39 protein-coding genes are annotated in these 40829 nt (G+C 68.4%); 18 read left to right on the top strand and 21 right to left on the bottom strand.

Annotated features, from left to right (window positions below; translation table 11 throughout):
* Window positions 1–5: 5 nt before the first annotated feature.
* From ACWDTS_RS25875 to ACWDTS_RS25895, 5 genes are read right to left on the bottom strand one after another with little or no spacing between them, the layout of a single operon-like run.
* Window positions 6–1181 carry an acyl-CoA dehydrogenase family protein gene (locus ACWDTS_RS25875; protein WP_450119299.1) on the bottom strand — a complete coding sequence of 392 codons (1176 nt, stop codon included), beginning with the start codon at window positions 1179–1181 and terminating at the stop codon, window positions 6–8.
* Entirely contained in the window at window positions 1178–2374 is a 1197-nt protein-coding gene (locus ACWDTS_RS25880) for an acyl-CoA dehydrogenase family protein (protein ID WP_450110854.1), read from the bottom strand. Before ACWDTS_RS25880 ends, ACWDTS_RS25875 begins: the two co-directional genes overlap by 4 nt.
* On the bottom strand, window positions 2371–3180 hold the full coding sequence (locus ACWDTS_RS25885) for an enoyl-CoA hydratase/isomerase family protein (protein ID WP_450110853.1): 810 nt from the start codon (window positions 3178–3180) through the stop codon (window positions 2371–2373). Before ACWDTS_RS25885 ends, ACWDTS_RS25880 begins: the two co-directional genes overlap by 4 nt.
* Window positions 3177–4130, bottom strand: a complete 954-nt coding sequence (locus ACWDTS_RS25890; RefSeq protein WP_450110852.1) for an acyl-CoA dehydrogenase family protein — start codon at window positions 4128–4130, stop codon at window positions 3177–3179. Before ACWDTS_RS25890 ends, ACWDTS_RS25885 begins: the two co-directional genes overlap by 4 nt.
* A complete protein-coding gene (locus ACWDTS_RS25895; RefSeq protein ID WP_450110851.1) occupies window positions 4127–5299 on the bottom strand; it encodes an acyl-CoA dehydrogenase family protein in 1173 nt (390 codons plus the stop codon). The genes ACWDTS_RS25890 and ACWDTS_RS25895 overlap by 4 nt, the downstream gene beginning before the upstream one ends.
* Before the next feature lie 121 nt (window positions 5300–5420).
* Between ACWDTS_RS25895 and ACWDTS_RS25900 the strand changes: the two genes are divergently transcribed.
* Window positions 5421–6215: a FadR/GntR family transcriptional regulator gene (locus ACWDTS_RS25900; RefSeq protein WP_450110850.1), complete on the top strand. Its 795-nt coding sequence runs from the start codon at window positions 5421–5423 to the stop codon at window positions 6213–6215.
* A 110-nt stretch (window positions 6216–6325) separates the two neighbouring features.
* On the opposite strand, the gene ACWDTS_RS25905 is transcribed toward ACWDTS_RS25900, so the two are convergent.
* Window positions 6326–8047 carry a 2-isopropylmalate synthase gene (locus ACWDTS_RS25905; protein ID WP_450110861.1) on the bottom strand — a complete coding sequence of 574 codons (1722 nt, stop codon included), beginning with the start codon at window positions 8045–8047 and terminating at the stop codon, window positions 6326–6328.
* Window positions 8048–8326: 279 nt separating this feature from the next.
* Between ACWDTS_RS25905 and ACWDTS_RS25910 the strand changes: the two genes are divergently transcribed.
* The 11 genes from ACWDTS_RS25910 (at window position 8327) to ACWDTS_RS25960 (ending at window position 21510) form a co-directional block, all read left to right on the top strand.
* Window positions 8327–8998: a FadR/GntR family transcriptional regulator gene (locus tag ACWDTS_RS25910; protein ID WP_450110849.1), complete on the top strand. Its 672-nt coding sequence runs from the start codon at window positions 8327–8329 to the stop codon at window positions 8996–8998.
* Window positions 8999–9332: 334 nt separating this feature from the next.
* The gene (locus tag ACWDTS_RS25915; protein WP_450110848.1) at window positions 9333–10922 is read left to right on the top strand and encodes an SMP-30/gluconolactonase/LRE family protein; all 1590 of its coding nucleotides are present in this window, start codon (window positions 9333–9335) and stop codon (window positions 10920–10922) included.
* Window positions 10923–10927: 5 nt separating this feature from the next.
* Window positions 10928–11773 carry an SDR family NAD(P)-dependent oxidoreductase gene (locus ACWDTS_RS25920; RefSeq protein ID WP_450110847.1) on the top strand — a complete coding sequence of 282 codons (846 nt, stop codon included), beginning with the start codon at window positions 10928–10930 and terminating at the stop codon, window positions 11771–11773.
* A 29-nt stretch (window positions 11774–11802) separates the two neighbouring features.
* Window positions 11803–13182 (top strand): aromatic ring-hydroxylating oxygenase subunit alpha, encoded by a 1380-nt coding sequence (locus ACWDTS_RS25925; RefSeq protein WP_450119300.1) that lies wholly within the window; start codon window positions 11803–11805, stop codon window positions 13180–13182.
* A 32-nt stretch (window positions 13183–13214) separates the two neighbouring features.
* Window positions 13215–15041, top strand: coding sequence for a flavin-containing monooxygenase (locus tag ACWDTS_RS25930; RefSeq protein WP_450119301.1), 1827 nt, complete (start codon window positions 13215–13217; stop codon window positions 15039–15041).
* 39 nt (window positions 15042–15080) lie between these two features.
* Complete coding sequence (locus ACWDTS_RS25935; RefSeq protein WP_248673508.1) at window positions 15081–16031, top strand: SDR family NAD(P)-dependent oxidoreductase; 951 nt, start codon at window positions 15081–15083, stop codon at window positions 16029–16031.
* The gene (locus ACWDTS_RS25940; RefSeq protein ID WP_450110843.1) at window positions 16021–17727 is read left to right on the top strand and encodes a thiamine pyrophosphate-binding protein; all 1707 of its coding nucleotides are present in this window, start codon (window positions 16021–16023) and stop codon (window positions 17725–17727) included. Before ACWDTS_RS25935 ends, ACWDTS_RS25940 begins: the two co-directional genes overlap by 11 nt.
* An 81-nt stretch (window positions 17728–17808) precedes the next feature.
* Window positions 17809–19239, top strand: coding sequence for an aldehyde dehydrogenase family protein (locus ACWDTS_RS25945; protein WP_450119302.1), 1431 nt, complete (start codon window positions 17809–17811; stop codon window positions 19237–19239).
* 45 nt (window positions 19240–19284) lie between these two features.
* Window positions 19285–20112, top strand: a complete 828-nt coding sequence (locus tag ACWDTS_RS25950) for a TauD/TfdA dioxygenase family protein (protein ID WP_450110841.1) — start codon at window positions 19285–19287, stop codon at window positions 20110–20112.
* The gene (locus ACWDTS_RS25955; protein WP_450119303.1) at window positions 20109–20852 is read left to right on the top strand and encodes an SDR family NAD(P)-dependent oxidoreductase; all 744 of its coding nucleotides are present in this window, start codon (window positions 20109–20111) and stop codon (window positions 20850–20852) included. Before ACWDTS_RS25950 ends, ACWDTS_RS25955 begins: the two co-directional genes overlap by 4 nt.
* Window positions 20836–21510 carry a carboxymuconolactone decarboxylase family protein gene (locus ACWDTS_RS25960; protein WP_450110839.1) on the top strand — a complete coding sequence of 225 codons (675 nt, stop codon included), beginning with the start codon at window positions 20836–20838 and terminating at the stop codon, window positions 21508–21510. Before ACWDTS_RS25955 ends, ACWDTS_RS25960 begins: the two co-directional genes overlap by 17 nt.
* 34 nt (window positions 21511–21544) lie before the next feature.
* On the opposite strand, the gene dapA is transcribed toward ACWDTS_RS25960, so the two are convergent.
* A complete protein-coding gene (dapA, locus tag ACWDTS_RS25965) occupies window positions 21545–22489 on the bottom strand; it encodes a 4-hydroxy-tetrahydrodipicolinate synthase (protein WP_450110838.1) in 945 nt (314 codons plus the stop codon).
* Window positions 22490–22559: 70 nt separating this feature from the next.
* On the opposite strand from dapA, the gene ACWDTS_RS25970 reads away from it, so the two are divergent.
* Both ACWDTS_RS25970 and ACWDTS_RS25975 read left to right on the top strand, forming a co-directional pair.
* Window positions 22560–23456 carry a LysR family transcriptional regulator gene (locus ACWDTS_RS25970; RefSeq protein ID WP_450110837.1) on the top strand — a complete coding sequence of 299 codons (897 nt, stop codon included), beginning with the start codon at window positions 22560–22562 and terminating at the stop codon, window positions 23454–23456.
* Between the two features lie 247 nt (window positions 23457–23703).
* Window positions 23704–24153 carry an SRPBCC family protein gene (locus ACWDTS_RS25975; RefSeq protein WP_450119304.1) on the top strand — a complete coding sequence of 150 codons (450 nt, stop codon included), beginning with the start codon at window positions 23704–23706 and terminating at the stop codon, window positions 24151–24153.
* Between the two features lie 15 nt (window positions 24154–24168).
* Here the strand turns inward: ACWDTS_RS25975 and rlmN are convergent, their stop codons facing one another.
* A complete protein-coding gene (rlmN, locus tag ACWDTS_RS25980; RefSeq protein ID WP_197250265.1) occupies window positions 24169–25278 on the bottom strand; it encodes a 23S rRNA (adenine(2503)-C(2))-methyltransferase RlmN in 1110 nt (369 codons plus the stop codon).
* Window positions 25279–25403: 125 nt separating this feature from the next.
* On the opposite strand from rlmN, the gene ACWDTS_RS25985 reads away from it, so the two are divergent.
* Window positions 25404–26258 carry an HpcH/HpaI aldolase/citrate lyase family protein gene (locus ACWDTS_RS25985; protein ID WP_450110835.1) on the top strand — a complete coding sequence of 285 codons (855 nt, stop codon included), beginning with the start codon at window positions 25404–25406 and terminating at the stop codon, window positions 26256–26258.
* Here ACWDTS_RS25985 and ACWDTS_RS25990 read toward each other — a convergent pair.
* The 7 genes from ACWDTS_RS25990 to rpsB form a co-directional block, all read right to left on the bottom strand.
* On the bottom strand, window positions 26218–26727 hold the full coding sequence (locus ACWDTS_RS25990; protein WP_450119305.1) for a DUF1990 family protein: 510 nt from the start codon (window positions 26725–26727) through the stop codon (window positions 26218–26220). The two genes, ACWDTS_RS25985 and ACWDTS_RS25990, sit on opposite strands and share 41 nt — an antisense overlap.
* The gene (locus tag ACWDTS_RS25995) at window positions 26724–27419 is read right to left on the bottom strand and encodes a class I SAM-dependent methyltransferase (protein ID WP_450110860.1); all 696 of its coding nucleotides are present in this window, start codon (window positions 27417–27419) and stop codon (window positions 26724–26726) included. The genes ACWDTS_RS25990 and ACWDTS_RS25995 overlap by 4 nt, the downstream gene beginning before the upstream one ends.
* A gap of 41 nt (window positions 27420–27460) precedes the next feature.
* Window positions 27461–28396, bottom strand: coding sequence for a phosphatidate cytidylyltransferase (locus ACWDTS_RS26000; protein ID WP_450119310.1), 936 nt, complete (start codon window positions 28394–28396; stop codon window positions 27461–27463).
* On the bottom strand, window positions 28393–28950 hold the full coding sequence (frr, locus tag ACWDTS_RS26005) for a ribosome recycling factor (RefSeq protein ID WP_197252861.1): 558 nt from the start codon (window positions 28948–28950) through the stop codon (window positions 28393–28395). The genes ACWDTS_RS26000 and frr overlap by 4 nt, the downstream gene beginning before the upstream one ends.
* 28 nt (window positions 28951–28978) lie before the next feature.
* Window positions 28979–29707, bottom strand: coding sequence for a UMP kinase (pyrH, locus tag ACWDTS_RS26010; protein ID WP_197252862.1), 729 nt, complete (start codon window positions 29705–29707; stop codon window positions 28979–28981).
* A gap of 177 nt (window positions 29708–29884) precedes the next feature.
* A complete protein-coding gene (gene tsf, locus ACWDTS_RS26015; protein ID WP_420751495.1) occupies window positions 29885–30709 on the bottom strand; it encodes a translation elongation factor Ts in 825 nt (274 codons plus the stop codon).
* 125 nt (window positions 30710–30834) lie between these two features.
* Window positions 30835–31662, bottom strand: coding sequence for a 30S ribosomal protein S2 (gene rpsB / locus ACWDTS_RS26020; protein ID WP_197252864.1), 828 nt, complete (start codon window positions 31660–31662; stop codon window positions 30835–30837).
* Window positions 31663–31975: 313 nt separating this feature from the next.
* Between rpsB and ACWDTS_RS26025 the strand changes: the two genes are divergently transcribed.
* Window positions 31976–32473, top strand: coding sequence for a M23 family metallopeptidase (locus ACWDTS_RS26025; protein WP_248673516.1), 498 nt, complete (start codon window positions 31976–31978; stop codon window positions 32471–32473).
* A 7-nt stretch (window positions 32474–32480) separates the two neighbouring features.
* Here ACWDTS_RS26025 and ACWDTS_RS26030 read toward each other — a convergent pair whose 3' ends face one another.
* Together ACWDTS_RS26030 and ACWDTS_RS26035 are read right to left on the bottom strand one after the other, a co-directional pair.
* On the bottom strand, window positions 32481–33926 hold the full coding sequence (locus tag ACWDTS_RS26030) for a nucleotide-binding protein (protein WP_450119311.1): 1446 nt from the start codon (window positions 33924–33926) through the stop codon (window positions 32481–32483).
* Window positions 33927–34193: 267 nt separating this feature from the next.
* Complete coding sequence (locus ACWDTS_RS26035) at window positions 34194–35117, bottom strand: tyrosine recombinase XerC (RefSeq protein WP_450119306.1); 924 nt, start codon at window positions 35115–35117, stop codon at window positions 34194–34196.
* 119 nt (window positions 35118–35236) lie between these two features.
* On the opposite strand from ACWDTS_RS26035, the gene ACWDTS_RS26040 reads away from it, so the two are divergent.
* Window positions 35237–36415, top strand: coding sequence for a multidrug effflux MFS transporter (locus ACWDTS_RS26040; protein ID WP_450110857.1), 1179 nt, complete (start codon window positions 35237–35239; stop codon window positions 36413–36415).
* 4 nt (window positions 36416–36419) lie between these two features.
* Here the strand turns inward: ACWDTS_RS26040 and ACWDTS_RS26045 are convergent, their stop codons facing one another.
* Genes ACWDTS_RS26045 through ACWDTS_RS26060 form a run of 4 tightly spaced genes read right to left on the bottom strand, consistent with a single transcriptional unit; the run spans window position 36420 to window position 40258 of the window.
* Complete coding sequence (locus tag ACWDTS_RS26045; RefSeq protein WP_197251253.1) at window positions 36420–37202, bottom strand: siderophore-interacting protein; 783 nt, start codon at window positions 37200–37202, stop codon at window positions 36420–36422.
* 40 nt (window positions 37203–37242) lie between these two features.
* Window positions 37243–38397 (bottom strand): DNA-processing protein DprA, encoded by a 1155-nt coding sequence (gene dprA / locus ACWDTS_RS26050; protein WP_450119307.1) that lies wholly within the window; start codon window positions 38395–38397, stop codon window positions 37243–37245.
* Complete coding sequence (locus tag ACWDTS_RS26055; protein WP_197251251.1) at window positions 38394–39902, bottom strand: YifB family Mg chelatase-like AAA ATPase; 1509 nt, start codon at window positions 39900–39902, stop codon at window positions 38394–38396. The genes dprA and ACWDTS_RS26055 overlap by 4 nt, the downstream gene beginning before the upstream one ends.
* Window positions 39902–40258: a YraN family protein gene (locus tag ACWDTS_RS26060; protein ID WP_450119308.1), complete on the bottom strand. Its 357-nt coding sequence runs from the start codon at window positions 40256–40258 to the stop codon at window positions 39902–39904. Before ACWDTS_RS26060 ends, ACWDTS_RS26055 begins: the two co-directional genes overlap by 1 nt.
* 202 nt (window positions 40259–40460) lie before the next feature.
* Between ACWDTS_RS26060 and ACWDTS_RS26065 the strand changes: the two genes are divergently transcribed.
* Window positions 40461–40718, top strand: coding sequence for a nitroreductase/quinone reductase family protein (locus tag ACWDTS_RS26065; RefSeq protein WP_450119309.1), 258 nt, complete (start codon window positions 40461–40463; stop codon window positions 40716–40718).
* Window positions 40719–40829 lie beyond the last annotated feature (111 nt).

Raw genomic sequence — 40829 nt, forward strand, 5'->3', positions numbered from 1 at the left:
TATACCTAACACAACCCCCACGCGCCCCAAACGCGCGGGGCCGCCGGGGTGGGGGGCGGCCGCGGGTTGTGGGTTTGGGGGGCACCCCACCGCCACAACGGCACACCGGGCGCGTAGCGCCGCGCAAGCCGACGGCGGTGCTCGGTGGGCGATCCGAACAGCGACCGGTTCAGCGTCGCGCGTTTGAGGTACACGTGGATGCCGCTCTCCCACGTGTAGCCCATGCCGCCGTGCAGTTGCATGGCCTTGCCCGCGATGTCGACGGCCGCGGCGCACACGTGCGATTTCGCCATGGAAACCGCTACCCCTGCGTCCGGTGCGTCCTGCGCGACGTTCCGCACCGCGGCGTCGACGAGGCGCCGGGACACGCTGATCGAGACGAGCATGTCGGCACACGCGTGCTTGACGGCCTGGAACGAGCCGATCTTTCGTCCGAACTGCTCGCGTACCCCGACATACGCGACGGTGGTGTCGAGCATGGCTTCGGCGAGGCCGAGGCTGTCGCACGCGACCGCGACGCCAGCCCGGTCGGCCAAATGACGCAGGGCCGACGCACCGTCACGGAATGCGTGAACGGCGTCGGCGGCGACCACGGCCCCGTCCGCGACCACCCGGCCGAAGGAACGGGTGGCATCGAGCACCGGTTGGTCCGTGACCGCGACACCACCGGCGCCGGGATCCACGTCGACGAGGACGACGGTGCCGTCGGGTCTCGTCGCCGGCACGAGCAGCCGGTCGGCGCCGGGCGCGTCGAGCACGAACGAGGCCTCCCCGCGCAGCACCGGCCCCTCCACGCCGGAGTCGAGGCGGAACGGAGTCACCCCGAGAGTCCCGCCGCGGAGCACGACGACCGGGACGGTCGCACCTGCAACGGCCTCGCGCAGCAGCCGGTCCCGCGCCGGACCGGGGGCGACGAGTCCGAGGGCCGGCACCGCGAGGGCAGTGACGGCGGGAAGCGGTCCCCGGGCTGCGGCCCGTCCGTATTCGTGGAGGACGACGGCCGTCTCGGCGAATCCTGCTCCGGCACCGCCGAATTCCTCGCCTGCCTCGAGTCCGAGCCATCCCGAGTCGGCGACGCGACTCCAGGACGGCGCACTGTCCGGGTCCGCTGCGGCGAGCACGCTTCGTGCGACGGCTCCGAGTTCGTCGTGGAACTCGGTGAGATCGAGGGTGCCGGTCATGTCGCGCTCCTCGGTTCGTGCGGCAGGCCCAGTGCGCGTTCACCGATGATGGTGCGCTGGATCTCGCTGGTCCCGCCGGGGATCGTCCATTCCCACGAGCCGATGAAATCGAGAACCCACGGTCCCGATTCCCAACTGCTCGACAGCGGTTTGCGCAATTCGGTCTGGGCGGCGAGACCCGCGACCTCGGCACCGAAATCCGTTGTGCGCTGGAGCAGTTCGCTGTAGTACAGCTTGACGATGGACGCGTCCGCGGGACCGGGCCGATCGTCGGCGACGAAATCGGCGCACAGCGCGCGCAGTCCGGTGATCTCGGTTTCGAGTGCGGCCAGCCGGTCGGCGACGACCGGGTCGTCGAGCGGTACGGACCCGTCGGACCGGGGTCGTGCGCACAGTTCGACGAGCCGGCGGAATCCGCCGGTCCCGAGCCGTTCCGCGAGTTCGAGCATCGTCATGCCGCGCTCGGCACCGAGGGTTTCCTGCGCGACCTTCCATCCCTCGTTCTCCGGCCCGACGCGGTTGGCCTCGGGCACCACGACGCCGTCGAGGAAGATCTCGCAGAAGTGCGATTCGCCGGTGGCCTGCCGGATCGGCCGGACCTCGACCCCGGGGGTGCGCATGTCCATCAGGAAATAGGAGATGCCGCGGCGTTTCGGCGCGTCGGGGTCGGTGCGGGCCAGCAGCAGGCACCAGTCCGCGTGCAACGCGCCGCTGGCCCACAGTTTCTGCCCGTCGACGATGTAGGTGTCGCCGTCCCTACGGGCCGTCGTCGCGAGTGCTGCCATGTCGGATCCGGCACCGGGTTCGGAGAAGCCCTGGCACCAGATCTCGCCGTCGAGGATCGCGGGCAGGTGACGTCGGCGTTGTTCGTCGGTGCCGGCGGCGAGCAGCGTGGAGGCCGCGTGGTGGATGGAGACGAACGGCAGCACGAGCCGCGGAGCGTCGTGGGCGGCCAGTTCCTGGTAGAGGATCACCTGTTCGGCGACGGACATGCCGCCGCCCCATTCCTTCGGCCAGTGCGGCACGGCGTATCCGGCGTCGCGCAGTTCCCGGAACCATGTTTTCTGGAAGGCGACGAACTCGTCGTCGGAGGCACCGGTCTGCACCGCACGCCAATCGGCGGGGACGTGATCGCGGCACCACGCGCATACCTCGGTGCGGAACTCGTCGAGCGCGGGCGGTGCCGGGCTCATCTCGCGGGCTCCTTCCTCCTGCCGGTCTGCCGGTCGGTGTTCTCGCGCAACGCCAGGAGACGGTCCCGATGCTCCGGCGTCTGCATCGTGTGGACCTCGGCGGCGAAGCCGGCCTGCATCGGCCCCGCCAGCGCCTGGGACAGGTACATGTTGACGACCCGCTTGGTGCCCTGCAAGGCCTGCGACGGCTGCGCGGCGAGCCGGGCTGCGAGGCGCCGGGCCTCGGGAAGCAGGTCGTCGGGTGCGGTGACGCGGCTGGCGAGTCCGAGTTCGACGGCGGTGGCCGCGGGGATGCGGTCACCGGTGAACAGGTATTCGCGCGACCGCAGGATCGGGGTGAGCAGCGGCCAGAAGGCTGCGCCGCCGTCCCCGGCGACCAACCCGACCGCGACGTGCGGGTCGGCCAGGTATGCGCGCTCGGACATGAGCACGATGTCGCACAGCACGGCGATGCTGGCCCCGAGCCCGACCGCGGGACCGTTGACGGCGGCGATCACCGGCAGCGGGAATCGCAGCAGTTCCTCGATGATCTCGGCGCCCTCCCGGATGCTCTCGTCGCGCGCGACCGGGTCGTCGAGGAACGATGTGATCCAGTCGAGGTCGCCGCCGGCGCTGAACGCCCGGCCCGCACCGGTGAGCACGACGACGGCGGCGTCCCGGTCCGCCGCGAGCCGGCGCCACACGTTCGCCAGCGCCCAGTGCAGCTCCTTGTTCACGGCGTTGAGTTCGTCGGGGCGGTTGACGGTGACGATCCGGACGGGTCCGTCGGATTCGACGGTGAGCACGTCGGGGAGGTTGCCGTTCACAGTAGCGCCTCCTCGGCGGTCGGACTGAACAGGCCGGTCAGGCCGCGCCGGCCGACGGTGCGGGTCAGGGCGTCGAGTGTGCCGGACGGGCCCCACGGGATGCGCCGCAGGGGGATGCTGTAGCGGGAGATCCACGACACCGTCGTCTCGTCGCAGAAGCCACCGGCCCCGTGCAGTTGGTGGGCGATGCGGAACACGACCTGTGCTGCCTCGACGGCCGCGAGCCGCAACGCGAGCGCGTCGTCGAGTGCCTCGGCGTTGCCTGCCTGGACGCTCCACAGCGTGTACTTGGCGAGCACATCGAGCCCGCTGCGTTCGACCTCGGCCTCGGTGAGCTGGAACTGCACGCCCTGCAGACGTGCGAGCGGCGCACCGAACTGTTCCCGAAGCAGGACGTGGGACCGCGTGAGATCCATTGCCCGATCGAGCATTCCGAGCAGCGTCCAGCACGGCAGGGTCAGCGCGAGGGCGAGATCGCCGAGGCCGTCGTCGTCGATCGACTGCAGATCGAGTTGCGCCGCGAACGCGGACATGCGGGGCGGCGTGCTCGGCGGGCGCGCGATCGTACGGCTGCGCTGTCCGTCGAGTGCGACTGCGGCCCAACGCAGATCGAGGTTCGCGATGGGTGCCTTGGGATCGGAATCGGCGACGACGACGAGTCCGTCGACGTCGAGATCCGCCGGACGGGACAGGCGTTCGGCGACCGGATAGGGCACCGCCCAGTAGCCGACGCTGCGGCACAGCGCGGCGGCCGCCTCGAGTTCGTCGGCGTCGCCACGCGGATCGAGATCCCACGCGCCGAGCTCGGCGAGGACGGGCGCGACGATGTCCTGCCGGAGCGCCGGGTCGTCCTCGACTCGCCGGACGAGTTCGTCACCGCCGGCCGCTTCGAGTGCCCGCAGCGCCTCCTTCCCGTAGTCCGTTGCTTCCGGGCTCAATTCGATGTTCATGATGCCGCCAGGAGGGCTCGGGCGAGAAGAATGCGCTGCATCTCGATGCTGCCCGACGCGACGGTCGCCGCCTGGGAGTACCGCCAGTGGTCCTCCACCGCCCGGCGGAACCACAGGGCCGTCGCATTGTCGAATTCTTCCGCGCTGTCGTCGGGGGGTGTTGCGTACACGGCGATCTCGGTGAGCACCTCGGCGCTGCCCTGATCGAGGGTGGTGACCGCGATCCGGTAGGCCGCGGCGTCGCCGGGGTGGACGGTGCCGGTCTCCTGCAGTGACACCACGCGATACGCGAGCAGCCGCGCGCGCCGGCAGTGGGTGAGCATGCGCGCCCAGCGAGCCTTCAGTTCGGCGGGAACGTCGTCCCAGCGGTCGCCGAGCACCGAGGGCGCGGCCTGCAGCAGCCGCTCACAGCGCGCATACCGGGCGATTCCGACCCGCTCGTAGGACAGGACCTCCTGCACGACGGACCAGCCGTTGTCGACCTCGCCGAGCACGTCGGCCTCGGTGACGCGCACGTCGTCGAAGAAGACCTCGTTGAGGTGGTGCGGTCCGAGCATGGACCGGATGGGCCGCACCTCGATTCCCGGTGCGGACATGGGAACGAGAAAGACCGTGAGCCCCTGCTGTTTCCGCTCCCCGGTCGACGTTCGGGCCAGCAGGAAACACCATTGCGCCATGGTCGCGTAGGACGTCCAGATCTTCTGGCCCGAAATCAGCCAGCCGTCGCCGTCTCGGCGGGCCGCGGTGCGTAGCGACGCGAGATCGGAGCCGGCCTCGGGTTCACTGAAGCCCTGACACCAGATCACCTCGCCGCGCGCGATGGGCGGCAGGTGTCTTTCCTGCTGGTGGGGGGTTCCGTGCCGCATGATGGTGGGCCCGACCCAGTTCACGCCCATGTACTGCGCGCCTCGCGGTTCGTGATGTGCCCACATCTCCTCGCGGACGACGGTCTGTTCCCAGATCGTGGCTCCACGGCCGCCGAACTCCTCCGGCCAGGCCGCGCACAGCAGTCCGCGTTCGGCGAGGAGCCGGCAGAATGCTTGCGCCGCTTCGAGATCGGCGGGATCGTCGGTGAACGCTCCGAGGAAGTGCTCGGGGACGTGATCCTGCACCAGCCTGCGAAGTTCGAGCCGCAGCTCCGGAGCTTCTCCACCCATCGTGAAGTCCATGAGCGGACACTACGTCAATCCTAATAAGGATAGCAATGCTTGAGGTTATAAGACTGTCAATAATTGGAAGTATGACTCGACCTACGGATAGACTGACGCGCATGGATGAAAGGCGCACTTCGTGACGACCCCGCGGCGCGGCCGAGTTCCCCAGCGGCGCATCGCGGAAACGGTCGCAGCCGAGCTTCGCGACCACATCCTCTCGGACGACAACTATCGCCTCCCCACCCAGGACCAGCTGGTCAAGGACTTCGGCGTCAGCTACCCCTCGATCCGGGAGGCACTGCGCATCCTCGAGACCGAGGGCCTGGTCACGGTGCGTCGCGGCAACGTCGGCGGCGCCGAGGTGCACCGGCCGGACGAGTTCTCCGCCGCCTACCACCTGGGCCTGGCACTCCAGGGCGCTCGCGTCACCCTCGGCGATCTCGCCGCCGGCCTGCAGAAACTCGAACCGATGTGCGCGGCCGAACTGGCCCGCCGCCCCGACCGCGCCGAGGTGATCGTTCCCACCCTCGAAGCCAACGTGAACGCGTGCGCCGAGGTGGTCGACGACGGCGTCGCGTTCACCCGGATCGCACGCGAATTCCACGATCTGGTGGTCTCGTTCACGCCGAACGTCACCATGCGGTACGTCGTCAGCAGCCTGGTGGCGCTGTGGTCCGCGCAGGAGATGGCCTGGGCCGAGGTGCTCACCCGCCGCGGCGAGTACCCGTCCGAGGAGGACGCCCGCGAGGCGGTCCGGATCCATCGCCGGATCGTCGACGAGATCGCGGCCGGTCGCGACAGTGAGGCCGAACGCATCGCCCGCGCCCACCTGGCCGCGACCCAGGCAATTCTTCTCGATCGCTTCGACGACGGCGTCGTGAACGCGTCGTCCGCGATGGCCCGGCAGGCGGGTCAGCGCCCCCGGATCTAGGGCGATCACCCGGACGGTGCTCAGGGCACCGTCGCCGACCTTCTTCCGACCCCGACGGGGGCCGACGGCGACAACGCCGTCGACCCACGCGTCATCCCTGAGGCCACGACCTACGCGGATGCCGGAACTGTCGGCTCATCGCGCTGTTGTGGTCGCCGGATTCCGTCGCGTGCAGCGCGAATGATCGCCTGAAGACTCGAGGTGAGCACGGAGCGGTGTCGTCCAGCGGCCCAACCCATGCCCTCGCGGCTGCGGAATTCGACCAGAGTGAAGGCGTCGGTGCCGTTCCCGGTACCGATGCTGCTCTGATGGAGGCCGAGCACTTCGATATGGATGTCGTGCCGGGCCAGCGCGGCGGTCAATGCTTCGACAGGGCCCATACCCTCGTGCACGCTGCGGCTTTCGGTGTCGCCGATACCCAACGTGATCGTAGTGACGGTGTCGGTCGCGTCGAAGCCGAGCAGCGCCGGGGCGCCGGGTACGTCCGTCTGCGTGAGGTACGCGGCTTCGAAGATTCCCCACAGCTCGACCGGAGTAATTTCGCCGCCGGTGGCGTCGGTGTGTTGTTGCACGTGGCGAGCGAACTCGATCTGGAGCCGGCGCGGCAGTTCGATGCCGTACTCACTTTCGAGCAGGTAGGCGATCCCCCCTTTGCCGGACTGTGAGTTGACCCGGATCACGGCGTCGTAGCTACGGCCGATGTCGGCGGGGTCGATCGGCAGATACGGCACCCGCCACTCGATCTCGGACTCGCGCCGCCCCTCGGCGGCGGCGCGAGCCTGATGCTCCGCGAAACCCTTCTTGATCGCGTCTTGGTGGGTACCGCTGAAGGCGGTGTGCACTAGGTCTCCGACGTACGGATGCCGCGGGTGGATCTCGATGCGATTGCAGTACTCGACGGTGCGGCGGATCTCGTCGATGTCGGAGAAGTCGATCATCGGGTCGATGCCCTGCGCGTGCAGGTTCAGAGCGAGGGTCGCGATGTCGACATTGCCGGTGCGCTCCCCGTTCCCGAACACGCAACCCTCGACCCGCTGAGCGCCTGCGAGTATGGCGAGTTCAGCGCAGGCGATGCCGGTGCCTCGATCGTTGTGGGGATGCACGGACAGGATCACCGCTTCGCGACGGGCGAGGTTCTTGTGCATGTATTCGATCTGGTCGGCATACACATTCGGGGTTGCGATCTCCACCGTCGCCGGAAGATTCACGACCACCGGCCGCTCGGAGGTCGCGTCCCACAGCTCGGTCATCGCATCGCACACTTCGAGCGCATAGTCGGGTTCGGTGAGGTTGAAGACCTCGGGCGAGAACTCGAAGCGCACATGCGGCAGGTCACCGGCCAATTCCAGCACGTCTCGCCCGCCGGCCAGGATCAGTTCCTTCAGCGCTGTACGGTCGCGGTCGAGGACGACGTCACGCCAGACCGGGGCGGTGGCGGTGTACATGTGGATGACGACCTCGTTGCCGATGCCGCGGATCGATTCCACCGTCCGCTCGATCAGGTCACGACGGGCGGGTGTGAAGACCACGATGGTGACGTCGGACGGGGCGACGTCGGTCGTGGCGACCAGGCGTACGAAGTCGAAATCCGTTTGCGAGGCGGACGGATAGCCGACTTCGATCTCCTTGTAGCCCATCGCAACCATCAACTCGAAGAAGCGGCGCTTGCGCTCGGGGTCCATCGGCTCGGCCAGCGCCTGGTTGCCGTCACGCAGATCCACCGGCACCCACAACGGCGCCGCGGTCAGCCGATTCATCGGCCACTGCCGCTGTCGCTGTGTCAGGGGCACCGCGACACGGGAGTAGACGTCGCAGTATCGGTGCGAGGGCATGCGGGAGTGCCGTTGCCTGTTCCAGCCGGGGGCATCGGCGGGGATCGGGCCGGCAGGAGTGGAGATACGGGAGAACGTGCTGGTGCTCATCCGGAAGAGGTCCTTCGTCGATCGTCGTGGACAGGGACCGGCGCATGTTCGACTCCACGACGGGGAGCCGGTCCGGCTAAGCCCCGCCGTGGCAGCGAAGGAGAAGGAATGCGAAGGAACGCATGTCCGGAACACTAACACAACTCCTCAGACAAGTAGAGGAGCCAAGGGCTCTGCGATGATGGGAGCATGACCCTTGTCCGTCGCGAACCTCTCGCCGATCAGGCCGCCGATGTGCTGCTCGAACGCATCCGCTCCGGAGAATGGCCCCTCGGCGCGAAGTTGCCCGGCGAGACGACGCTGGCCCCGCAACTCGGTGTCGGCCGCTCCACCGTCCGCGAAGCGATTCGGCAACTCGCCGGCCGCGGCATCCTCGCCACCCGGCAAGGCGCCGGCGTGTTCGTCGTCGCCCTCGACGCCCCCGAGGACTGGACACGGACCGTTGCTCGAGCCGACATCCTCGCCGTCATCGAGGCCCGCGTCGCGATCGAGGTCGAAGCCGCAGCCCTGGCTGCCGAACGCCGCACCGCCGTCGAACTCCGCACACTGAAGAAGGCACTACAGAAGCGCGAAACCCACCGCACCACAATCGAAGAGCACGTCGACACGGACATCGTCTTCCACCGCGGCATCGTCATCGCTTCCCACAATCCGATCCTTCTCGACCTGTTCGACAGCTTCACCCCCCGCAACCGCCAGGCCATGATCGAGATGCTCCGCACCCGCGGCACATTCGGGGACGACGCCGACCACGCCACCCACGAACGCGTCTACGACGCCATCGCACGCCGAGACCGGGCGACCGCCGCCGCGATCACGCGCGACCACTTGACCTCACTCACAACGAAACTCGTTCGGTAGCAGAGCACCGAAACCCCGTCGGTTTCCGAGCGTGCCCGATCAACTCGAAGTCACCGCGGCACGTGGGACATTTCGAGCTCGCCCCTCCCCCGGCGCGACCGAATTCGGCGACCCGCGCACCGCGACACTCGCGCACAGGTCTTGAGCCATCCTTATAAGGATAGCAATACTTGTAAAGCTCACCGTTTCATGTCTACACTCGCCTCGATGAAAGTGGCCTGCGTCACTCGATCCGGGATACGCAGCGCACCGTCGCGACAACACTCACACGAAATGCACCACCGAGTTCGGCACTTCAGAGAATCAGATTCTCGTCACGGGAGGGGACCCGATCTTGACAGCAGGGGCGCGCTACACCGGAACATCGACAAGGCTCGTCGACGGATGGGCACTGGAACGACTCACGCCGCCGAGCCGACTGTTCGGCGCGAACGGTCTCCGTAGCGGCCCGGACGGCCGTATCTACGTCGCACAGGTCGCAGGCAGCCAGATCAGCGCATTCGACCCCGTTACCGGCGCGCTCGAGACGATCAGCCCCAAGGGCAGCGACATCGTCGCCCCCGACGACGTCGCGTTCGACAGCCACGGCGACATGTACATCACCGAGTACTACGACGGGCGCGTCAGCATCCGCGGCGCCGACGGCAGCACCCGTCTGCTGCGCGACGACCTGCCCGGCGCCAACGGCATCACGATCCACCAGGACCGGCTGTTCGTGAACGAGTGCCGGGTCGGTGGCCGCCTCATGGAACTGAACCCGGCCGGCGGCGCCCCCAAGGTTCTCCTCGACGAACTCCCGATGCCCAACGGCATGGAGGTCGGTCCGGACGGCAAGCTCTACTACCCGCTGCTCGGCACGAACGACATCTGGCGCATCGATCCCGACGGTGGCGAGCCCGAACGCGTCGCCGGCGACCTCGGCGTCCCGGACGCGGTCAAGTTCGACTCCGACGGTTTCATCGTCTCCACCCAGGTTGCCTCCGGCCAGGTGCTGCGGATCAACCCGCGCAACGGCGACCGCACGGTCCTGGCCCAGCTGAATCCCGGACTCGACAACCTCACCTTCCTCGGCGACCGGCTGTTCGTGTCGAGCTTCACCGGCAAGGTGACCGAGATCCTCGCCGGCGGCGAGACCCGCGAAGCCCTGTCGGACGGCTTGACCTGGCCACTGGACCTGACCGTCGGACCCGACGGCACCGTCTATATCGCCGACGGCACCTTCCTGCTCGCGCTCGAGCCGGGCGGCGGAACCCGCACTCTCGGAATGCTGTTCAGCCCCGGCTGGCCCGGCTACATCCGCGGCGTGACCGCCGTCGGCAACGGCGAATTCATCGTCACCGGCGACGGCATCGTCTCCCGATACAACCCGGCTGCCGCCGAGAGCGAGGTCCTCGCCGACGGACTCGAAGCGCTCTACGGAGTGGCGGTGTCCCACAGTGGAACCGTCGTCGCCGCCGACCTCGGCGCCGGCAAGGTCTACGCCGTCGCGTCCGGTGAAGCCCGGGTGGTCGCCGACGGGCTGGCCGAGCCGATCGGCGTCGCGTTCGCGTCGAACGGCACGGCCCTGGTCTCCGAAGCCGGGGCCGGACGGATCCTCTCGATCACCGCCTCCGGTGTCGACACCCTGATCGACGGCCTCGAACGACCGGAGGGCATCGTCGTACACGACGGCACGCTGTTCATCGTCGACGTCGACGCGAAAACCCTGATCGGCGTCGATCTCGAAACCAAGGCTCAGCAAGTCATCGCGCGAAACCTCCCGGTCGGCGCGCCCGAGGGTGTGACACCGAAGCCGCTGCTCGGCCTGCCCCCGTTCTCCGGGCCGCAAGGTCCGTTCGCGGGTATCGCCGCCGGACCGGACGGCACCCTCTACGTGTCGGCCGACGCCGAAGGCAGCGTCCTGGCGATCCGCAAGGTCCGGTGAGTGCCGTGAGCAACGAATTCGTCGGACTCGACGGGCGCATCGTCGTCGTCTCCGGTGCCGCCGGTGGCGGCATCGGGACCTCGGTCACCCGGATGGTCGCGCAGGCCGGCGCCACCGTGATCGCGGTGAGCCGGTCCGAGGACAATCTCAACAAGCACATCGAACCGCTTGTCGCCGAAGGGCTCCGAGTGGTTCCCCTCGCAGCGGACGCATCGACCGACGAGGGCATCGCCTCGGTGATCGAGACCGCACGCAGCACCGAGGGCGACCTGTACGGGCTCGTCAACGTCGCCGGGGGCGCGGCACCCGCCACGTGGATGCCGGCGACCCGCGTCACCCGCGAGGACTGGCGTGCGCTGTTCACCCAGAACCTCGAAACGATGTTCTTCATGAGCCAGGCCGTCGCCGCAGAGATCAAGTCTCACGGCAGCCCCGGTTCGATCGTCTCGATCTCGTCGATCAGCGGCATGAACACCGCACCGTTCCACATCGGATACGGCACCGCGAAGGCCGCCCTGGTGGCCGCGACTCGCACGATGGCCGTGGAACTGGCCGTCGACGGCATCCGCGTCAACGCCATCGCTCCCGGCGTGACCGCGACACCGGCGTCCGGCACCTACGTCGACGAGGACCCCGAACGCGACCGGCGCGCCATCGCGATGGGCCGCCGCGGCCGACCCGAGGAGCAGGCCGGGGCGATCCTGTTCCTGCTCTCGGATCTGTCGAGTTACATCACCGGGCAGACGCTCCTCGTCGACGGCGGCCTGAATCTCAAGTGGACGCACATGGGCGCCGACCACACGTCGCTCTTCCTCAAAGACGAAACGTTCCGCGCCGCCATCACCCGCTGACACGCACGTTGCACCAGGAGAAGGCTCACATGACCGACACAGTCGACAACATCCAGGAAACCTCCGAAGCAGCAGAACCACTCTCGACGCCCCTAACGATCGGTGTCGAGGCGTACCTGTCCGAGGACTACGCCCGCGCCGAAGGCGACCGGCTGTGGGCGAAGGTGTGGCAGCAGGTGGGCCGCGTCGAGGAACTCGCCAAGGTCGGTGATTTCCTCACCTACGACATCCTCGACGACTCGATCATCGTCGTGCGTACCGGCGCCGAGACCCTCCGCGCCTACCACAACGTGTGCTCGCACCGCGGACGCAAACTCGTCGACACCCCGGACGGTGCCCACGAGGCGCGCGGCTGCGCCAGGCAGTTCGTGTGCGGATTCCACGGATGGCGTTACGATCTGGACGGCAACAACACGTTCGCGGCCGAGCGCGACGACTGGAAGGGCACGCTCACCGACGAGCGGGCGCGACTGGTCGACGTCAAGGTCGACACGTGGGGCGGCTGGATCTGGATCAACATGGATCCCGACTGTGAACCACTGCGCGACTACCTGGAACCGGCGGCCTCGTTGCTCGAGCCGTTCGAGCTTCACAACATGCGTTACCGGTGGCGCAAATGGCTTGTATTCGACTGTAACTGGAAGGTCGCGCTCGAAGCCTTCATGGAGACCTACCATGTGCCGTACACCCACCCGGAGTTCATGAACTTCGGCAATTTCCTCGGGTGGTCGCGGGCGCAGGGCAAGCACAGCAACATCGGCTACGACGCCCCCAAGGGCATGGACGAGCAGCAGGCGAAGCTGCGCGTGGGCAACGGCCCCGACGCCCGGAAGGCCACGATCGAGCTCCAGAACTTCACGTGGGAGAACGCGAACACCAACACCACCCGCACCCTCGTCGACGCCGCACAGCGGCTGCTGGACGAACTACCCGAGGGCACTCCCCCGGACCAGGTGCTGCGGCACTGGCTCGATTCGGCGCGCCGTGACGACGCGGCGCGCGGGGTGATCTGGCCGACGATCGACCCCCAGATTGTCGCGAAGAGCGGAACCGCCTGGCAGATCTTCCCGAACTTCCAGATCGGTCACGCGGTCAACAACATGCTCTGCTACAGCGCACGCCCCTACGGCTACTACCCGAACAAGTGCATCTTCGAAGCCGCTGTGTACGAACTGTTTCCGACCGGCGAGGAACCGGAGACCGAGTGGGAGTACACCCCTGCCGACGATCCGGGGTGGCGCACGGTGCTGCCGCAGGACTTCTCCAACATGGCCGCCGTCCAGCAGGGTATGAAGACGCGCGGCTTCTCCGGCCCGAAACCCAACCCGTATCGCGAGCGCAGCGTCGTCAACCTGCACCACAATCTCGCCACCTACATGGGCACCGGCGCACCCCGCGACCTCGCCTGACCACCGATTTCCCACCAACCGAGGACATTCACATGGAACCCTGCGCCCCTTCGCAGACACCCGAGGTCGATCAGGAAGCACTGCACCGGAAGTATCTCCTCGAGCGCGACAAGCGCCTTCGCTCCGACGGCCAGCAGCAATATCTCGAGGCGGACGGCGAGTTCGAAGAGTTCTACACGGGAGACCCGCATCTCCCGGTCGAGCCCCGCGAGCCGATCGTCGGGGAGATCGAAGTGGTGATCCTCGGCGGCGGGTTCAGCGGCCTGATCGCCGCCCACCGACTGAAGGAAGCCGGCGTCGAGGACTTCAGGATCATCGAACTCGGTGGCGACTTCGGTGGCGTCTGGTACTGGAACCGCTATCCGGGCATCCAGATCGATTCGGACGCTTACTGTTATCTTCCTCTGCTCGAGGAAACCGGCTACATGCCGAAGGAGAAGTTCTCCAAGGGCGACGAGTGCTTCGAGCACGCTCAGCGCATCGGAAACCACTTCGGGTTCTACGAGCACGCGATCTTCCACACCCTGATCCGGTCGCTGGAATGGGACGAGGAGATCAGGCGATGGCGGATCGGCACCAATCGCGGCGACGAGATCGCCGCCCGATTCATCGTGATGTGCCAGGGCCCGTACAACCGCCCGAAACTCCCCGGGATCCCCGGCATCAAGGACTTCAAGGGGCACACCTTCCACACCGCCCGCTGGGACTACGAGTACACCGGCGGCGACCTGCACGGTGGACTCGACAGGATCGGCGACAAGCGGATAGCCGTCATCGGCACGGGTTCCAGTGCAGTCCAAGCAATTCCGCACCTGGCCCGCGGAGCCAAGCACCTCACGGTCTTCCAGCGGACTCCGTCGTACATCTTCGAACGTGCCAACTACCCGACCGATCCGGAATGGGTGAAGAGCCTGAAGCCGGGCTGGCGGGCGGAGCGGCAGCGCAACTTCCACAACGCCGCGTTCGCGTTCTACAACCCGGGCGAGCCCGACCTCATCTGCGACGGCTGGACCGAGGTCGCACGCAATCTGGCCGCGAAGCTCAACGAAACCAACGGATGGGCCGCCCTCGCCGACCCCGTCAAGTTTCTCGAACTCAAGGAGGTCGAGGACTACAAGGCGATGGAGCGGTTGCGTCAGCGAGTCGAATCGATCGTCGAGGACCCGGAAACGGCGGAGAAACTGAAGCCGTACTACCGCAACATGTGCAAACGGCCGGTCTTCAACGACGAATACCTGCCCACCTTCAACCGGCCGAACGTAACCCTGATCGACGTCTCCGAGACCAAGGGGGTCGAGCGGATCACCGAGAAGGGCATCATCGCGAACGGTGTCGAGCACGAATTCGACTGCATCGTCTTCGCCAGCGGATTCGAGATCACCACGGCCCTCGAGCGCCAGTTCGCCATCGCACCGTTCACCGGACGCCAGGGAACGTCGCTCTACGACCACTGGGGCAAGGGCTTCCGCACACTGCACGGGATCATGGCGCACGGCTTCCCGAACCACTTCGCAACCGGATTCGTCCAGGGCGGCGTCACCGCGGCCACGACGCTGATGTTCGAGCAGCAGGCCGACCACATCGCGTACATCATCAAACAGGCGCAGACCCGTGGTGTCACGCTCGTCGAGCCGACCGCGGAAGCCGAGGAGGGATGGGTCCAGACCATCCGTCAGTACTCGGTCGACAACAGCAAGTTCACGATGGAATGCACTCCCGGCTACTACAACAGCGAGGGCGAACCGAACGGACGGTCCTTCCTCGGCGATCCGTTCTGGGGCGGCTTCTACGAACTCACCGAACTGCTCGAGAACTGGCGTAGTACAGGTGAGCTGGAAGGCCTGGTGTTCGAGAAATGACCGGCCGACTCGGCAGACCCGCCGTGAGAGGAGCGTGCGGTGCCTGATCTGCGATTCGACGGCCGCGTCGCGGTGGTCACCGGCGCCGGCCGGGGGCTGGGGCGTGCGTACGCACTGTTGCTCGCGTCGCTGGGCGCGAAGGTGGTCGTCAACGACACCGGTGCGGCGATCAGCGGTGAGCGCACCGACAACCGTCCCGCCGACGACGTCGTGCGCGAGATCGTCGCAGCCGGAGGCGAAGCCGTCGCCTCCACCGACACGGTCGCGACGGCCGAGGGCGGCAAGGCGATCGTCGATGCGGCCGTCGATCGGTACGGCCGCATCGACGTCCTGATTCACAACGCGGGCAACAACCGGTACGCGCCGCTCGCGGAGATGAGCTACGAGGACTTCGACGCCGTGCTCGACGTGCACCTGCGCGGTGCGTTCCACGTCGTACGCCCGGCGTTCCCGCTGATGTGCGAGGCCGGTTACGGGCGGATCGTGCTGACGTCGTCGATCGGCGGCCTGTACGGCAACCATCGGGTCGCCAACTACGCCGCTTCGAAGGCCGGCATCATCGGGTTGTCCAACGTCGCCGCGATCGAAGGCGCCGAGCGCGGCGTCAAGTCCAACGTCATCGTGCCGGCGGCCCTCACGCGGCTGGCCGAGGGCCTGGACACCTCGCAGTATCCGCCGATGGATCCAGAGCTGGCGGCGCCCGCCGTCGGCTGGCTCGCCCACGAATCCTGCTCGATCACAGGAGAAATGCTCGTTTCGATCGCGGGCCGGATCGCCCGGGCATTCGTCGCCGAGACACCCGGCGTGTACCGGCCGTCGTGGACGATCGAGGAGGTCGGCGAGCAGATCGACACGATCCGCGACACGGGTGATCCGTGGATCCTGCCGACCCTGTCCGGTCACGTCGACCACATCGTCAGAAGCTTTGCGACCGCCTCCGGCGTCGATGCCGGCGCAGGCGTACGGAAGGGAAACACGTATGTCGGTTAAGGTCTACGAACGCATCCTGGACCTGTTCGAAGCCGAAGGTATCAACACCATCTTCGGGATCCCGGACCCGAATTTCGTCCACCTGTTCCACACCGCCGAGGAGCGCGGCTGGAACGTCGTGGCCCCACACCACGAGGAGTCCGCAGGCTTCATGGCCGAAGCCGTCTCCCGCATGACCGGCAAGGCCGCGGTGTGCATCGGCACGCTCGGCCCCGGCATCGCGAACCTGGCCGGCGCCATCATGTGCGCCAAGGTCGAGAACTCCCCCGTGATCTTCCTCGGCGGGCAGCGCGCCCGCATCACCGAACAACGGGTGCGCCGGGGACGCATCCAGTTCGTGCAGCAGGAAGCCCTGATCGAGAACTCCGTGAAGTACAGCGCCAGCATCGAATACGCCGACCAGACCGACGAAGTCATCCGCGAGGGGCTGCGCAAGGCGCTGTCGGGCACACCCGGTCCGGTGTACATCGAGTACCCGTCGCACATCATCCAGGAAGAGCTCGACGTTCCGCCTGTCCTGCCGCCCGAACGGTATCGGCTGGTGGGCCAGACCGCGGGCGCGGACCGCATCACCGAGGCAGCCGAGCTGATCAGAGCCGCGAAGCAGCCGGTGCTGCTCGTCGGGCACGGCGTGCACACCGCCCGCGCCGGTGAGTCCGTGCGCCGCCTCGCGGACCTGATGGCGTGCCCGGTGATCCAGACGTCCGGCGGCACGTCGTACATCGAGGGGCTCGAGGACCGCACCTTCCCGTACGGGTTCTCGCCGTCGGCGATCGAGGCCGTCGTCGAATCGGACCTGTGCCTGGCGATCGGAACCGAACTCGGTGAGCCGGTGCACTTCGGCCGCGGACGGCACTGGCTCGCGAACGAGGCGAACCGCAAGTGGCTCTATGTCGAGCAGGATCCGGCCGCGATCGGCGTGAACCGGCCCATCGACGTCCCTCTCGTCGGTGACCTGCGGGCGGTGGTCCCGCAGCTCGTCGACGCGCTGAAGGACACCCCGCGCACCGCGACGCCCGAGCTGGCCCGCTGGATCAGGGAGGACGCCGAGCGCCTCGCCGAGCTGGCCGAGACGGCGCCGTCCGGGCGGACCCCGGTGCATCCGGCGCGCCTGATCGTCGAGGCCACCAAGGACTTCCCGAAGGACGGCATCATGGTCCGCGACGGCGGCGCCACCACGATCTTCGGCTGGACGTACTCGCAGGCCAAACCGCACGACGTGATGTGGAACCAGAACTTCGGGCACCTGGGCACCGGCCTGCCGTACGCGGTCGGCGCGGGTGTCGCCGACGGCGGCAAGCGGCCGATGATGCTCATCACCGGCGACTCGTCGTTCCAGTTCCACATCGCAGAGCTGGAAACCGCAGCGCGACTGAACCTTCCGCTGGTGTGTGTCGTCGCGGTCGACTACGCGTGGGGCCTCGAGGTCGGCGTGTACAAGCGCACCTACGGGCACGGCTCGCTCGAGACCGGCGTGCACTGGAGCACCGAGACCCGCTTCGACAAGGTCGCCGAGGGTTTCGGCTGCTACGGCGAATACGTCGAGAAGGACGAGGACATCGCGCCCGCGATCAAACGGGCCTACGCCAGCGGCAAACCCGGTGTCATCCACGTGGTCGTCGATCCGAAGGCCAACTCCGAGGAGATGCCGAGCTACGACGAGTTCCGCACCTGGTACGCCGAAGGGCAACAGTGACAACTGTTCCGAACCACTGCACCCCGAACCCGCACACCCCGAACCACAGTGCCGAAACGACAACGGAAGGACCCGTCGGCCATGCGTGAGTACGACAAGTTCTACATCGGCGGGCAGTGGGTCGCGCCCGCCGGCACCTCCCGGATCGACGTCGTCGACCCCGCGACCGAGCAGGTCGCCGGATCGGTGCCGGCCGGCACCGCCGCCGACGTCGACAAGGCCGTCGCGGCCGCGCGGCGAGCATTCCCGTCCTGGTCGGCCACCGGTCGCGACGACCGGATCGCCGTGCTGAAGCGGATCCTCGAGGTCTTCACCCGCCGGGTTCCCGATCTGGCGGCCGCGCTCACGCAGGAGATGGGCGCCCCGGCCGCACTCGCCGAGGGCTTCCAGATGAATCTCGGTCTCGGCCACCTGACCACCGCGATCGAGGTCCTCGAGAACTTCACCTTCGAGGAGCAGCGCGGAGCCACCCGGATCGTGAAGGAACCGATCGGGGTCTGCGCCCTGATCACGCCGTGGAACTGGCCGCTCAACCAGATCGCGGTCAAGGTCTTCCCCGCGCTGGCGACCGGCTGCACGATGGTTCTCAAGCCGTCCGAGCAGTCGCCGTTCACGGGGCAGATCTTCGCGGAGATCATCGACGAGGCGGGCATACCGGAGGGCGTGTTCAATCTGGTGCAGGGCGACGGACCCGGTGTGGGACGGGCACTGTCGGGCCACCCCGACGTCGATCTGGTCTCCTTCACGGGATCGACCCGGGCAGGCATCGACATCGCGATCAACGCGGCGCCCGGCGTCACGCGCGTGACCCAGGAACTCGGCGGCAAGGGCCCGAACATCATCCTCGACGACGCCAACTTCGCCGAGAACGTCGGCAAGGGCGTGGGCACTATGATGCTCAACTCCGGTCAGACGTGCAGCGCCCCGTCGCGCATGCTCGTTCCCGCCGAGCGCATGGCCGAGGCCATCGAGGTCGCGCGGGCCGCTGCCGACCAGGTCACGGTCGGAGATCCGAACGGCGACTTCGTAATCGGTCCGGTCGTGTCGAAGGCGCAGTTCGACAAAATCCAGAACCTGATCCGCACGGGCATCGACGAGGGCGCCACGCTCGTCGCCGGAGGTCCGGGCCGGCCGGACGGGCTCGAGGTCGGCTTCTACGTCAAGCCGACGGTGTTCGCAGACGTGAAGAACGACATGACGATCGCCCGCGAGGAGATCTTCGGCCCTGTCCTGACGATCATCGGGTACGACAGCATCGACCACGCCGTCGAGATCGCCAACGACACCGAGTACGGGCTCTCCGCGTTCGTCGCCGGCGCCGACCCGGAACTGGCCCGCTCGGTCGCGCGGCGGCTGCGGGCGGGATCCGTTGCCATCAACGACGCCTTCGACTTCTACGCCCCGTTCGGCGGTTTCAAGAAGAGCGGCACCGGTCGCGAGTGGGGCGAATTCGGCTTCCACGACTACCTCGAAGTCAAGGCGATCCTCGGCTACGAGCCCCAGCAGGCCTGATTCCGCCGGGCACGGCAACCCGGCGGCCCACGAGTGAGGACATCCATGCCCACCCTTGCCACGAAGAAACTCGCCGACACCATCGGCGTGGAGGTACTCGACGTCGACGTCGAGCGTCTGCTCACCGACGAGACCGTACCCGGTGCACTGCTCGACCTGCTCGAGCAGCACAGTGTGCTGCTGTTCCGGCAGTTGCACATCGACGACGACGCGCAGGTGAGGTTCTGCCGGCGCCTCGGCGAGCTCGCGTTGTTCCCGAAGTACCGGATCCCCGAGATCATGGAGATCAGCTTCGAACCCGACAACCCGAACAGGGAGTACTTCGCGAGCAACGACTACTGGCACATCGACGGGGCTCTCGACGAGATTCCGGCCAAGGCGTCGGTGCTCTCCGCCCGGGTCACCGCAGCGGAGGGCGGCGAAACCGAGTTCGCGAGCACCTACGCGGCCTACGACGCGCTGACCGACGAGGAGAAGGAGCGCTTCGCGACGCTGCGCGTGGTGCACACGTTCGAAGCCATCCAGCGTCTGACCTACCCGGATCCGACTCCGGAACAGATCCAGGAGTGGGCCTCGCGCGCGGTGCGGGAACTGCCCTTGGTGTGGGAGCACGATTCGGGGCGTCGTTCGCTGGTGTTCGGTGCGACCGCCTCGCACATCGTCGGCCTCGACGTCGACGAAGGGCGCAAGCTGCTCGCCGATCTCGAATCACGTGCCACTGCAGACGATCTGGTGTATCGGCACGAGTGGTCCGAAGGGGACATGGTCATCTGGGACAACACCGGACTCGTGCATCGGGCGTGCCCGTTCGATCGGGGGAAGCCTCGGCGGATGCACCGATCGACGCTGCTGGGTACGGAGGCGATCAGTTGAGCGGGCGGACAGCGATCGTCACGGGCGGCGGATCCGGCATCGGCGAAGCGATCGCGCGACGCCTCGCCGCCGACGGCGACACCGTCGCGATCTTCGATCTCGATGCCGCCTCGGCCGACGCAGTGGCGGCCGGCATCGAGGACGACGGCGGTAAAGCGTTGGGGCTGCGCGTCGACGTCACCGACCGCGGAGCGATCGAGGCGGGGGTCGACGAGGTCCGCGCCCGCCTCGGCCGGCCCACGATCCTGGTCAACAATGCCGGGCTCAGCCTGGATTCGCCGTTTCTCGAGATCAGGGCGGACCTGTGGGCGCGTTCGATCGCGATCAACCTGACCGGCACGTTCGACTGCTGCCAGGTCGTGCTGCCGGACATGATCGCGGAGGGCTGGGGGCGCATCGTCAACATCTCGTCGTCGAGTGTGCACAGCGGCTCCCCTGGTCTGGCCGGGTACGTGTCCGCGAAGTCCGGAGTGGTGGGACTGACCAAGGTTCTGGCGCTCGAGTTCGGCCGGCACGGCATCACCGTCAACACGATCCCACCCGGGTTCATCGATACCCCGATGCTGCGCCGAACCGTCGAGAAGGGGTTCGTCGACCTGGACGCTCAGACCGCGAGAACCCCGGTCGGGCGGATCGGCCGGCCGGCCGATGTCGCTGCGGCCTGCGCGTTCCTCGTCGGCGAGGAGGCCGGATACATCACGGGCCAGGTGTTCGGAGTCAACGGTGGCCGCAACACCTGACGAACCGGTGTGCCTTTCCGGCGGTCCTGACCGCCACAAAGACACACCGGCCGGAACCCCGCGCATTCCCCCTGCCGCTGCAGCGGACTGGGCTCCCGAATTCGCGCAGTACGTCCGGGCGTTCCGCTCGTCCGTCGCGAGCGCCCCGACCGAGGAGGGACGTGCCTCCGGCTCGAATCTGCTCGGCACGCTCGCCCGCCATCCCGGCCTGGCCACCGCGTTCCTCGGCTTCAACAATCACCTGTTGCGCGGGACATCCCTCTCACCCCGGTGGCGTGAGCTGCTCGTGCTGCGGGTCGCGCACCGTCGCAGCTCGGACTACGAGTGGGCTCAGCACGTGCTGCTGGCCCGCAAGGCCGGGATCACCGAGGCCGAAATCTCCCTGGTTGCGGACGATAGCGGTGCGGAGCCCCTCATCCCGCTGGAACGGTCGATGCTCGCAGCGGTCGACGAACTGCTCGACGACGGCGCGATCGGCAGCCGGACGTGGGCGATCCTGTCCGCAGAGCTCGACGAACATCAGCTGATGGATCTCGTCTTCACCGTCGGCGCCTACTCGACGCTGGCAATGGCGTTGCGCTCGTTCGGGATCGAGCCCGAGGACGAACTGCTCCCCCACCTGCCGTCCGCAACCGACGGCGGGGGCGTGCCCCGCTGATCCGCCGTGTTCATCCTGGTACCGCGCCGCCGACCTACCTGCTCCCCTGCCCTGTTTTCCGAGCGAATGTATCGCTCAGTCGATTGAAGGAGACGAACGGTACATTCGCTCGGAAACGGTGGATCGCTGCGGTGTCCTCGAACGGCAGCAGCGGCAGTCGGACGCACGGCGTGGAAATCCTTCCCTGCGCGTGGAGCACCGCCTTGATGACGGTCGGGTTGGGGCCGGACATGAGCGCCGATACGGGACCGACGAGCCGGTTGCCCAGGTCCCGCGCCTGCTCGACCCGCCCGGCGCGCCACAGCCGGAACAGGTCGGCGAATTCGGCCGCGTAGACGTTGGCGCTCGCCGCGATCGCTCCCGCTGCCCCCATCGCGAACAACGGTGAAACCAGGGTGTCTTCACCGGCGAGAACCGAGAACGAATCCGGACCCTCGGCGAGCAGGCGCGCGGTATCGGTGTCGACCGCACCGACGGCCTGTTTGATGCCGACGATCCGCGGATGTTCCGCCAGCTGCACGATCGACTCGCAGCCGAGTTGCTGCCCGGTGCGATAGGGCACGTTGTACAGGACGATCGGCACCGGGCTGCGGTCGGCGACGTGCTCGAAGTGCGCGACGACTCCGGCCTCGGTCGGGCGCGTGTAGTACGGCACCACCACCAGCGCGGCTGTGACATCGGGCTGCTCCCCCAGCTCGTCGAGGGCGCGCACGGTGCCGGCCGTGTCGTTGGTTCCGGCGCCGACGAGCAGCGGTACCCGCCGCTCGCGGCACACCGCGGCGCAGATCCGCACCACCTCGCGGCGTTCCTGCGGACTCAGCGACGCCGCCTCGGCCGTGGTGCCCAGTGCGACGAGACCGGCGGCGCCGTCGTCGAGCACGATGTGCGCGAGGCGCTCCAGATCCGCGAGGGCGATCTCGCCGGTGTCGGTGAACGGGGTGACGAGCGGGACGAGGATTCCCGTGGGGTGGTAGGTCATGTGCCCAGCCTCGGCCCACAAAGGCTGTAGGTCCAGTTACTCTTCATGACGCAATACGTAAGCTGAACTGATGCTCGATATCCGCAAACTCCGTCTGCTGCGCGAACTCGCCCACCGCGGCACCATCGCGGCGGTCGCGGAAGCGCTGTCCTACACCCCGTCGGCGGTGTCGCAGCAACTGTCCGCCCTCGAACGCGAAGCCGGCCGTCCGCTGCTGATCCGCACCGGTCGTCGCGTGCGCCTGACCGCGGCGGGAACGGTTCTCGTCGAGCACACCGAGGTGATCCTGGCCGACCTGGAACGGGCGTCGGCCGCACTCGCGGCGAGCGAGACCGGGCTGACCGGATCGGTTCGCCTCGGCGCGTTCCCGACCGCGCTGCGGACGATCGTGCTCCCCGCTCTGATCGAGCTGCGGCGCACCGAGCCGGGACTGGAACCGACGCTCACCGAGGTCGACCCCGCCGATGTGCCGGATCTGCTCCGCGGAGATCACCTGGACATCGCGCTCGTCCACGAATACGACAACGTGCCGTCCACGATGGGCGCGGGGATCGAACTCGAACCGCTGCTCGACGAAGCCGTGTACCTCGCGTCACAGACCGCTCCGGAGGTGCCCGCGGACGCCGCGATCGCCAGCCACGCCACGAGCCGCTGGATCGTCGGCAACCCCGGCACGCTCTGCCACACCATGGCGGTGCGCAGCTGCCGGAACCACGGTTTCGAACCTCGGGTGGCCCATCGCATCGACGACTTCGCCGGTGTGCTGCAACTGGTTGCGGCCGGCGCCGGGGTCGCGCTCGTTCCGCAACTCGCCGTGACCGACGTGCCCGAGGGCGTGACTCTCACCGCTCTACCGATCGGCCGGCGGACCCGTATCGCGTACCGCGCCGGTAGCCGGTCACAGCCGATCCTCGCCGCGGTCGCATCCGAATTGCACCGCGCTGCACAGCCTTTCCAAGAGGAATAGAAGAGTCGGAAAACGTCTCGGATCCGCATATTGCTGGAATGAAACAACTTTCGAGTTACAGATCCGGTATCGACAACTGCGCCAACGGATCAGAACGTTCCCGGCAATCCGCTCGAACCCGACGCCATCACTACTCGAATTCTCTTTGCACCTTTGCGATTTCGACAGCTAACCATCGGGGACACCTGGGGTACAACGGCGTAGGATTTTGCGCGAATCAACTGTCATCACTCGGGAAGTGATCATCATGCCGACTACCGAAGAATCCGTCGTCATCTCCCGCCCCGTCTCGGAAGTGTGGGACTTCCTCATGAATCCGCACAATTGGACTTCCTGGGACTCGTCGAACCTCGAATGCGAGCAAATCACCGACGGTGGGGTCGGCGTGGGTACCCGCTGGCGCGGGGCCAACCGCATCCTGGGCAAGCGATTCGACTGGGAGAACGAGTTCACCGAGTACGAACCGCACAAGCGGGCCGTCACGAAGTCCGTGGGCGGCAAGCTGAACTTCGCCACGATATCGAAATTCGAGGAAACCGACGGCGGCACCCGATTCACCTATCGCACGGAGTCCGAAAGCGGACTCGGAGGGATCTTCGGCAAGCTGGCCGACCCCCTCGTGAACACCGCCTACTCGCGCATGGTGCGGGCGAACCTGGACAACCTGGCCGATCTGCTCACCGCACAGTCCGAGTGAGCCGGGCGGATCGAGTCAGCCCTCCGCCGCGAGCTGACCGCAGGCCGCCGCGATCTCCTGACCGCGGGTGTCGCGCACGGTGCACGAGACGCCCTGCGCCTGCACGCGCCGCACGAACTCGCGCTCGACGTCCTTGGGGCTGGCATCCCACTTGCTGCCCGGAGTCGGGTTGAGCGGGATCAGGTTCACGTGCACGAGCGGGCCGAGTGCCTTGTGCAGCTTCTTGCCGAGCATGTCGGCGCGCCACGGCTGGTCGTTGACGTCCCGGATCAGGGCGTACTCGATCGACACCCGGCGACCGGTCTTGTCCGCGTAGTACCGCGCCGCGTCGAGCACCTCGGAGACCGACCAGCGGTTGTTGACCGGCACGAGCGTGTCGCGCAGTTCGTCGTCGGGGGTGTGCAGCGAGACGGCGAGCGTGACGTGCAGGCCCTCGTCGGCGAGTCGGCGGATCGCCGGGGCCAGACCGACCGTCGACACGGTCACCGACCGCTGCGACAGCCCGAGGCCCTCCGGCGCCGGGGAGGTGATGCGGCGAACCGCGGCGACGACCCGCTTGTAGTTCGCGAGCGGCTCCCCCATTCCCATGAACACCACGTTCGACAGCCGGCCCGGTCCCCCGGCGACGTCGCCGTCGCGCAGGGCCGCCGCCGCGGCCCGGACCTGATCGACGATCTCCGCCGTGGACAGGTTGCGGTTCAGGCCACCCTGCCCGGTCGCGCAGAACGGGCACGCCATGCCGCAGCCGGCCTGGCTGGAGATGCACAACGTCGCCCGGTCCGGGTAGCGCATGAGCACGCTCTCGAGCAGCGTGCCGTCGCCCGCCCGCCACAGCGTCTTGCGTGTTTCCCCGCCGTCGCACGCGATGTGCTTGACGGCGGTCAGCAGCGGCGGGAACAACGCCTCACCGACCTTCTCCCGCATCGCGGCGGGCAGATCGGTCATCTTCTCCGGATCCGCCTCGAGCCGCCCATAGTACTGGCGGGCGAGCTGGTCTGCGCGGAACGCGGGCAGCCCGAGTTCGCGCACCGCCTCACGCCGCTGCTCGGAGTCGAGGTCGGCGAGGTGACGCGGGGGCATACCGCGCTTGGGCGCGTCGAAAACCAGGGGCAGGGAAGAAGCCATAATCACCGATTATCCCATGATGCGGGCGGTGCCCCGGTGTGCGATCGGTAACGGCGACTGTGCCCGGTCGGCTCCGGTGCCCCAAACCGCGAGACTGGCGCCCGAAACCGCGAGACCATCTAAGAATGTCCACCCGGATCCGCCCCGAACTCGCCCGCTCGTGGCTGCTCGTGCCCGGGAACGCACCGGACCGTTTCGACCCGGCCGCGATCTCCCCCGCCGATGCGGTCGTGCTCGACCTCGAGGACGCCGTGCCGGCCGCCGACAAACCCGGCGCACGTGCCGGAGTCGTCGACTGGTTCCGCGGCGGCGGCGAAGCCTGGGTACGGATCAACGACGCCACCACCCCCTACTGGGCCGAGGACCTGGACGCGGTGGCCGGGCTTCCCGGCCTGGAAGGCGTAATGCTCGCGAAGACCGAGAGCGGTCAACAGGTCGACGCGACCGCCGACCGACTGCCGGAGAACACCCTGATCCTCGTGCTGATCGAGTCCGCGATGGGGCTCGAGGCGGCACCGGAGATCGCGCGGGCCGACGGAACGTTCCGGCTCGTGTTCGGCAGCGGCGACTACCGCCGCGACACCGGTGTCGGCGACTCGCCGCTCGCCCTCACGTATCCGCGGTCGCGGCTGGTCATCGCGAGCCGGGCCGCGCGCCTGGCGGGACCGATCGACGGCCCGTCCCTCACCGACGACCCCGCCACGCTCACCCAGGAGGCGGAGCTGACCCGGTCGATGGGGATGACCGGGAAGCTGTGTATGACACCGGAGCGGGCCGCCTATGCGAATGCGGCGCTGAGTCCGAGCCCGGACGACGTGACCTGGGCGCACGAGGTGATCGACCGGCTCGGCGAGGACGGCAGCCGGGTCCAAGACGGCAGCGATCTGCCGAGGCTGGCGAAGGCGAAGAAGATCACGAGGCTGGCGCGCGCCTTCGGCATCAAGAACAATCGTCGAGGGAACGGAGGTAACGGTCGGTGATGCGCCGCTGAGCCCGCCGGGCGACGGGAGTGCCCGCACGCGCCCACCACGTCGCCGGCCGGGAGAACGCCTTGATCGTCAGAAGGACTGTGCCGTCGTCCCGCCACTCCACCCCGAAGTACTCCTCGCCCCGGACCGGATGGCCGGGAAGGGTGCCGTAGGCGAAACCCCGACGACGCGGTTCGTTCACGACGTACACGACCTCGCACGGTGCGGTGATGCCGACGGGACCCCATCCGACCCGCACGCTCACCCGCGCGCCGGGCACCGCGGTGGCCGAGTCCGCCCGGAACCCCGCACCGGCGCGACGCTGCAACTGCCATCCGAGCAGCCGGTCGGCTGCTCGGTGGAACGCCTCTTCGCCCGAACCGATGACGCGGGAGCGCACCGCGTGGTCGTAACCGTCCGGGAGAGTTCCCGTGGTCGCCCCGATCTCCGGATAGGTCGGCCGGTCGCCACGCGCCGTCACAGTTCCAGGCCCCGTGGTTTGCGGCGGATGTGCAGCCGGTAGCGGACGGTCAGGCCGGTGCCCGGTGTTTCGCGGGCTGCCCGCTGCGCGATGCGTGGCGAGAATTCGATACCGAGGACGCGTTCGAGGCTCGCCCGGTCGGGAAATGCCCACTCGGTGTCGATGCGTCGCAGGTCGAAGCCCTGAGCCGCAAAGAACGCCTCGACCGCGGGGGGATCGTAGTGCGGCAGGTCCTCGCGCATCCACCGTCCGTAGGGGTGCGCGGTCGCATCGAGGTCCACGACGGCCAGGGCCCCACCGGGACGGAGCACACGCAGGGCCTCGGTGATGCCGGCTCCGCAGCCGGGCCCGAAGAAGTACGCGGTGCGTGCGTGCACGAGGTCGACGCTGCTGTCCGGGAGCGGCAGTCGCTCCGCGTCGCCGCGCAGCACGGTGATCGTCTCGTCGGCGGCCGTGCGCCGGCGGGCGAGTTCGACGAGCGGCGGATGCGGTTCGACACCGGCGACCGTGCGCGCCTCCTGCGCGAACATCGGCAGGTGGAACCCGCTGCCGCATCCGACGTCGACGACGTCGGCTCCGGCCCAGTCGACGGCCTCCCGCAGCGCCGCGTACACGGCGCCACGGGTGTCCTGGGCGCGGTTCTCCTCCTCGTAGACCGCGGGCCAGTGCCAGATGTTGGGGCTGGCGATCACCCCGCTCTCCCGCACCGCGCGCCCGGCCCGTTGCACGGTCACTACACGAAGGCCGCGAGGACCAGCCAGGTGACGAAGGCGGACGGCAGGATCGAGTCCAGCCGGTCCATGATTCCGCCGTGGCCGGGCAGGAGGGTGCCCATGTCCTTGATGCCGAGATCGCGTTTGACCTGCGACTCGATGAGGTCGCCGGCGGTCGCGCACAGCACGAGCAGCAGTCCGAGCAGGACGCCGACCCACCACGCGGCGTCCAGCATCAACGTCACGGTGAGCACACCCGCGACGACGCACGCGATCAGCGAGCCGGCGAAGCCCTCCCAGGACTTCTTCGGGCTGATCGCCGGGGCCATCGGGTGCTTGCCGAACAGCACGCCGGCGGCGTAGCCACCGATGTCGGAGGACACGCACACGATCATGAGGCAGAACACTCGTTGCGCGCCCTGGTCCTGGAGCACCATCAGCGTCGCGAACGACGCGAGCAGGGGCAGCCACGCTGCCGTGAAGACTGTGACCGCGGTGTCGCGCAGATAGTTCTGCGGCTGCGCGGAGAGGCCCCGCTGGAACAGCCGCCAGAGCATGGAGACGACGACGGTGCCGGCGAACGCCGCCAGCACGCCCGTGGTGCCGTAGGGCCAGCCGAGCCAGATCATCGCCTGCCCGCCGACCAGCAGCGGGATCGGCGGGACGCGGACGTCGGCCTCGCGCAGTCGCTTGGTGACCTCCCACGTGGCGATCCCGATCGCGCACGCGACGACCGCGAGCCACGCGGTCGGCGCGAAGAGCAGGATGCCGATGACAAGGGCACCGAGGGCGGCGCCCACGCCGATCGCGGCCGGCAGATTTCGGCCGGCCTTGGATGCCTTCTCCGGTGCGGCCGCTTGTTCCGCAGCCGGAGCAGCGGGTGTGATTCCGTTGTCGTCACCGGAATCGAGTGGAAGCTGCGGGCCTGACGGCCCGTCGGCTCGACCCACTGTCAGACCTCCATCAATTCGGCTTCCTTGTGCTTGACCAGCTCGTCGATCTGCGCCACGTACTTGGCGGTGGTCTTGTCGAGGTCCTTCTCCGCGCGGTTCACCTCGTCCTCGCCGGCTTCACCGTCCTTCTGGATGCGGTTCAGCTCGTCCATGGCCTTGCGGCGGACGTTGCGCACCGAGACCTTCGCGTCCTCACCCTTGGCCTTGGCCTGCTTGACCAGTTCGCGGCGGCGTTCCTCGGTCAGCTGCGGAACCGAGATGCGGATGATGTTGCCGTCGTTGGTGGGGTTCACGCCGAGGTCCGAGTTGCGGATCGCGGTCTCGATCGCGCCCAGCTGCGATGCCTCGTAGGGCTTGACGATCACCATGCGCGCCTCGGGCACGTTGATGCTGGCGATCTGGGTGATCGGCGTGGGCGCACCGTAGTAGTCGACGACGATGCGGTTGAACATGCCGGGGTTGGCCCGACCGGTGCGGATGCCACCGAGGTCGTCCTTGGCCACCGTGACGGCCTTCTCCATCTTCTCCTCGGCCTCGAAGAGGGCTTCATCGATCACGGCAGTTCCTCCATGTTCCGTTGTCCAATCATGACCGTACGAGTGTTCCGATCTTCTCACCGGCGACGGCGCGGGCGATATTGCCCTTGGTCAGCAGGTTGAAGACCATGATCGGCATGTCGTTGTCCATGCACAGGCTGAAGGCGGTCGCGTCGGCGACCTTGAGGCCCTTCTCGATGACCTCGCGGTGGGTGATCTCGGTGAACAGCGTCGCGTCGGTGTCGACGCGCGGGTCGGCGGAGTAGACACCGTCGACGGCCTTGGCCATGAGCACGACCTCGGCGCCGATCTCGAGGGCGCGCTGCGCCGCGGTGGTGTCGGTGGAGAAGTAGGGCATGCCCATGCCGGCGCCGAAGATCACGACGCGGCCCTTCTCGAGGTGGCGGCGGGCACGCAGCGGCAGGTACGGCTCGGCGACCTGTCCCATGGTGATCGCCGTCTGAACGCGGGTGTCGATGCCTTCCTTCTCCAGGAAGTCCTGCAGTGCAAGGGAATTCATGACCGTGCCGAGCATGCCCATGTAGTCGGAGCGGGCGCGCTCGAGGCCACGCTGCTGCAGTTCCGCACCGCGGAAGAAGTTGCCGCCACCGATCACGACCGCAACCTCGACACCGCTGCGGACGACCTCTGCGATCTGCTGCGCGACCGTCGTCACGACGTCCGGATCGAGTCCGACCTTCCCGCCGCCGAACATCTCGCCACCGAGTTTGAGGAGCACCCGGCGGAAACCGGGCCGTTCGTGGGCGTGGTCGGACATGGCTCTCCTCTGGTTGAGACGGATCGCGGATCGCGCAGGATCGGCCCTTTCATCCTGCCTCATCACCCCCGTGGGGCCGAGACCGGGGCGTGAGGGGTCACGACCGTGTCGTGCCGGGCCGTGACGCGCCTCGACCCCGCGCGGCACGAGGCCGGCGGGGTCGAGGAACAGGTGGGTCTAGCTGGCGCCGACCTCGAAGCGAACGAAGCTGGACACCGTGGCGCCGGCCTCGTCGAGGATCGCCTTGACGGTCTTCTTCGAGTCCGTCACGGACGGCTGCTCGAGGAGCACGACGTCCTTGAAGAAGCCGTTGACGCGGCCTTCGACGATCTTCGGCAGAGCAGCCTCCGGCTTGCCCTCGGCCTTGGCGGTCTCCTCGGCGATGCGACGCTCGTTGGCGACGATCTCCTCGGGAACCTCGTCACGAGTCGTGTACTTCGCCTTGAGGGCCGCGACCTGCATTGCAGCGGCGCGAGCAGCCTCGGCGGCAGCGTCGCCCTCGCCCGAGTAGGCGACGAGAACGCCGACGGCCGGCGGCAGGTCGGTGGCGCGCTTGTGCAGGTAGACGGCAACCGGGCCGTCGAGGACGGCAACGCGACGCAGCTCGAGCTTCTCGCCGATCTTGGCCGAAAGCTCCTCGACCAGCGTGGCGACGGTCTTGCCGTCGACCTCGAGGGCCTTGAGGGTCTCGAGGTCCGCCGGGCGGGCCTCGGCGGCCGCGGTGACGATCTTGTCCGCGAGACCCTGGAACTCGTCGTTCTTCGCGACGAAGTCGGTCTCCGAGTTGAGCTCGATCAGAACGCCGTCCTTGGCGACGACCAGGCCCTCGGCCGTGGAGCGCTCGGCGCGCTTGCCCACGTCCTTGGCGCCCTTGATGCGCAGCTGCTCGACGGCCTTGTCGAAGTCGCCGTCGTTGTCGGCGAGAGCGTTCTTGCAGTCCAGCATTCCGGAGCCGGTGAGCTCACGGAGACGCTTGACGTCGGCGGCGGTGTAGTTCGCCATGGGAAGCGAGCCTCCTGTGTGTGAAGGAAAAGTTCATCGGGTGCGGGCGACGCCGCGCGGGCGGCCCGCAGTGCAACGGCCCCGACCAGAAGCTCGCGATCGAGCGGTCGGGGCCGTGCAACGGATCAGGCCTCGGGGGCTGCGTCCGAGGCGGGTGCCTCGGTCTCGGCGGCCGGGGTGGCCTGCGCGAGCAGCTCCTGCTCCCACTCGGCGAGCGGCTCACCGGCGCCGGCCTCGGGCTTGGCATCCTTGTCGGCGCTCTGGCCGGCACGGGCCTGCACGCCCTCGGCGACGGCGGACGCGACGACCTTGGTCAGCAGCGCCGCGGAACGGATCGCGTCGTCGTTGCCCGGGATCGGGTAGTCGACGAGGTCCGGGTCGCAGTTGGTGTCGAGGATCGCGATGACCGGGATGTTCAGCTTGCGAGCCTCACCGACGGCGATGTGCTCCTTGTTGGTGTCGACGACCCAGATGGCCGACGGAACCTTGGCCATGTCCCGGATGCCGCCGAGCGTGCGCTCCAGCTTGGTCTTCTCACGCGTGAGCATGAGGATTTCCTTCTTGGTGCGACCCTCGAAGCCACCGGTCTGCTCCATCGACTCCAGCTCCTTCAGGCGCTGCAGGCGCTTGTGGACGGTGGAGAAGTTGGTGAGCATGCCGCCGAGCCAGCGCTGGTTCACGTAGGGCATCCCGACACGGGTCGCCTCTTCCGCGATGGACTCCTGGGCCTGCTTCTTGGTGCCGACGAACAGGACCGTGCCGCCGTGGGCGACGGTCTCCTTGACGAACTCGTACGCCTTGTCGATGTAGGTCAGCGTCTGCTGCAGGTCGATGATGTAGATGCCGTTGCGGTCGGTGAAGATGAACCGCTTCATCTTCGGGTTCCAGCGACGGGTCTGGTGGCCGAAGTGTGCGCCGCTGTCGAGCAGCTGCTTCATGGTAACGACAGCCATAGCTGTGTTCTGCCTTTCGTTTCGGTTGCTGCGGGCACGCTGCCCGCCCTGGCGTCCGCATGCCCACCGAACCCTTGCGGGACCAGCCGATGGTCATGTTCCGATGTGCCCGACAACTTGCAGCACGATCGGCGCGCGGACGCGCGAAGTCGATCTGCGTACGCAGACCGCCCGACAAGTGTACGGCTTCTGCCCGCCGCACCGTAAACCGGCCGGTGAGCGCCGTGCGGTGGGGCTGTGGACCGAGCCCGAGTTGTCCACAATCGCGGGAAGCGGTCTGTTGCGGTCTCCCCCGGCGTATCACTGTCGACGGATGAGAATCGTCGCGGCGCTCGCCGTCTCCTTCGCCTTCTGGTTCACGGCAGCACCGGGGTGCGTCCCGGCCGCGCACGGTGTGTCGCCGGACTACGACTGGCCGCTGCAGCCGCGGCCCTCGGTGACCCGGCCGTTCGATCCGCCCGAGCACGATTGGCTTCCGGGACATCGCGGCGTCGACCTGTCGGGATCGATCGGGCAGGTGGTCCGGTCCGCCGCAGCCGGCACGGTCGTGTTCGCCGGGGTCGTCGGCGGAAAGCCGGTGGTGTCGGTCGACCACGAGGGCGGTCTGCGCACCACCTACGAACCGGTCACCGCGAGCGTGACGCCGGGCCGGCGCATCGCGCGCGGCGAACCGATCGGCACCCTCGAACCCGGGCACGAAGGCTGCCCTGTCGCGGCGTGTCTGCACTGGGGTCTGCGCCGCGACCGCGCCGATTACCTCGACCCGCTACCGCTGGTCCGGCCCACCGTCATCCGGCTCGAACCGGTGTGACACCCGCTCACCATCGCACGGCGTGGCGGCCCGACACGGGCGGAAAGTCGTCGGCGACCATCGCCGCGAGTTCCACGAACGCCCGTCGCGTCGCCGGGCGCAGCAGCTCGAGATCGAGTTCGGCGCCCTCGGCGAGGTGCTCGTCGAACGGCACCACCTGCACCGCCCGGCAGCGCGCGAGGAAATGCGCGGTCAGGGCATCCATGTCGATGTTCGACGCGCCGGGCCGTGCCGCGCTGATCACAACGACGGTGCGGGCGACGAGTTCCTCGAACCCGTGGTGTTCGAGCCAGTCCAGGGTCGCCGCGGCGCTGCGGGCACCGTCGATCGCGGGCGAGCTGACCAGCACCAGCGCGTTCGCCAGGTCGAGCACCCCGCGCATCGCCGAGTGCATGATGCCGGTGCCGCAGTCCGTGAGGATGATGTTGTAGTAGACCTGCAGGATTTCGACGACCTGCCGATAGTCCGTCTCGCTGAACGCCTCCGACACGGCCGGGTCGCGTTCGCCGGCCAGCACCTCGAGCCGGCTCGCCGCCTGCGACGTGTGGGCCCGCACATCCGAATAGCGCTCGATGTTCGGTGCGGCCGCGAGCAGGTCCCGGACGGTCGAGCGCGTCTGCTGCGGCACCCGCTGGGCCAGCGTCCCGAAATCGGGATTGGCGTCGACGGCGATCACGCAGTCCCCGCGTAGCGAGGCGAACGTCGATCCGAGCCCGACGGTCGTCGTGGTCTTTCCGACGCCGCCTTTGAGTGAGAGCACCGCGATGCGGTAGTCGCCGCCGATGGGTTGACGGATCCGGTCGATCATCTCCTGCCGGTGGGATTCGCCGGTGGACTCGCCGGGGTTGAGGATGCCTCCGGTGAGCCGGTGCACGCTGCGCCGCCAGCCACCCGACGGGGACCGGCGGGAGCGTTTGACGAGCACGCCCGATTCCAGGTCGAGGCTCGACGGCTGGTGATCGGGCATCGGCGGCGGTGGCGTGGGTTCGGCAGCCGGTGCGGGCGGGAGTTCCGGGGCCTGCGGCTGTCGCGCGACCTCGGATGCGGGCTGGAGCGTCGGGGTCGGGTCCGCCGGCGCCGCGGGCTGCGGCCGGTGTTCGGTCGGCGGTGGCGTCACCCTCGGCTCCGCCGGAACCGACATGCGAGGTTCGACCGGCGGCGCGGAGGACGGTACCTGCCGGGCCGGTGGTTGCGGGACCGGCGGCTGCTCGACCTGCGGCACCTGCTCGACGGCCGGGTGTGCGACCGGCGGCTGCTCGACGGCCGGCGTCGGCAGCGGCATGTGCCAGGACATCTGCGGATTCGGGTGCGGATTCGGGTAGGGCGCGGGCTCCGGGATCGGACCCGGCACCGGCTCTTCCTGGACGGGCGCGGGCGAGGGCGCCGGAACCGGCGAGGACGGCGACAGCGGTGCCCCGAACGGAACGGACGCGATCGGCGTCGACGGGACCATCGGTGAGTCTGCGGTGCCCGGAGCTGCCGGGACCTGGGGTTCCGGCTGCACGGTCGGTGGCGACTGGACCTCCTGTGGAGCCTGGTCGTCGTGCGAAGACCGGCCCGAGCGCAGGAACCCGCGCCGGGCGGGTGTGGCTACCGGTTCCGGCGGCTCCCCCTGAAGCCAGGCCGGCAGAGCATGCGTCGACTCGTCGCTTTTCACTGATTCCCCCCGGATCGAATACGCGGGGACGCTACCAAATCCGTCCGACGCCGTCGGAGCGGATCAGGCGCGCGGATGCGCCTGTTCGTGGGCGGCACGCAGCCGCGCGACCGACACGTGTGTGTAGAGCTGTGTCGTCGCCAGGCTCGAATGACCGAGGACCTCCTGGACGACCCGCAGATCGGCGCCGCCCTCGAGCAGATGGGTCGCCGCGCTGTGCCGCAGCCCGTGCGGTGCCAGATCCGGAGCCCCCGGTACCGCGGCCACGGCGTCGTGAACCACGGTGCGCACCTGACGCTGGTCGATCCGCCCGCCCCGTTTGCCCAGCAGGAACGCCGGGCCGGACGACGGGCGCACGAGTTCCGGCCGCCCGTGCTGCAGCCACTCGTCGATCGCGGCCGCGGCGGGAACCCCGTAGGGCACGACCCGTTCCTTGTTGCCCTTGCCGAGCACCCGCAACACGTTCCGTTCCGCGTCGACGTCGTCGACGTCGAGTCCGCACAGTTCCCCTACCCGGATCCCCGTCGCGTACAGCAACTCCACGATCAGGCGGTCGCGGATTGCCACCGGGTCCCGTTCGACGGCACCGGATTCCGCGGCGTCCATGAGTTCGAGGGCCTGATCGGTCCGCAGCACCGCGGGCAGGGTGCGATGCGCGCGCGGAGAGACGAGCCGCGCCGCCGGGTCGTGATCGAGGCGGGACGTCCGCACGAGCCACGCCGTGAAGGTGCGGGCGGTCGAGGTGCGCCGGGCGAGGGTCGTGCGGGCGGCACCGGCGGCGACCTGTGCGGCGAGCCAGGCTCGCAGCACGTCGAGGCTCAGGTCGGTGATGCGCGCACCGGGATGCGTGGCTTCGAGGTGTTCGAGCAGGGAGCGGACGTCGGTGGTGTAGGCGCGGACCGTGTGTGCGGAGCGACCGCCCTGCAGCGCGAGGTGTTCGGCGAATTCCTCGAGGTGCACGGCGAGCGGGGCCGGGAGGTCGGTCATGACGCCACGGTGGTCGGCGGAGTCGGCGCGCGCAAGTTCCCGCGCCGTGGAACGGGGGCCGCGGCGGGCGGACGACCGACCACTAGGGTTAGTTCGTGAGTAAAACAATTCCTCTGCCGATGCTGTTCGCACTGGCGCTGCTGTCGGCGATCGCGCCGCTCGCCACGGATATGTATCTGCCCGGCCTGCCGATCATGTCGGAGAGCCTGGGCACCACGACCGTCGGAGTTCAGCTCACCCTGACGACGTTCATGGCCGGGCTCGGCGCGGGACAGTTGATCGTCGGACCGCTGTCCGACAGCTGGGGACGCCGGCGGCTGTTGCTCGCCGGCACCGTGGTGCTCGCACTGAGCAGCGTGCTGTGCGCGACGGCTCCGACGATCGAGGTGCTGGTGGGGGCCCGATTGATCCAGGGATTCAGCGGTGGCATCGGCATCGTGCTCGCGCGTGCGGTCATCGCCGACCGCGCGAGGGGCAACTCCGCGGCGAGACTGTTCGGCATCATGATGATCATCGGTGGTGTGGCACCGATCGTCGCGCCGCTGCTCGGTGGCGCCTTGCTCGGCCCGATCGGGTGGCGCGGCATCTTCTGGGTGCTGGCGGCCGTGGCCGTGGTGATGACGCTCGGTGTGCTCGTGTTCGTCCCCGAATCGCTGCCGCCGGAAAAGCGTCACGGCGGAGGATTGAGCGCACTCGCCCGGAACTTCGGCTATGTCGTCCGCAACCGCCGGTTCGTCGGCTACGCCGCCACGTTCGCGTTGGGTTTCGGCGCGATGTTCGCCTACATCTCGGCGTCGGCGTTCGTCACCCAGGATCTGCTGGGACTGTCGCCGGGCCAGTTCTCGATGGTCTTCGCGGCCAACTCGATCGGACTGGTCGGCGCCAACGTCGTCAACACGCGCCTGATCGGGCGAATCGAGGTCCGCGCACTGCTGCGGTTCGGCGTGACCGTGCACTTCGCAGCCGGGATCGCGCTGCTGCTCGCGGCGATGTTCGCGGGTACCGAACGCTGGGTGATCCTGCCGCTGCTGTGGGTGTGTGTCACGAGCCTCGGTTTCGTCATGGGCAACGCGACAGCGCTGGGTCAGGGCCAGGTTCCCTCGGCCGCCGGCACCGGTTCGGCGCTCATGGGCGCATGCCAGTTCGGCCTCGCGGCCGTCGTGTCCCCGCTGGTGGGGTTGGGCGGCGAGGACACCGCGGTGCCGATGGCCCTGGCGATCGTGGTGTGCGGGGGGCTCGCGCTCACCGCGCTGCTGACGCTGACACGCGAGCCCCACGACCGCACCGTCGAGGAGTGAAACCTCAGACTGCTTCGCTCGCAGCCAGTTCACGCTTCCATTCGCGGAACGTCTCCTCGGTCCGGCCGCGCTTCCAGTAGCCGGAGATCGACGCGCGGGCCGCGGGCACGCCGCGTTCCCTGCGGATGTACGGGCGCAGATGGTGCATCACGGTCTCGGCCTCGCCGTGCACGAAGGCGTGCACCTCACCGGGCAGCCACTGCGCACCGGTCACCGCGGCGACCAGCGGCGCGTTCGCTCCCGCACGGTCCTCGCCGACGGATCCCGCGTCGGTTCCGCGGTGCAGCCAGGTGATCTCGACACCGGCCGGAGCGGTCAACGGGATCTCGTCGTCGGCACCGGCGACCTCGATGAACACCCGTCCGGTCGCGTCGGGCGCGAGGGATTCGAGCGCGGCCGCGATCGCGGGGATCGCGGTTTCGTCGCCGGCGAGCAGGTGCCAGTCGGCGTCCGGGTCGGGACGGTAGGCGCCACCTGGTCCCCTGACGACGACGGTGTCACCCGGCTGCGCCGACACCGCCCAGGGTCCGGCGACGCCCTGATCTCCGTGGACGACGAAGTCGATCGCGATCTCGCGACGCTCGGTGTCGACGGACCGCACCGTGTACGTGCGCACGACGGGACCATCCGCCGATTCGAGTTCGATCTTCACGTAGGAGTCGGTGAAGACGCTCGGTTCGAACTGCGCAAATCCCGGACCGCCGAAGTACACGCGGGCCAGATGGTCGGAAAGTCGTTCGGTCCGCACCACGGTCAGCTCCGTCGATTTCGGTGCCTTTCGGGCCACCTGCCACCTCCATTAATCAGGGTTACCTAACTCGACGACCCTACATGCCGAGGGCCTCGTCCGGTGCTGCTCCGCGACGCGACCAGCCCGTGTCGTCGCGCGAGACCAATCCGGCCATCTCGAGCATCGGCAACGCCGCACGGACCCGGTCGACGTCCAGACCGGCCGACTCGGACAGTTCCGCGACACTGCTCGGTCCGACCGCGGGAAACGCCTCGTACACCAGTTCCATGTCACCGGAAAGGCCGTCCAGCGCACGGTGCCACGACGCGTCCCCGTCGTCGGCGACACCGATCGAGCCGGCCGCCTCGACCACCTCGCGGGCGTTCCCCACCAGCGTTGCCTCCCCCTCCCGGATCATCCGATGGCAACCTTGCGAGGCCGCCGACGTGACCGGGCCGGGCACCGCCAGCACCGGTCGCCCGAGCCGCCGCGCCCACGACGCGGTGTTCCGGGCTCCGCTGCGCCAACCGGCTTCGACGACCACGACCGCGCTGCTCGCCCCCGCGACCAACCGGTTGCGCGCCAGGAACCGGTATCGGGCCGGCGTGGTGCCGGGCGGATACTCGCTGATCACCGCCCCCTGATCGGCGATCCGGCGCAGCATCACCGTGTGCGCGGACGGATACGCTCGGTCCACGCCACACGCGAGCACCGCGACGGTCGTGCCGCCGACGCCGAGCGCCGCGCGGTGCGCCGCGGCATCGACACCGAACGCCGCACCCGACACCACAGTCCAGCCGTCGACCGCGAGATCACCGGCGATCTCGGCCGTGACGTGTTCTCCGTAACCGCTCGCGGCGCGCGTGCCGACGACCGCGACCGCGCGTTCGAACAGTTCGTCGAGCGGCCGGTTGCCCAGCACCCACAACGCCAACGGGCCGGTGTCGGAATCGGCGCCGCCGGTGAGGGTGTCGAACGACAGGAATTGCCACGCAGGCCATTCCGCGTCGTCCGGTGTGACGAGCCGTCCGCCGAGCCGGGCCACCATCTCGAGATCTGCGGCGGCGGTGTCCAGGTGCGCCCGTGCCCGGGTGCGACGGGAGATCCCCGCCCCGTGTGTGCCGTCGCGCACCGCGTCGGCGATCGCTTCGGGTCCGTGCTGCGCGATCGCATCCGCGAGGCGTCGCGACGCTCCCTGCGCCACCGTCGACAGATAGGCCCACGCGAGGCGGCGCGGGTCCTGCGCGCTCATGCGACTCCCCTGTCCCGGAAGTCGAGTGCCGCCGCGACCTCCGTCTCCCCCGGTCTGTCGAGTCCGGCGAGATCCCCGACCGTCCAGGCAACTCTGATTGCCCGGTCTGCCCCGCGTGCGGTGATCGCGCCCTTCCGCAGCGCCCATTCGACGGGTTTGAGCGCGGCCGGTGACAAGCGGAATTTCTGTCGCAGCGCCGGTCCGGGAACCTCGGCGTTGGTGGACCAGCCGAACTCCGACCATCTCTCGGCGGCGGCCGCTCGAGCCCGCGCGACGCGGGCGCGGACGTCCTCGGTGCTCTCCCCCGTATCACCCATCAACGCGCTCGTCGCGACGGATTCCATCCGCACCCGCAGATCGACGCGATCGAGCAGCGGCCCGGACAGCTTGCCCAGATAGCGGCGACGCGCGGTCGGCGCGCACACGCAATCGGCATCGCGCGGCGGTGCACATGGGCACGGATTCGCGGCGAGGATCAGCTGGAATCTCGCCGGATAACGGGCAACTCCGTCGCGACGCGCGATCCGCACTTCCCCGTCTTCGAGTGGGGTGCGGAGCGCTTCGAGTGTCTTGAGTCCCATCTCGGCGACCTCGTCGAGGAACAGCACGCCGCGGTGTGCCCGGCTCACCGCGCCGGGTTTCGCCATGCCGGTGCCGCCACCGATGAGAGAGCTGACCGATGCGGTGTGGTGCGGAGCGATGAACGGTGGATCCAGGACCAGGGGCCGATCCGGGCTGAGCGTGCCGGCAACCGAGTGGATCGCGGTGACCTCGAGTGCATGCTCCTCCGACAGGATCGGCAGGATGCCCGGAAGGCGTTGAGCCAACATGGTTTTCCCGATGCCCGGTGGCCCGGTGAGCATGAGGTGATGTGCTCCCGCGGCGGCGACCTCGATGGCGCGCCGCGCCTCGAGTTGCCCGACCACCTCGCTCAGATCCGCCCGTACCGGGCGTTCCGGCACCGGGTTCGCGTCGGGACGATGCAGCGGCCCGTCCCCGCGCAGCCACAGCACGACCTCGGTGAGAGTGTCGGCGCCGAACACGTCGATGCCGTTCACCAGTCCCGCCTCGGCCATCGTCGCCGTGGGTACGACGATGCGCGCCCATCCGGCGCGGGCGGCCGCCAGGACCGCGGGCAACACCCCACGGACCGGACGGATCCGTCCGTCCAGGGCCAGTTCCCCGATCAGGATCGTCCTCGTCAGTGCTTCGAGCGGAAGCGCTTTCGCCGCGTTGAGCACGGCACAGGCGAGTGCGACGTCGTACACGCTGCCGACCTTCGGTAGCGTCGCGGGCGACAGCGCCAGCACCACCTTCGAATCCGGCCATTCCCCACCGGAATTCGTCACCGCCGCGCGCACCCGATCGCGGGATTCCTGCAGGGCCGCGTCCGGCAGTCCGACCATCTTGACGCCGGGCAGGCCCCGGCCGATGTCGGCTTCGATTTCCACGACCTGGCCGTCGACACCGGTGACGGCGACCGAGAATGCTCGTCCCAGTGCCATCACAGCACCTGCTTCAGGTGCGTGATCATCGGCGCACCCGGTTCACCGACCAGGACGGTGACGACGTCGACGCGGATGCGGCGCCACCGCGTCTCCTGCTCGGCCAGCCACAGGCCGGCGAGGCGCCGGATCCGGTCGGCCTTCTCCGGTGTCACCGCCTCGGCGGGGCTGCCGTAGCCGAGGCCCGTGCGCGTCTTGACCTCGACGAACACGAGCACCGCCCCGTCCCGGGCGATGATGTCCAGTTCGCCGTAGCGGCAGCGCCAATTGCGTTCGAGCACCACCATTCCGGCGGATTCGAGAAACTCGGCGGCCAGGTCCTCCCCGCGCGCCCCCAACTGTTGATTGCGTCCCATCCGTGCTCCTCCCCTGCGTGACCTCCACTGTGCGGAAGCAGGGGGCGACGCAGAACCCGAGAAACCGAATTCGGCGGAATCTGTGGATGAATCACCCGCCTGTGGACAACCCTGTCCCCGGAGCACCGTGGGCGCGGAATCTGTCGGATGCGGCGTGTATGGACGCCCGGAGATTTCCGGGCGGACGACCTACGATCGGCACATGAGCGGTCTCCCCCGGTCGATGCAGAACTTCCGGCGGCGTTGCGACGACTGGATGCACAAGCATGTTGCGAATCCGGTCGCCGTGCGCCTTCCTCAGCAGACGCTTCTCGAAACCGTCGGTCGACGCAGCGGCGCGGTGCGGCGAACGCCTGTAGGCGGCTGCATCGTCGGCGACGAGTTCTGGATGGTGCCGAACCAAGGGACCAGCTCCGACTACGTACGCAATCTGCTCGCCCGGCGACGATCGACGCGGTGAGTGCGAATCCGCTCATGCTACACGTTGGTTGCCAGGATGGTCGTGAGACACCCGGCAACCAACGCGGGGAACGGACACAGAGATGATCGACATCCCGATCGGACGGACTGC

This window comes from Rhodococcus sp. NPDC003383, assembly GCF_053589115.1.

What these genes read in the sequence shown, in the direction of transcription:
- ACWDTS_RS25875 (WP_450119299.1), bottom strand. Translation starts at nt 1,181, where the DNA reads ATGACCGGCACCCTCGATCTCACCGAGTTCCACGACGAACTCGGAGCC.
- ACWDTS_RS25880 (WP_450110854.1), bottom strand. Translation starts at nt 2,374, where the DNA reads ATGAGCCCGGCACCGCCCGCGCTCGACGAGTTCCGCACCGAGGTATGC.
- ACWDTS_RS25890 (WP_450110852.1), bottom strand. Translation starts at nt 4,130, where the DNA reads ATGAACATCGAATTGAGCCCGGAAGCAACGGACTACGGGAAGGAGGCG.
- ACWDTS_RS25895 (WP_450110851.1), bottom strand. Translation starts at nt 5,299, where the DNA reads ATGGACTTCACGATGGGTGGAGAAGCTCCGGAGCTGCGGCTCGAACTT.
- ACWDTS_RS25905 (WP_450110861.1), bottom strand. Translation starts at nt 8,047, where the DNA reads ATGCCCTCGCACCGATACTGCGACGTCTACTCCCGTGTCGCGGTGCCC.
- ACWDTS_RS25910 (WP_450110849.1), top strand. Translation starts at nt 8,327, where the DNA reads ATGACCCTTGTCCGTCGCGAACCTCTCGCCGATCAGGCCGCCGATGTG.
- ACWDTS_RS25925 (WP_450119300.1), top strand. Translation starts at nt 11,803, where the DNA reads ATGACCGACACAGTCGACAACATCCAGGAAACCTCCGAAGCAGCAGAA.
- ACWDTS_RS25930 (WP_450119301.1), top strand. Translation starts at nt 13,215, where the DNA reads ATGGAACCCTGCGCCCCTTCGCAGACACCCGAGGTCGATCAGGAAGCA.
- ACWDTS_RS25940 (WP_450110843.1), top strand. Translation starts at nt 16,021, where the DNA reads ATGTCGGTTAAGGTCTACGAACGCATCCTGGACCTGTTCGAAGCCGAA.
- ACWDTS_RS25945 (WP_450119302.1), top strand. Translation starts at nt 17,809, where the DNA reads ATGCGTGAGTACGACAAGTTCTACATCGGCGGGCAGTGGGTCGCGCCC.
- ACWDTS_RS25950 (WP_450110841.1), top strand. Translation starts at nt 19,285, where the DNA reads ATGCCCACCCTTGCCACGAAGAAACTCGCCGACACCATCGGCGTGGAG.
- dapA (WP_450110838.1), bottom strand. Translation starts at nt 22,489, where the DNA reads ATGACCTACCACCCCACGGGAATCCTCGTCCCGCTCGTCACCCCGTTC.
- ACWDTS_RS25970 (WP_450110837.1), top strand. Translation starts at nt 22,560, where the DNA reads ATGCTCGATATCCGCAAACTCCGTCTGCTGCGCGAACTCGCCCACCGC.
- ACWDTS_RS25975 (WP_450119304.1), top strand. Translation starts at nt 23,704, where the DNA reads ATGCCGACTACCGAAGAATCCGTCGTCATCTCCCGCCCCGTCTCGGAA.
- rlmN (WP_197250265.1), bottom strand. Translation starts at nt 25,278, where the DNA reads ATGGCTTCTTCCCTGCCCCTGGTTTTCGACGCGCCCAAGCGCGGTATG.
- ACWDTS_RS25985 (WP_450110835.1), top strand. Translation starts at nt 25,404, where the DNA reads ATGTCCACCCGGATCCGCCCCGAACTCGCCCGCTCGTGGCTGCTCGTG.
- pyrH (WP_197252862.1), bottom strand. Translation starts at nt 29,707, where the DNA reads ATGTCCGACCACGCCCACGAACGGCCCGGTTTCCGCCGGGTGCTCCTC.
- tsf (WP_420751495.1), bottom strand. Translation starts at nt 30,709, where the DNA reads ATGGCGAACTACACCGCCGCCGACGTCAAGCGTCTCCGTGAGCTCACC.
- rpsB (WP_197252864.1), bottom strand. Translation starts at nt 31,662, where the DNA reads ATGGCTGTCGTTACCATGAAGCAGCTGCTCGACAGCGGCGCACACTTC.
- ACWDTS_RS26025 (WP_248673516.1), top strand. Translation starts at nt 31,976, where the DNA reads ATGAGAATCGTCGCGGCGCTCGCCGTCTCCTTCGCCTTCTGGTTCACG.
- ACWDTS_RS26030 (WP_450119311.1), bottom strand. Translation starts at nt 33,926, where the DNA reads ATGGTCCCGTCGACGCCGATCGCGTCCGTTCCGTTCGGGGCACCGCTG.
- ACWDTS_RS26035 (WP_450119306.1), bottom strand. Translation starts at nt 35,117, where the DNA reads ATGACCGACCTCCCGGCCCCGCTCGCCGTGCACCTCGAGGAATTCGCC.
- ACWDTS_RS26040 (WP_450110857.1), top strand. Translation starts at nt 35,237, where the DNA reads ATGCTGTTCGCACTGGCGCTGCTGTCGGCGATCGCGCCGCTCGCCACG.
- dprA (WP_450119307.1), bottom strand. Translation starts at nt 38,397, where the DNA reads ATGAGCGCGCAGGACCCGCGCCGCCTCGCGTGGGCCTATCTGTCGACG.
- ACWDTS_RS26055 (WP_197251251.1), bottom strand. Translation starts at nt 39,902, where the DNA reads ATGGCACTGGGACGAGCATTCTCGGTCGCCGTCACCGGTGTCGACGGC.
- ACWDTS_RS26060 (WP_450119308.1), bottom strand. Translation starts at nt 40,258, where the DNA reads ATGGGACGCAATCAACAGTTGGGGGCGCGCGGGGAGGACCTGGCCGCC.
- ACWDTS_RS26065 (WP_450119309.1), top strand. Translation starts at nt 40,461, where the DNA reads ATGAGCGGTCTCCCCCGGTCGATGCAGAACTTCCGGCGGCGTTGCGAC.